At 60.9% G+C, this 41,887-nt stretch carries 33 protein-coding genes (1 of these 33 running past the window's edge); 22 read left to right on the top strand and 11 right to left on the bottom strand.

What is annotated here, in order from left to right; all coding sequences use genetic code 11:
• Both MF6394_RS04490 and rhlB read left to right on the top strand, forming a co-directional pair.
• Positions 1-549 (top strand): alpha/beta hydrolase (locus tag MF6394_RS04490; protein WP_078466246.1); only part of this gene is annotated, 549 nt, incomplete at its 5' end.
• A gap of 95 nt (positions 550-644) precedes the next feature.
• A complete protein-coding gene (gene rhlB / locus MF6394_RS04485) occupies positions 645-2,111 on the top strand; it encodes an ATP-dependent RNA helicase RhlB (protein ID WP_078466240.1) in 1,467 nt (488 codons plus the stop codon).
• Positions 2,112-2,255: 144 nt separating this feature from the next.
• Here rhlB and moaE read toward each other — a convergent pair whose 3' ends face one another.
• The 6 genes from moaE to MF6394_RS04450 form a co-directional block, all read right to left on the bottom strand.
• Positions 2,256-2,705: a molybdopterin synthase catalytic subunit MoaE gene (gene moaE, locus MF6394_RS04475; protein ID WP_078466238.1), complete on the bottom strand. Its 450-nt coding sequence runs from the start codon at positions 2,703-2,705 to the stop codon at positions 2,256-2,258.
• Between the two features lie 2 nt (positions 2,706-2,707).
• Positions 2,708-2,950 (bottom strand): molybdopterin converting factor subunit 1, encoded by a 243-nt coding sequence (moaD, locus tag MF6394_RS04470; RefSeq protein ID WP_047712638.1) that lies wholly within the window; start codon positions 2,948-2,950, stop codon positions 2,708-2,710.
• Positions 2,947-3,420 carry a cyclic pyranopterin monophosphate synthase MoaC gene (gene moaC / locus MF6394_RS04465; protein WP_032893473.1) on the bottom strand — a complete coding sequence of 158 codons (474 nt, stop codon included), beginning with the start codon at positions 3,418-3,420 and terminating at the stop codon, positions 2,947-2,949. Before moaC ends, moaD begins: the two co-directional genes overlap by 4 nt.
• 181 nt (positions 3,421-3,601) lie before the next feature.
• Positions 3,602-7,330: an autotransporter domain-containing protein gene (locus MF6394_RS04460; protein WP_078466237.1), complete on the bottom strand. Its 3,729-nt coding sequence runs from the start codon at positions 7,328-7,330 to the stop codon at positions 3,602-3,604.
• A gap of 296 nt (positions 7,331-7,626) precedes the next feature.
• Positions 7,627-9,021, bottom strand: coding sequence for a PhoH family protein (locus MF6394_RS04455; RefSeq protein ID WP_003188745.1), 1,395 nt, complete (start codon positions 9,019-9,021; stop codon positions 7,627-7,629).
• Between the two features lie 340 nt (positions 9,022-9,361).
• Complete coding sequence (locus MF6394_RS04450; RefSeq protein WP_069557875.1) at positions 9,362-10,486, bottom strand: polysaccharide deacetylase family protein; 1,125 nt, start codon at positions 10,484-10,486, stop codon at positions 9,362-9,364.
• A gap of 243 nt (positions 10,487-10,729) precedes the next feature.
• Here MF6394_RS04450 and yaaA point away from each other — a divergent pair, with 243 nt between their 5' ends.
• The 15 genes from yaaA to MF6394_RS04370 all read left to right on the top strand — a co-directional run bounded on the left by yaaA (position 10,730) and on the right by MF6394_RS04370 (position 30,871).
• Positions 10,730-11,509, top strand: coding sequence for a peroxide stress protein YaaA (yaaA, locus tag MF6394_RS04445; RefSeq protein WP_078466236.1), 780 nt, complete (start codon positions 10,730-10,732; stop codon positions 11,507-11,509).
• An 888-nt stretch (positions 11,510-12,397) separates the two neighbouring features.
• Positions 12,398-13,714, top strand: coding sequence for a nucleotide sugar dehydrogenase (locus MF6394_RS04440; RefSeq protein ID WP_032893483.1), 1,317 nt, complete (start codon positions 12,398-12,400; stop codon positions 13,712-13,714).
• A gap of 83 nt (positions 13,715-13,797) precedes the next feature.
• Positions 13,798-15,279 carry a mannuronan synthase gene (alg8, locus tag MF6394_RS04435; protein WP_161794312.1) on the top strand — a complete coding sequence of 494 codons (1,482 nt, stop codon included), beginning with the start codon at positions 13,798-13,800 and terminating at the stop codon, positions 15,277-15,279.
• Positions 15,280-15,316: 37 nt separating this feature from the next.
• Positions 15,317-16,483: an alginate biosynthesis protein Alg44 gene (locus MF6394_RS04425; protein WP_078466235.1), complete on the top strand. Its 1,167-nt coding sequence runs from the start codon at positions 15,317-15,319 to the stop codon at positions 16,481-16,483.
• Between the two features lie 83 nt (positions 16,484-16,566).
• Entirely contained in the window at positions 16,567-18,015 is a 1,449-nt protein-coding gene (gene algK / locus MF6394_RS04420; RefSeq protein WP_238597274.1) for an alginate biosynthesis TPR repeat lipoprotein AlgK, read from the top strand.
• The gene (locus MF6394_RS04415) at positions 18,012-19,502 is read left to right on the top strand and encodes an alginate export family protein (RefSeq protein WP_078466234.1); all 1,491 of its coding nucleotides are present in this window, start codon (positions 18,012-18,014) and stop codon (positions 19,500-19,502) included. The genes algK and MF6394_RS04415 overlap by 4 nt, the downstream gene beginning before the upstream one ends.
• A complete protein-coding gene (gene algG, locus MF6394_RS04410) occupies positions 19,502-21,070 on the top strand; it encodes a mannuronan 5-epimerase AlgG (protein ID WP_032893489.1) in 1,569 nt (522 codons plus the stop codon). Before MF6394_RS04415 ends, algG begins: the two co-directional genes overlap by 1 nt.
• Before the next feature lie 11 nt (positions 21,071-21,081).
• On the top strand, positions 21,082-22,530 hold the full coding sequence (locus tag MF6394_RS04405) for an alginate O-acetyltransferase (RefSeq protein ID WP_044272117.1): 1,449 nt from the start codon (positions 21,082-21,084) through the stop codon (positions 22,528-22,530).
• 8 nt (positions 22,531-22,538) lie between these two features.
• Positions 22,539-23,648: a mannuronate-specific alginate lyase gene (locus MF6394_RS04400; protein WP_014717003.1), complete on the top strand. Its 1,110-nt coding sequence runs from the start codon at positions 22,539-22,541 to the stop codon at positions 23,646-23,648.
• Between the two features lie 226 nt (positions 23,649-23,874).
• Positions 23,875-25,407, top strand: coding sequence for an MBOAT family O-acyltransferase (locus MF6394_RS04395; RefSeq protein WP_047712628.1), 1,533 nt, complete (start codon positions 23,875-23,877; stop codon positions 25,405-25,407).
• Between the two features lie 11 nt (positions 25,408-25,418).
• Positions 25,419-26,591, top strand: coding sequence for an alginate O-acetyltransferase (locus tag MF6394_RS04390; RefSeq protein ID WP_069557873.1), 1,173 nt, complete (start codon positions 25,419-25,421; stop codon positions 26,589-26,591).
• 16 nt (positions 26,592-26,607) lie between these two features.
• Positions 26,608-27,264: an alginate O-acetyltransferase AlgF gene (locus MF6394_RS04385; RefSeq protein ID WP_034134560.1), complete on the top strand. Its 657-nt coding sequence runs from the start codon at positions 26,608-26,610 to the stop codon at positions 27,262-27,264.
• A gap of 152 nt (positions 27,265-27,416) precedes the next feature.
• A complete protein-coding gene (locus MF6394_RS04380) occupies positions 27,417-28,868 on the top strand; it encodes a mannose-1-phosphate guanylyltransferase/mannose-6-phosphate isomerase (RefSeq protein WP_032893494.1) in 1,452 nt (483 codons plus the stop codon).
• Between the two features lie 711 nt (positions 28,869-29,579).
• Positions 29,580-30,044, top strand: a complete 465-nt coding sequence (locus MF6394_RS04375; protein WP_078466233.1) for a multidrug transporter — start codon at positions 29,580-29,582, stop codon at positions 30,042-30,044.
• Between the two features lie 14 nt (positions 30,045-30,058).
• Positions 30,059-30,871 (top strand): SDR family oxidoreductase, encoded by an 813-nt coding sequence (locus MF6394_RS04370; RefSeq protein WP_044270489.1) that lies wholly within the window; start codon positions 30,059-30,061, stop codon positions 30,869-30,871.
• Here the strand turns inward: MF6394_RS04370 and MF6394_RS04365 are convergent.
• The gene (locus MF6394_RS04365) at positions 30,868-31,725 is read right to left on the bottom strand and encodes a LysR family transcriptional regulator (protein ID WP_078466232.1); all 858 of its coding nucleotides are present in this window, start codon (positions 31,723-31,725) and stop codon (positions 30,868-30,870) included. The two genes, MF6394_RS04370 and MF6394_RS04365, sit on opposite strands and share 4 nt — an antisense overlap.
• A gap of 111 nt (positions 31,726-31,836) precedes the next feature.
• On the opposite strand from MF6394_RS04365, the gene MF6394_RS04360 reads away from it, so the two are divergent.
• Entirely contained in the window at positions 31,837-33,024 is a 1,188-nt protein-coding gene (locus tag MF6394_RS04360) for an MFS transporter (RefSeq protein WP_078466231.1), read from the top strand.
• The gene (locus MF6394_RS04355; RefSeq protein ID WP_078466230.1) at positions 33,017-33,418 is read left to right on the top strand and encodes a nuclear transport factor 2 family protein; all 402 of its coding nucleotides are present in this window, start codon (positions 33,017-33,019) and stop codon (positions 33,416-33,418) included. The genes MF6394_RS04360 and MF6394_RS04355 overlap by 8 nt, the downstream gene beginning before the upstream one ends.
• A gap of 474 nt (positions 33,419-33,892) precedes the next feature.
• Here MF6394_RS04355 and MF6394_RS04350 read toward each other — a convergent pair whose 3' ends face one another.
• From MF6394_RS04350 to MF6394_RS04335, 4 genes are read right to left on the bottom strand one after another with little or no spacing between them, the layout of a single operon-like run.
• Positions 33,893-34,753 (bottom strand): efflux RND transporter periplasmic adaptor subunit, encoded by an 861-nt coding sequence (locus MF6394_RS04350; RefSeq protein ID WP_044270477.1) that lies wholly within the window; start codon positions 34,751-34,753, stop codon positions 33,893-33,895.
• Positions 34,754-34,763: 10 nt separating this feature from the next.
• Positions 34,764-34,964, bottom strand: a complete 201-nt coding sequence (locus MF6394_RS04345) for a DUF1656 domain-containing protein (protein ID WP_003188711.1) — start codon at positions 34,962-34,964, stop codon at positions 34,764-34,766.
• On the bottom strand, positions 34,954-37,131 hold the full coding sequence (locus MF6394_RS04340; protein ID WP_078466229.1) for an FUSC family protein: 2,178 nt from the start codon (positions 37,129-37,131) through the stop codon (positions 34,954-34,956). Before MF6394_RS04340 ends, MF6394_RS04345 begins: the two co-directional genes overlap by 11 nt.
• 10 nt (positions 37,132-37,141) lie before the next feature.
• Entirely contained in the window at positions 37,142-38,653 is a 1,512-nt protein-coding gene (locus MF6394_RS04335) for an efflux transporter outer membrane subunit (RefSeq protein ID WP_078466228.1), read from the bottom strand.
• Positions 38,654-38,834: 181 nt separating this feature from the next.
• Here MF6394_RS04335 and MF6394_RS04330 point away from each other — a divergent pair, with 181 nt between their 5' ends.
• The 3 genes from MF6394_RS04330 to MF6394_RS04315 form a co-directional block, all read left to right on the top strand.
• Positions 38,835-39,803, top strand: coding sequence for a LysR family transcriptional regulator (locus tag MF6394_RS04330; RefSeq protein ID WP_047712624.1), 969 nt, complete (start codon positions 38,835-38,837; stop codon positions 39,801-39,803).
• Between the two features lie 175 nt (positions 39,804-39,978).
• Positions 39,979-40,953 carry a 2-hydroxyacid dehydrogenase gene (locus MF6394_RS04325; RefSeq protein ID WP_078466227.1) on the top strand — a complete coding sequence of 325 codons (975 nt, stop codon included), beginning with the start codon at positions 39,979-39,981 and terminating at the stop codon, positions 40,951-40,953.
• A 623-nt stretch (positions 40,954-41,576) separates the two neighbouring features.
• Positions 41,577-41,887 carry the start of a chemotaxis protein CheV gene (locus tag MF6394_RS04315; RefSeq protein ID WP_044271959.1) on the top strand. The gene runs 592 nt beyond the window's last position, so 311 of the gene's 903 nt are visible here — the first part of the coding sequence; its start codon is at positions 41,577-41,579; the stop codon falls past the right edge of the window.

Here is a 41,887-nt window from a genome sequence, read left to right as displayed (position 1 = left end):
CGTCCATCGTCGTCGTCGTCGTCAGATGTGTATGAGAGACACGCCCCCACCCGCCCCGTGACGATTAATGGCGGCTACGAGATGCCGAGCTGGTACGACATCAAGGCCATGAGCCCGGCCCGTTCGATCAGTCTGGAAGAACTGGAAACGTCGGCAAAAATGGTTACGGACCTGATCGAGACACAACAGAGAACCGGAATAGACACTTCGCGAATTTTCCTCGCCGGTTTTTCTCAAGGCGGCGCCGTGGTTTTCCACACCGCGTTCAAGAAATGGGAGGGGCCCTTGGGCGGTGTGATCGCCCTCTCCACCTATGCGCCCACCTTCGATAATGACCTGCAATTATCCGCCAGCCAGCAACGCATCCCCACACTGTGCCTGCATGGTCAGTACGACGAAGTGGTGCAAAACGCCATGGGCCGCAGCGCCTACGAGCATTTGAAGGGCCGTGGTGTCACCGTGACATGGCAGGAATACCCAATGGGCCACGAAGTGTTACCCCAAGAGATACACGATATCGGCACCTGGCTGACTGAACGCCTGCGCTGAACCCCGTGTTTATGTAGCCGTATGACAGACGCACTACGCCGCGCCCGATTCTTGCATTACACTGGCCGGCGTACATTCCTTAATCAATTAATGAGATGACCGTGCTCAAAGCACTCAAGAAGATGTTCGGCAAAAGCGAGGCTGAGCCGCTCGCGCCTGTTCCCAGTGCACCTGCCCCCAAGCCCGGCAACCGCAATGACGGTCAACAGCCCGGCCGGAACGCACCCGCCGCCTCACCGAACACAACCACGGTGACGCCGCCGGAACAGGTAAAGCCTGCCGAGCCCGCCCCGACGCCTGTGGCCAAGCCCCGTCGCGAACGTGCGCCCAAGCCGCCCGTGACCCCCTGGAAACTCGAAGACTTCGTCGTCGAACCTCAGGAAGGCAAGACCCGCTTCCACGATTTCAAACTGGCCCCGGAACTGATGCACGCCATCCAGGACCTGGGTTTCCCGTACTGCACGCCGATCCAGGCGCAAGTGCTGGGCTTCACCCTCGCGGGCAAAGACGCCATCGGCCGCGCCCAGACCGGCACCGGCAAGACCGCCGCGTTCCTGATCTCGATCATCACACAACTGCTGCAAACGCCGCCGCCCAAAGAGCGTTACATGGGTGAACCGCGTGCGCTGATCATCGCCCCGACCCGTGAGCTGGTGGTGCAGATCGCCAAGGACGCCGCCGACCTGACCAAGTACACCGGCCTCAACGTCATGACGTTCGTGGGCGGCATGGACTTCGACAAGCAGCTCAAGCACCTTGAAGCCCGCCATTGCGACATCCTCGTCGCCACCCCGGGCCGCCTGCTCGACTTTAACCAGCGCGGCGACGTGCACCTGGACATGGTCGAAGTGATGGTGCTGGACGAAGCCGACCGCATGCTCGACATGGGCTTTATCCCACAAGTACGCCAGATCATTCGCCAGACCCCGCCGAAAACCGAGCGCCAGACCCTGCTGTTCTCCGCGACCTTCACCGAAGACGTGATGAACCTCGCCAAGCAGTGGACCACTGACCCGTCCATCGTCGAGATCGAAGCACTCAACGTCGCCAGCGAAAACGTCGAGCAGCATATCTACGCCGTCGCCGGTGCCGACAAGTACAAGCTGCTCTACAACCTGGTCAACGATAACGGCTGGGAGCGCGTGATGGTGTTCGCCAACCGCAAGGACGAAGTGCGCCGCATCGAAGAACGCCTGGTGCGCGACGGCGTCAACGCCGCGCAACTGTCGGGCGACGTGCCGCAGCACAAGCGCATCAAGACCCTGGAAGGCTTCCGTGAAGGCAAGATCCGCGTGCTGGTAGCCACCGACGTGGCCGGTCGTGGTATTCACATCGACGGCATCAGCCACGTGATCAACTTCACCCTGCCGGAAGTGCCGGACGACTACGTACACCGCATCGGCCGTACCGGGCGTGCTGGGGCTGCGGGTGTGTCGATCAGCTTTGCGGGCGAGGATGACTCGTACCAGTTGCCGTCCATCGAGGCGTTGCTGGGGCGCAAGATCAGCTGTGAGACACCGCCGACGCATTTGTTGCGGGCTGTAGAACGCAAACGCCCTTAAGGCTGAAGTGCGGTAAAACATGTGGGAGCTGGCTTGTGTGGGAGCTGGCTTGCCTGCGATACAGACACCTCGGTTTTTCAGTCACGCCGAGGTTATGCTATCGCAGGCAAGCCAGCTCCCACACTGGTTTCTGCGTCTGGCTGGCTACTTCCAGCGATCCGCTGCGGCGTGGTCACTGCTGCGCCCTTCTACCCAACGCGGCCCCTCGCTGGTGTTTTCCTTTTTCCAAAACGGCGCCCGCGTCTTCAGGTAATCCATCACAAACGCACACGCCTCAAACGCCGCTTGCCGGTGCGCACTGGCCGCGCCGACAAACACAATCGGCTCACCCGGTTCCAGCGCGCCAATACGATGCAACACTTCCAGCTTGAGCAACGGCCAGCGCTGTTCGGCTTCCACCGCGATCTTGCCCAGGGCCTTTTCGGTCATGCCGGGGTAGTGATCCAGAAACATACCCGACACCTCGCGCCCGTCATTGAAGTCGCGTACATAGCCGACAAAGCTCACCACCGCGCCCACGCCCACGTTGGCCGCGTGCATGGCGTTGACTTCGGCCCCCGGATCAAAGGCTTCGACCTGCACACGAATGGCCATGCTCAGCCTCCGGTCACGGGGGGAAAGAAGGCGACTTCATCGCCGGCTTGCACCGGCTCGTCGAGGCTACACAGCTCTTCGTTGCGCGCACACATCAGGCTCGCTTCGTTGAGCACGGCGAATTCCGGGTCAGAAGCCAGCGCGAGGCGCACGGCATCAACGGTGGCGAATTCACCTTCCATTTCCAGCGAATCAAAGCCCACCACTTCGGCGTAGCGCGCAAAAAACAGCACGTTGATACTCATTGTTCATCCGCCTTGAAATGCCCACTCTTACCGCCCAGCTTTTCCAGCAGGCGAATACTCTCAATGGTCATGCCGCGATCCACCGCCTTGCACATGTCGTAGATTGTCAGCGCCGCGACGCTGGCGGCGGTCAGGGCTTCCATCTCCACGCCGGTCTGGCCGGAGAGTTTGCAGCGCGCGAGGATATGCACAGCGTCCGCGCCGTCGGCACGCAGTTCCACCTTGACGCCGGTGAGCATCAACGGGTGGCACAGGGGGATCAAGTCACTGGTTTTTTTCGCTGCCTGGATCCCGGCAATGCGGGCCACGGCAAACACGTCGCCCTTGGGGTGGGCGCCGTCGACAATCATTTGCAGGGTGTCGGGCAACATGCGCACCCGCGCTTCGGCCACCGCCTCGCGGAACGTCACGGCTTTGTCGGTGACGTCGACCATATGGGCGCGACCTTGGGAATCGAGATGAGTCAGCACAGGGATACTCCTGATCAGGAGCAGCGATTGTAAACCTGTGGGTCAAAATTTGCGCAGGGCTGTTTATCCCACCCTGGAGGAGCGAGCTTGCTCGCGAAAAACGTCAACGATAACGCGTGCACCCTGAGTAAACGCGGCGCCTGTGAGTTTTTCGCGAGCAAGCTCGCTCCTACATTCAAGGTTAGAACAGGAAGGTAAACCCGGCATTGATCCCGTTGTTGTTACCGCGGTTGGACAGCAAGCCACTGTAGTTCAATGACACCAGGGTGTCCTTGGTCAGCGCCATTTGTGCACTGGCCTTGATCACCGCGCCATCCCTGGCCACAGGCACGCTGTTGACGGCGAAGGCCGTGTCACTGCCGGCAAACTTCAGAGAAGCTTCACGATCGGTATCACCAAACTGGTGCTCCCAACCCAGCTCACCGCGCAGGGTCACCGCCGAGGTGGACGTGAGCGGCAGCTGGGTATGGCCACGCACGCCCAGGGTGGAGAGTGTCGCGTCCTGGCTTTGCTGGCTGGCATGCAAGGCTGCGGCACCGCCTTTTTCCTTGAACGAGTCGCTTTGATAGTTCAGGTACGTGAGGTTGGCGAAGGGTTCAAACACGGTCCACTGGGTGTAACCGATCTCGGCAAACACTTGGTCGGTACGCGCGTTGTAGTCGGCCTTGGCATGGTCCGACTGATTGGCATAGGCCACCCGTCGCGAAGTGTCCAGACGGTGCCAGGTGCTGGCACCGCCCAGGCGCAGGGCAATCGCCTCGAAGCGTTTGCCGCCATAGACCGACAGGTGATAGTTGTCGCTGTCCGCCGACGCCGACTGGCCGTTGAGGTGGCTTTGGGTATAACCGGTCGCCGCGCCCACGCGCCAGCCGTCGTTCACCTCGGAGTCCAGGCCCAGCAGTACGCCGCTGGTGGACGAGGAGTAGCCGCTGGCGTTGTTGTCACCACTGACGTTGTTGCGTCCACCAAGCAGCTGTACCCAGCCGCCGTTGTCACGGCTGTCGATCTGCGCGCTGGAGTCCAGTGCCTGCGCCTGTTGCAGGCGAGCGTTGACCGCTTCACGCAGGTAGCGACTGTCGGCCATTTGCGCCGCCGCCACATCCGAATGCAGTTGCCCCGACAGTTGCCTGAACCCTTCCCGCGCCTGAGCGGCGGAATCCGACGCCAGCAGGCTTTCGTAGACCGGGCTGCCAGCGCCCAATGTCTCGGCTGCCGTCGCCACCGACCGCTCATTGCGGGTTTGCGCGACGCTGGCGAAGGTGGTCTGGTTGCGGGCTATCGCCAGGGTCAACTGGTTCGGTTGATAGTTGAGCGCAGTGCCAATGAACAGGTAGTTGGGGGCGAACGCCGCAAACTGCCCCTGGATGCCTTGGCTGGCGCTGAGGATAGTGAACTGCTGGCCCAGCAAGCTGCGCGCCTCGGTGGCGGTCAACAGATTGGGGCTGTTCTCCAGGGACACGTTCACCACACCACCGTTGAGAGTCGCCACGCCATTGCTCTGGAGCTGGTCGCTCTGACCATTGGCGCCGACTTCGACGGCATACACCGAACCCGGATTGAACATGACATCGCCGGTGCGCAGCGTGCCAATCGAATGCCCCGGGGCCACTCGCCCGCCGTTGTTGACGGTCAAGGCACCCACCGTGCCGTTGCCGGCCAGGGTGCCGCCCAGTGTGGTCATCACGCCGTTATCGGCATTGCGCATGCCCACGGCGCTGCCATCTACCGTCACGGCAGAGGTCAACGCGCCGTCCACCGACAATTTGCCACCGCGTACCCAAGTGCTGCCCGAATAGCTGTTCTGGCCTTCCAGCACCAGCTCGCCATCCCCGGACTTGACCAGGCTACCGACGTAGGTACTGCCCGTGAGCGCGTCCTGGCCGCGGGTGAGTGTTGCCTGCTCCCGGGCATGACCGATGTCGTATTCGAACTGATCATCGGCCGAGGCATTGGCGGGCAGGCCATTGAGCCAGCCTTTTTGCGCTTTAGTGGCGGCCCAGGTCGCGTGTTCGGCAGCGTCCGCGACGCGACGGGCGCGAATGGCTTCATCGGAAATCGGGTTAGCCCAGATATCGCGGGTACCGCTGGGCAAAGCCACTGCCACCGCACCGAAGAACTGCCCCGGCCCTTGCATGGCTTTTTGCAGGTTGGGCAAGCCCCAACCACTGACCACACCTGGCACTTGCGGCGTACCCGGCGGCGCATCGTGCACCGGTTGCAGGTTGTCGTAGGTGCGGCCACCGGTCAGCGTGCCAACCGGCGTGTCCGGGCCATCCGGTGCTTGCAGGCTGGAGGTGGTCAGCAACACGTCCCGCGCTTGGCTGGGCGTCATATAGGGGAAGCGCTGCATCACCAACGCCAGAGCTCCGGAAACGCTCGGCGCAGCGGCCGAGGTGCCGTTGGCATTCGGGATGATTTCGCCCTCGGGGCCGGCAGATGGAATGCCCGACACGCCCATCACACACCACCATTTTGAGGTACCGCAGCGGTTGTAGACCTGGGCACTTGTCTCGTCATAGCCCGTGATCGAGAGAAACTTGCCTTCGATATCCGGCTTGAAAAACGGCAGGTTCGCGTTGGTGTCCGGGTTGGCACCGTGGCTGTCGTTGCCCGCCGAGATGATCTGGATGAACGTGTTTTGCCGGGCCGCATCAGCCATGGCGTCCATCCAGGTTTTGTGCCCGGCGTGGGCCTTGTCCCAGAATGGGCGATAGGCGGCGGTCATGTCCTGCAGGTTTTGCGCGGCGCTGTCGCCGACGTTGCCGAAGTGGTTCTCCACGTCATCGCGCGAGCTCTGCCCCCAACTCTGGTTGACGATCGCCACGTTCTTCGCCGCCAGGGCGTTGTAGCTGGCCATAAATGCGTTGTAGTCGAGGTCGTTGGAGCCTTGATAGCGGTCGTTGTCGCTGCCGCCGGTGTTGGCGACAAACAGGTTGGCGTCGAAAGCAATGCCGTGCATACCGGTGCCGTTGCGGTTGGCAGCCAGCACCCCGGACATTTCCGTGCCATGCCCGTCGTTGAACGCCGGGTCGTACTCCCCTGGGATACTGAAAGGCTCCCCCTGCTTGAACTCGCCGCTGGGTACTTCAAGGCGGTAGCGCGGATGGGTGGCGTAGTACTCGCCCGTGGAGGTCACCGCCTGCACCCGGTCCTGGCCCTGGGCATTTTTGCCCTGGAACTCGGAGTGTTCGGTGAGGATGCCCGAGTCGAGTACGCCGACATTCACCCCCTTGCCGGTGATGCCCAAGGCATAGGCGTAATACGCGTTGGTGCGGTCCAGGCCGGAATTGACCTGAGCTTCCGGGGTCTTCCAGGTTTGCGCGTTGGCACTCCAGTCACGGGTTGCGCCAGCCCAGGACTGGCCTGCGTTCAACTGCCCGCTCAGGTTGCTGCTCACGCCCGGCTCGACGTAGGTGTAAGGCTTGGCGGCCGGCAGGTTGGCGATAATGGCCTTGGAGAAATCGAGGATATTGGTGGTGTAGCGGCCGCTGTTGCTGAACAGCCGGCTGCGGTAGTAATCCAGGCGCGAAGCGTAGTCCAGTGGCCGACGGGTGTCGCCGAGCATGGCGCCAATGGTCAGGTTCTCGGGTTGCAGCTCATAGTTTTGCTTGAGGGCCGAATCGAACTTGCCGGACTGGGCCGCGAAGTCCTTGGCCGCAAGATCGACAATATCCGCGTAGGCAAACCTGAGGTTTTTGTACACGGCAGTCTCAGGGCCGAATGAGGCGACGGCTGTCCTGAACGCCGATTCCAATACCTGCGGGGTGTAAGGGTTGTCGTCTGCCCTGGCCACGGAACCGTGGCCCAGCCATAAGGCCAGGCCGAGTGCTATGGGTGTGAGGGGTGTGGTCTTGAAACGGGGGGTGCGATTGCGTTGCGACACAATGAAGCCATTACCTGCTACGTCCATTTTCCTTTCCCTTTGGATATGTGCGTCATCAATGAGCGGTGTTTCGGGCTTTTGTAATAGGCAGGGTCACGGTGAAAACCCTGGACAGGTTTTCTAAACGTTCGTCGAATCAAGGAGGTGGTGTTCCGACGGGGCCTTGCAGTGTTCTTATAGTTTTTACCGCAAGAAAAAATGTAACAAAATAATTACAGAGACCACAAGCACCCAGGACGCGTTAACGCAGGCAAATGTCGCACAAAACAAAAACCCCGGACTTCGTGAAAAATCCGGGGTTTTTCATAGCAGGTTCAATGCAGTTACAGATGGGACTCGGCGTATTCAGCCAGAATCGAACGCGGTACCCCTTGCAGCGCAATGTGCACGCCGTTCGGGAAGTCTTTGAAGCGTTCCGTCAGGTAAGTCAGCCCGGAGCTGGTCGCGGACAGGTAAGGGGTGTCGATCTGCGCCAGGTTGCCCAGGCACACCACTTTGGAACCGGCGCCCGCACGGGTGATGATGGTTTTCATCTGGTGCGGTGTAAGGTTCTGGCATTCATCGATCAGAATCAGGCTTTGCTGGAAGCTGCGACCTCGGATGTAGTTGAGGGATTTGAACTGCAACGGCACTTTGCTGAGGATGTAGTCGACGCTGCCATGGGTGTTTTCGTCATCCATGTGCAAGGCTTCGAGGTTGTCGGTAATCGCCCCCAGCCACGGCTCCATTTTTTCCGCCTCGGTACCGGGCAGAAAGCCGATTTCCTGGTCCAGGCCCTGCACGCTGCGGGTGGCGATGATGCGGCGATAGCGTTTGGTGACCATGGTCTGTTCGATGGCCGCGGCCAGGGCCAGGATGGTTTTGCCTGAACCTGCGGCGCCGGTCAGGTTGACCAGATGGATGTCCGGGTCGAGCAGCGCGTAGAGCGCCAGGCTCTGGTAGATATCACGCGGTTTCAGGCCCCAGGCTTCCTGGTGCAACAGGGGTTCCTGATGCAGGTCGAGGATCAGCAGCTTGTCGACCTGGATCTCTTTGATCCAGCCCACGAAGCCCTGTTCATCGACGATGAACTCATTGATATGCACGGCCGGCAGGTTGTCGATCAGCTGTACCTGGTGCCAGGTGCGGCCGTGGTCCTGACGGGTTTCGACCTTGCTCACACGGTCCCAGAACGAACCGGTCATCATGTGATAACCACGCGAAAGCATCGACACGTCGTCGACCAACTGGTCGGTACTGTAGTCCTCGGCAGCGATCCCACACGCTCGTGCCTTGAGGCGCATATTGATGTCTTTGGTCACCAGCACCACGCGCAGGTCCTTGTCGCGCGCATGCAGGTCGATCAATTGGTTGATGATTTTGTTGTCGTTCAGGTTTTCCGGCAGCAGGCTGTTGGGCTCGCTGCGCTTGCTCATCAGGATCGACAGCAAGCCCTTCGGGCCGCCCTTGCCACGCTGGATCGGTACGCCGACCTCGACGTCCTCGGGCGAGGCTTCACCCAGGGTCTTGTCGATCAGGCGGATGGCCTGGCGGCATTCGGCGGCAACGCTGTGGTGGCCGCTTTTGAGTTTGTCGAGCTCCTCAAGCACGATCATCGGGATGGCGACGTGGTGTTCTTCGAAGTTCAGCAGTGCGTTTGGATCGTGGATCAGTACGTTGGTATCAAGCACATAAAGGATTGGCTGGTCGGAAGAAGGGTTACGTCCATGATCATCCATACTCGGTCACCTTTGTGGGAGCCATTCGACGCAATACCTGGGCGGTGCTGCGCCTCGATTCGACCACCGATTGCACCTTGAACAAGGTCAAGTGCAGTGCCCACAGGAGGAGTCTTGGAAGACGCCACCTGTGCTGCAGGTTTCGGCGATCTGACTTCGTAATACCGCAAAACCCATGACAGGAAAAAGCACTTTGACGCTTTTTTGAAGTTTATTTTTCAGGATGACGAATAGCACTAGCCGAGTGCCATGTACCCCGTTAAAGTCGGAAGTCGGCCTGCATCGAAATGTCGCAGCAAATCGCCCCAAAAACACCCCATCCCCAGCAAAATCTGGCACTTCATCGAAATGCCTCGCGGCACTCCTGCCAACCCAAGCCACTCTGCGCCGTCGCCTGCAACATCATCGGCAATGCCACCCGCGCCTTGTCCTGGGTGTCGTGAAACACGATCACGCCTTTGCGCCACAGCAGCATCAGCGTCAGCACCCGTTGCGCCGACTCATCGGCCTTGAGCTTGCCCGGCTCGTCCTGGGAATCGATATCCCATAACGCCACTTGCAAGCCCTGTTGCTGAAAGAAGCCCTGGCTGTCCGCACGGCGTTGCCCATACGGTGGCCGGAACAAGGGCACATAATTTTCCGGCATCAGGTTCTGTACCAGCCCGGCACTGCGGGTGATGGAGCTTTGCCAGTCGACCCAATGGCTGTGGGAGCGGTACTGCCAGCCCTGAAGCCCCACGCACTGTCCTTGGTACAGCGCCTGCACATCGGCGGCGGAACTGCGCTCCACGCGGGCTTGCAAGCTGCTGCCAAGGACAAAGAACGTCGCGTTCATCTTTTGCTTGCGCAGGTAATCGGTGAGCCAGTCGGTATTGCCGCTGACAGGTGCAGGGCCACCGTCGAAGGTCAGCAAAAACATCCGGTCATTGAGTTCATCACCGTTGCGCTCATGATCGCCAAAGCGCGCCACTTCACTGCTGATCTGCGGAAACAGCGCGGCCTTGCGCAACAACTCGTCCAGATAGCGTGCGTGGAAGTGCCGGCTGGGGGCGGCCCAGCCTATATAGAAAGAGTTGTCACCGACCTCGAACTTGCCGGCCTGCTCACGCAGGTCGTCCATGTTTTCCACCAGGTAGCAGAACGAGGCGTCTTCTTCGCAGCTCTGCTGGGCGAATGTGTAGTTCTCCAACAGCCGTTGCCAGAGCTGGCGACGCAGGTCGTCGATGGCAGCCAGGTTGATGATCTTCAACCCCAAGCGCTGCTTGAGCGCGGCGTCGTCCAGGGCTTCGCTGGCGAGCAGGCCGTGGGCAAACATCAGGATCTCCGCACGCGAAGCCACATCGAACAGCGCCGGGCTGACGAGTTTTTCCGGCCAGGTACCACGGTCCAGGCTGGCGACATCCACCGGCGCGGCCTGGGCATTCAGGCACAGCAGGCAAGCGGACAATAAAAGCGCTAATCGCACACGGGGTCTTCCTTTCTAGAGTTACCGCCCATCATAGCGGACTGATCCGCCTTTATTGTGTAGGAGCGAGCTTGCTCGCGAAAAACGTCTGGGCATCGCGTTTATTCAGCCCGCCAGCGTTATCGTTGTCGACTTTCGCGAGCAAGCTCGCTCCTACACAAAAACCGGGGCCTATCGGCTTGATAGGTGGAGTCGAACGCTCCAACCCCCTAGAATCCCCCCACGATTCCAGGAGCCAACTTCATGCTGATGGTGATTTCCCCCGCCAAAACCCTCGACTTCGAGTCCAAGCCGGTCACTGCGCGCTTCACCCAGCCGCAGTACCTGGACCACTCCCAGGAACTGATCGAGCAACTGCGCGAACTGAGCCCGGCGCAAATCAGTGAGTTGATGCACGTCTCCGACAAGATCGGTGGCCTCAACGCCGCGCGCTTCGGCAGCTGGACGCCGGCCTTCACTGCGGACAACGCCAAGCAGGCGCTGCTGGCGTTCAAGGGCGATGTGTATACCGGCCTGAACGCCGAGACGTTCAGCGATGCCGATTTCAGCTACGCCCAGGACCACCTGCGCATGCTCTCGGGGCTCTACGGCTTGCTGCGCCCGTTGGATTTGATGATGCCGTACCGCCTGGAGATGGGCACCAAGCTGGCCAATGCCCGTGGCAAGGACCTCTATGCTTTTTGGGGTACGCGCATCAGCGAGTGGTTGAATGAAGCACTGGCCGAGCAAGACGACGATGTGCTGCTCAACCTGGCGTCCAATGAGTATTTTTCGGCGGTCAAGCGCACGGCGTTGAAGGCGCGGATCATCAATACCGAGTTCAAGGACCTGAAGAACGGTCAGTACAAGATCATCAGCTTCTACGCCAAAAAGGCCCGAGGCATGATGAGCCGGTTTGTGATTGAAGAACGCATCAACGACCCAGCACAGCTCAAGCAGTTCGATGTGCAGGGTTACCGCTTCAATGCGGAGCAGTCCAAGCCGGACAACCTGGTGTTTTTGCGCGATCACGCACCGGAATAAGGCCTTGCCCCCTGCTTTAGACAATGAGATCCAACTGTGGGAGCGGGCTTGCTCGCGGAAGCAGGGTGTCAGTCGATACATGTATGACTGAAACACCGCTTTCGCGAGCAAGCCCGCTCCCACATGTTTGTTCGCATTTCAGGCGCAGATACGTCATTTATTTGGCGTCAAAAAATATTTCGACACATCCCTAACAATTTCTTCACTCGACACTCGTCGGTTTTTTTCGTAGTGGCACCACTTTTTTTTAACGGTAGTGGCACAAAACTATCCTCTCGCACCAACTCCCCATAACTACTGGCCTAAATAGCAAGTGCTATCAATATAGTACCAGTGCCATCTTTTCTAATATTTCAAAAAATTTCCGGAAAGGGGATGAGCGGCCCGGAACTTCGTCCTGAAGCACCGCTCATACCACCGGTAACGAAATTCTCTGTTTACGTAAGAGATGACTTACATACCGACCAATGGAAGTAGCCAAGTTGTCATAAAGCACTTTGGCTCGAGGGTCATATCATCAACTGATTGAGTTGAGGGCGGCGATAAGGACTCATTGCCAACCCCCTAAAGGCCAAGGCAGCGCTGACCTAAATGAGCCAGTGTCAACACCCAAGGCATTGATATCAAAAGGCTTCTTGCCTGTATCAAAGCCCAGCGGCACTGGCGCCGGACCCTTCCGCCACGGAAAACCGGCTGCATTTCAGGGCAAGCCCCAATAACAAGGCCACGTTGCGCACAACTTGAGTGCAATAGTTAGTCACTCGCTATTTAACATGCCTGCACGCGGTAAGTCGGCGTCTATTCGCCTAACTTTCGCGGCATCAGTGACGCTTGCAAACATGAACTCCGGCCATCTAATGGCATGATTTAAACATAGAGGTAATTGCGATGCGCATCAGCATATTTGGTTTGGGTTACGTTGGCGCCGTGTGTGCCGGTTGCCTGTCTGCCCGTGGCCATGAAGTGGTCGGCGTAGACATCTCCAAGGAAAAGATCGACCTGATCAATGCGGGTAAATCCCCCATCGTTGAACCGGGTCTGGGCGAACTGTTGAGCCAAGGCATCGCAACCGGTCGACTGCGCGGTACCACCAACTTCGCCGAAGCCATCCGCGACACCGACCTGTCGATGATCTGCGTGGGCACGCCGAGCAAGAAAAACGGCGACTTGGAACTCAACTACATCGAGTCGGTATGCCGCGAAATCGGTTTTGTACTGCGTGACAAGACCACCCGCCACACCATCGTGGTGCGCAGCACCGTACTGCCAGGCACCGTGGCCAACGTGGTGATCCCGATCCTCGAAGACTGCTCCGGCAAGAAAGCCGGCGTTGATTTCGGCGTTGCGGTCAACCCGGAGTTCCTGCGTGAATCCACCGCCATCGCTGACTACGACCTGCCGCCGATGACCGTCATCGGTGAGTTCGACACTGCCTCCGGCGATGTCCTGCAGTCGCTGTACGAAGAACTCGATGCGCCGATCATCCGCAAGGACATCGCCGTCGCCGAAATGATCAAGTACACCTGCAACGTGTGGCACGCCACCAAAGTCACCTTCGCCAACGAGATCGGCAACATTGCCAAGGCTGTCGGCGTCGACGGTCGCGAAGTGATGGAAGTGGTCTGCCAGGACAAGACCCTCAACCTGTCCCAGTACTACATGCGCCCAGGCTTCGCCTTCGGTGGCTCCTGCCTGCCAAAAGACGTGCGCGCCCTCACCTACCGCGCCGGCTCCCTGGACGTGGAAGCGCCGCTGCTCAACTCGCTGATGCGCAGCAACGAGTCCCAGGTACAGAACGCCTTCGACATCGTCTCCAGCCACGAAAAACGCAAAGTTGCGCTACTGGGCCTGAGCTTCAAGGCCGGCACCGACGACCTGCGCGAAAGCCCGCTGGTAGAGCTGGCAGAAATGCTGATCGGCAAGGGCTACGACCTGAGCATCTACGACAGCAACGTCGAATACGCCCGTGTACACGGCGCGAACAAGGACTACATCGAAGGCAAGATCCCCCACGTGTCGTCCCTGCTCAACTCGGATTTCGATGATGTGATCAACAACTCCGACGTGATCATCCTCGGTAACCGTGACGAGAAGTTCCGTGCCCTGGCGCATAACGCTCCGGAAGGCAAACAAGTGGTCGACCTGGTGGGCTTCATGTCCAAGGCCACCAGCGTGAGCGGCCGTACCGAAGGTATTTGCTGGTAACAGCAACGGCAAGTTTCAGGCTGCAAGTGGCTTTATCCCCAGCGCTTGCAGCCTGAAGCCTCCTCACCTTGCGGATGACGCTTATGTCCAAGTTAAAACATGTATTTCTGCAATCGGCCGGCTGGCTGTTCTTTCTCAGCCTGCTGATGGGTCTCGCCCTGCTGTTGCCGGCGAGCACCTTCGATTCGCAATCGAAGAATTTTATTTTCCTGATTGGTGCCGTGGGTATCTGGCGCTACTCGATGGGCGCGACGCATTTCTTTCGCGGCATGCTGTTCCTGTACGTGGTGTACCCGCACCTGCGCCGCAAAGTGCGCAAGCTGGGCAAAGCCGCCGACCCGTCCCATGTGTTCCTGATGGTCACCAGTTTTCGTATCGACGCGCTGACCACCGCCCAGGTCTACAGCTCGGTGATTCGCGAAGCCATCGACTGCGGCTTCCCCACCACCGTGGTGTGCTCGCTGGTGGAAATGTCCGATGAGCTGCTGGTCAAAAGCCTCTGGGAAAAGATGAACCCGCCGGCTCACGTCAAGCTCGACTTCGTGCGTATCGCCGGTACCGGCAAGCGTGACGGCCTGGCCTTCGGTTTTCGCGCCATCTCGCGTCACCTGCCGGACGACCGCGCCGTGGTTGCCGTGATTGATGGCGACACCGTGCTGGCCGAAGGCGTGGTGCGCAAGACCGTGCCGTGGTTCCAGCTGTTCGGCAATGTCGGCGGCCTGACCACCAACGAATTCTGCGAAGTGCGCGGCGGCTACATCATGAGCGAATGGCACAAACTGCGCTTCGCCCAACGCCACATCAACATGTGCTCCATGGCCCTGTCCAAGCGCGTGCTGACCATGACCGGGCGCATGTCGGTGTTCCGTGCCAGCGTAGTGACCGACCCGGGCTTTATCGCCGACGTGGAAAGCGACTCGTTGCAACACTGGCGCCTGGGCCGCTTCAAGTTCCTCACCGGGGATGACAAGTCCAGCTGGTTCAGCCTGATGCGCCTGGGCTACGACACCTTCTACGTGCCGGATGCCGCGATCAACACCGTGGAACACCCGCCGGAAAAGAGCTTCATCAAGGCCAGCCGCAAGCTGATGTTCCGCTGGTACGGCAACAACCTGCGCCAGAACTCCCGCGCGCTCGGCCTGGGCGTGCGTCGCCTCGGCCTGTTCACCAGCGTGGTGTTGTTCGACCAGCGCGTGTCGATGTGGACCTCCCTGCTCGGCCTGACCGTGGCCATGATCGCCACCTTCAAGTACGGCGGCGCGTTCATCCTCGCCTACCTGCTGTGGATCGGCATTACCCGCCTGATCCTCACCCTGCTGTTGTCGTGCTCTGGCCACAAGATCGGCCCGGCCTACCCGCTGATTCTCTATTACAACCAGATCATGGGCGCGTTGGTGAAGATCTACGTGTTCTTCCGCCTTGATCAACAGTCCTGGACCCGCCAGGACACCAAACTGACCCGCGATTTGGCCAGCTTTCAACGTTGGTTCAACACCTGGTCGTCTCGGACCATGACCTTCTCCGCCGGCAGCATCTTCGTTGCCGTGTTGCTGATGATGGTCTGACCCTGCCAAGCCTGAATTAACCTAGGAATTACACCCGATGAATAGCCAAGTAAACGCCAACGTTGTCCACGAATCCGAAGCTCAGCGCCAACACGCCCGGGTGAAAATCCCGGCCAAGCTGCGCTTCTTCAACAGCGACCGCACGCCGACTGAGGCGAAGGTAATCGACCTGTCCGCCGGCGGCCTGGCCTTCACCGCCACCCAGCCGCTCACCATCGGCCAAGTGCACAAGGGCCGCCTGCAATTCGTGATCGACAACCTCGGCCTGGCCATGGACGTGGAGCTGCAGATTCGCTCCTACGACCGCCAGACCGGCCGCACCGGTTGCCAGTTCCAGAACCTCGATGCCCAGGATATTTCCACCCTGCGCCACCTGATCACCTCGCACCTGTCCGGCGACATCGTGACCATGGGCGACGTGCTCGCGACCCTGCAACGCGACAACTTCACCAAGGCACGCAAGGTCAAGGACGGCGGCAGCGGCATGACCGCGTTCGGTCGCCTGCGCGCCGTGACCTTCAGCCTGGCGATATTTTTGGTGGGCCTTACGGCCTTCGGTTTTGTGGTCAAGTCGCTCTACGGCATGTACTTCGTCAGCCACGCCCAGGCCGGCCTCGTCAGCGTACCGGGCATGAACGTGACCATGCCCCGTGACGGCACCGTGCAAAGCCTGCTCAAAGGTGATTCGGTAGCAGCCAAAGGCGCGCCACTGGCGACCTTCAGCACCAGCATGCTCGACGTACTCAAGGGCCACTTGGACGAAGACCAGTTGCAACCGGCCAAGGTTGAAGAGCTGTTCGGCAAACAAATGACCGGCACCCTGACCTCGCCTTGCGATTGCGTGGTGGCCCAGCAACTGGTCGCCGACGGCCAGTACGCCAGCAAGGGTGATGTGATCTTCCAACTGGTGCCACGCGGCAGCCAGGCCAATGTGGAAGCGCGCTTCAGCTATCGCCAGTTCGGTGACGTGCGCCCAGGTACGCAGGTGAACTTCCAGGTCGCCGACGAAGAACAGATGCGCACCGGCACCATCGTCAGCAGCACCAGCCTGAACAGCGCCGACCTGTCCTCTGACATCCGTGTGCAGATCAAGCCCGACGCACCGCTGGACAGCACCTACGCCGGCCGCCCGGTGGAAGTCACCAGCGACCGTGGCCCATCGCTGAACTGGCTGATCGACAAAGCCATGGCCCACGGTCTGTAAGCGAGGACATGCCTGTGAACTCTATTCCAACAACACCGCTGACCTCTGTGGGAGCCGGGCTTGCCCGCGATGCAGGCGACTCGGTGCATCAGTTGCACCGCAGCGATGCCATCGCAGGCAAGCCAGCTCCCACACAGAGCAGATTTCACTTGGCCTCTGCGTACTGCGCGCTGGCACTGGCCGTGAGTCTGGCCGGTTGCGCAGGCCTGCCCGACCAACGCCTGGCCAACGAAGCCCTCAAGCGCGGCGACACCGTCACCGCGCAGCAGAATTACCAGCAACTGGCAGCACTGGGCTACAGCGAGGCCCAGGTGGGCCTGGCCGATATTCAGGTCGGCACCCGCGACCCAGCGCAAATCAAGCAGGCCGAAGCCACCTATCGTGCGGCGGCAGACACCTCGCCCCGCGCCCAGGCACGCCTGGGTCGCCTGTTGGCGGCCAAGCCCGGCGCCACCGAGGCCGAACACCATGAAGCCGAAAGCCTGCTGAAAAAAGCCTTTGCCAATGGCGAAGGCAATACCTTGATCCCGCTGGCAATGCTGTACCTGCAATACCCCCACAGCTTTCCCAACGTGAATGCCCAACAGCAGATCAGCCAATGGCAGGCAGCCGGTTACCCGGAAGCCGGCCTGGCCCAAGTGCTGCTGTATCGCACCCAGGGTACCTACGACCAGCATCTGGATGACGTGGAGCGCATCTGCAAAGCCGCGCTGAACACCACCGATATCTGCTACGTCGAACTGGCCACGGTCTATCAGAAAAAACAGCAGCCGGAACAACAGGCCGAACTGCTCAAGCAGATGGAAGCAGGCGTAAGCCGTGGCACCGTCACCGCCCAGCGCGTCGACAGCGTCGCCCGCGTACTCGGCGATGCCACCCTTGGCACCCCGGACGAAAAAACCGCCCAGGCGTTGCTTGAAAAAATCGCCCCCGGCTACCCGGCGTCCTGGGTCAGCCTGGCGCAACTGCTCTACGACTTCCCTGAATTGGGCGATGTCGACCAGATGATGAAGTACTTGGACAACGGCCGCGCCGCCGACCAGCCACGCGCCGAATTGTTGCTGGGCAAGCTCTACTACGAAGGCAAGTGGGTGCCCGCCGATGCCAAGGCCGCCGAGGCGCATTTCGAGAAAGCCGTGGGCCGTGAAGTGGCCGCCGATTACTACCTCGGCCAGATCTACCGCCGTGGCTACCTGGGCAAGGTTTACCCGCAAAAAGCCCTGGACCACCTGCTGACCGCAGCGCGCAACGGCCAGAACAGCGCCGACTTCGCCATCGCCCAACTGTTTTCCCAAGGCAAGGGCACCAAGCCTGACCCATTGAACGCCTATGTCTTCAGCCAGTTGGCCAAGGCCCAGGACACGCCAGAGGCCAATGACCTGGCCACCCAGCTCGAAGCGCCGCTGACCCCTGCGCAACGCGCCGAAGGCCAACGCCTGGTGCAACAGGAACTGGCCGCCCGCGGCACCCTGGCCCAAAGCACGCTGCAACTGCACGCCCTGCAAGAAGAAGACGGCGAGGAATCCCTATGAAGCTCAACCCATTCGTCAAGGCCGGCATCGGCCTGTCCTTCGCCCTGCTGTGGTCGTGCCCGACCCTGGCCGCGCTCACCGAAGCCAAGAACTTCGGCCTGGAAGTCAAAGCCACCGCGCAGTCTGAAGATGACCGCGACCTCGGCACCCAGAAAGGCGGCGACGTCAACGGCATCGGCCTCGACCTGCGCCCCTGGATCTACGGCGAAAGCGGCGCGTGGAGCGCCTACGCCATGGGCCAGGCAGTGGTGTCCAGCGACATCATCGAGACCGACACCCTGCAACAGTCGGCCGATGACACCACCGAGCAGCAGTCGAGCAACGACGACCGCAAAGCCAAGAAAAACTACCTGGCCCTGCGTGAGTTCTGGGTCGGCTACAGCGGCTTCACGCCCTACCCCGGCGAGATCCTCAAGTTCGGCCGCCAGCGCCTGCGCAATGACGACGGCCAATGGCGCGACACCAACATCGAAGCGCTGAACTGGACCTTTGACACCACCTTGCTCAAAGCCAATGTCGGCGCCGCCGAACGTTTCAGCGAATACCGCACCGACCTCAAGGAACTGTCGCCGGTCGACAAAGACCGCCAGCACTTCTACGCCGACGCCGCCTACCAGTGGACGCCGGGCCAGTGGATCGGCGTGCGCGGCCACCACACCCACGACGACGGCAAGCTCGACTACGCCGAACCGGGTGTGGCCAGCGACCCGTTGGACAAGCGCGAAAACGGCGACCTGACCTGGCTGGGCATCGAAGCCAACAGCGACGCCTACAACTGGCGCAACACCAACACCGTCAACTACTGGGCGAGCATCACTGGCATGCGCGGCGACCGCGACAAGGTCAACGCCTTGAACGCCGACGGCACGCGCCCCACCAGCGCCAAGCGCAGCGATGACCTGAGCGGCTGGGCCACCGACATCGGCGTGCGCCTGCGTCTGGACCCGCAGTGGCAAGTCGGCGCGGCCTATTCGCGCGCCAGTGCCGAGTACGAGCAGAACGGCCTGCAGAGCAACCGTTCGAACTGGACCGGCACCCAGTCCCGTGTGCATCGCTTCGGTGAAGCCTTTCGCGGCGAGATGAACAACATGCAGTCCATGAGCCTGTTCGGTTCCTGGCAGCTGCGCGAGGACTACGACGCCAGCCTGGTGTACCACAAGTTCTGGCGCGTGGATGGCAACAAGCCGGTGGGCAGCAACGGTATCGACGCGGTGCAGAACAACACCGATGACGTCACCGGTGCAATTCTCTCCAGCACCTCCCTGCCCCTTGAAGACGGCAAGAAAGACCTCGGCCAAGAGATGGACCTGGTGATCACCAAGTACTTCAAGAAAGGCTTGCTGCCTGCGGCGCTGAGCCAGTCGATCGACGAGCCTTCAGCCCTGGTGCGTTTGCGTGCCGGCGTGTTCAAGCCCGGCGATGCCTATGGCAGCCAGGTCGACTCCTACATGCACCGCGCGTTTGTCGACGTGGTCTGGAAATTCTGATGGGAGCCTGCGCCATGAATGCTCAAAGCCTACTCGTCGCGGCAATGCTGATGGCCAGCGCCACAGCGTTCGCCGATACGGCGGCCAAGGCGCCGACCATCGCCAAGGAACTGCAACAGGCCAAGACCTACACCATTTCCAGCCCGCCCACCGCGCCGCTGGAAATGGCCAAGCCGGCGCTGCCCGACCTGTCGGGCTACACCGCGCAGGCGATGGAAAAGAAAATCGTCAAGACCAAGGCGGGCAAAATCAGCATCCGCCGCATGATGCAGGAAGACGCGCTCAAGGACTTTATCGGCGGCGACAACAAGATGGCCGAATGGGTGGTGCGCCAGCACGGCATTCCCCAGGCGATCTTCGTCGACGACGGCTACATGAACCTCAAGGACCTGCTGGGCAAGGTGCCCAAGCAGTACTTCAGCGAAACGTCGCCGGGGGTGTTCCTGGCCAAGTTGCCGATCGTGGTAGGCCGTAAAGGCATCCTCGATATCGACAAAAACACCCAGGAGCTGCGCCTGTCCCAGCAAGCCGGTTCGTTTTTGATCAACGACGGCCAGCTGTTCGTGCGCGATACCAAGGTCACCGGTTGGGACGAAAAAGCCAACGGCCCGGCGCTGTTCAAGTCGGCCAAAGAGTTCCGCCCGTTCCTGCTGGCCTGGGGCGGCACCGAGACCTATATCTCCAAGACCAAGATGGCCAGCTTCGGCTACGCCAACAGTAAGTCGTACGGGGTGAGTATTTCCCAGTACACGCCGAACATGGCCAAGGTGCTCAAGCGCCCTGAGCCGACCGGTTGGATCATCGATTCCGAGTTCTCGGACATGTGGTACGGCTTCTACTGCTACGAGACCACAGGCTTTGTGATCAAGGGCAATACCTACAAAGACAACATCGTCTACGGCATTGACCCCCACGACCGTTCCCACGGCCTGATCATCGCGGACAACACCGTGTACGGCACCAAGAAGAAGCACGGCATCATCATTTCCCGGGAAGTGAACGACAGCTTCATCTTCAACAACCGCAGCTATGACAACAAGCTCTCGGGCCTGGTGATCGACCGTAACAGCGTGAATAACCTGATCGCCGACAACGAGATCTACCGCAACCACACCGACGGCATCACCCTCTATGAGAGCGGTGACAACCTGCTGTGGGGCAACAAGGTGATCAGCAACCGTCGCCACGGGATCCGCGTGCGCAACAGCGTGAACATCAAGCTCTACGAAAACACCTCGATGGCCAACGGGCTGACCGGCGTGTACGGCCACATCAAAGACTTGACCGACACCGACCGCGACATCGCCCTCGACCCGTTCGATGCCAAGGTGTCGCTGATCGTGGTCGGCGGTGAACTGGCGGGTAACGGCAGCGGGCCGCTGTCCATCGATTCGCCGTTGAGTATCGAGCTGTATCGCGTGTCGATGCTGGCGCCGACCAAATCCAGCGGCATCAGCTTCTCCGGCATCCTGGGTGACCGCCAGGAAGAAATTCTCGACCTGCTGGTACGCCAGCAGAAAGCCGTGCTGATCGACCCCGTCGAACGCCAGACCGAATTGCAGGACTGAGGATGACCCTTATGCACCCACACATGATCAAACTGCTGAGCCTCTCGGGTCTGACCCTCGGCCTGCTGGCGGCCAGCCAGGGCGTACGCGCCGATGAGGTCAAAGCCCCGACCTTCACCGCCGAACCCTGCTGCAGCCTGTGCCCGGCCGCCCATGACGCGAAGAACTACACCACGCGCTACCAGCAGAACTTCACCACCCTGGTGCAAGCCCAGGGCGACTGGCTGTTCCGTACCCAGGAAGACCTGCGCACCGAATTCGACACCACCCCGGCCGGCTACAAGCGCATGCAACAGTTGCACGATGCGTTCAAGAGCAAGGGCGTGGAACTGGTCGTTGTGTACCAGCCAACCCGTGGCCTGGTGAACCGCAACAAGCTCAACCCAGAGGAAAAGGCCAAGTACGATTTCGACAAGGCCCTGACCAACTACAAGACCATGCTCGGCCGCTTCGCCAAGATGGGCTACGTGGTGCCAGACCTGTCGCCGCTGACCAACGAACAACTGCCGGATGAATTGCCAGCCCACGATTTCTACTTCCGTGGCGACCAGCACTGGACCCCATACGGCGCCCAGCGCACCGCGAAAATCGTCGCGGCCAAGGTCAAGCAGATGCCGGAATATGCCGAGATTCCCAAGCGTGAGTTCGAGACCAAGCGCTCGGGCCGCATGGGCAAGACCGGCACCCTGCACAACATGGCCGGGCAACTGTGCGGTACCAGCTACGCGATCCAGTACATGGACCAGTTCACCACCGAGCCCAAGGGCGAAGCCGGTGACGGCGACCTGTTCGGCGATTCGGGCAACCCGCAGATCACCCTGGTGGGCACCAGCCACAGTGGCAAGAACTACAACTTCGCCGGCTTCCTGGAAGAAGAAATCGGCGCCGACATCCTCAACGTCGCCTTCCCCGGCGGTGGCCTGGAAGGTTCGATGCTGCAGTACCTGGGCAGCGATGAATTCCAGAAGAGCCCACCGAAGATCCTGATCTGGGAATTCTCGCCGCTGTACCGCCTCGACCAGGAAACCATCTACCGCCAGATGATGGCGCTGCTGGATAACGGCTGCGAAGGCAAGACCGCGCAAATGTCGGCCAGCGCCACGCTCAAACCCGGCAAAAACGAACTGATGGTCAACAGCGCCAACAAAGACCTGCGCAACGCCAACCACCAGGTCGATATCCGCTTCGCCGATCCGTCGGTGAAAACCTTGCAAGCCACCCTCTGGTACATGAACGGGCGCCACGAGGACATCAAGATCGAGAAACCCGAAACATCCGATACAGACGGGCGTTTCGCCTTTGAACTGCGCACCGATGAAGACTGGGCCTCGCAGAACTTGCTGGCCGTGGAAGTGCAGGGCCCCGAAGCGGGCGCTGCAGCGCAGAAGGTTGAAGCGAAAATTTGCACACGCAACGTATTTCCAAGCGGTGGTCAGCAGACCGCCCAACTCGGGAAGTGAGGTTACCTATGCAAAAGTTATTGCTCCCTGGCCTGCTGGGCCTGGCCATGTTCGCAGGTTCCGTCAATGCGGCGGCGCCACTGCGTCCGCCCCAGGGCTATTTCGCACCGATCGAAGCATTCAAGACCGGCGACTTCAAGAATGATTGCGACAGCATGCCAACGCCCTACACCGGGCCGTTGCAGTTTCGCAGCAAATACGAAGGCTCCGACAAGGCCCGTTCGACCTTGAATGTGCAGTCGGAAAAAGCCTTTCGCGACAGCACCGCCGACATCACCAAGCTGGAAAAAGACACCAGCAAGCGCGTGATGCAGTTCATGCGTGACGGCCGCCCACAGCAGCTCGAATGCACCCTGAACTGGCTGGTGTCATGGGCCAAGGCCGATGCGTTGATGTCCAAGGACTTCAACCACACCGGCAAGTCGATGCGCAAATGGGCATTGGGCAGCATGGCCTCGGCCTATGTGCGCCTGAAGTTCTCCGAGTCGCAGCCACTGGCCAAGCACCCGCAGGAAGCCCAGCAGATCGAAGCCTGGTTCAACAAGCTGGCCGACCAGGTGGTGAGCGACTGGGACAACCTGCCCCTGGAAAAAACCAACAACCACTCCTACTGGGCCGCCTGGTCGGTGATGGCAACGTCCATCGCTACCAACCGCCGCGACCTGTTTGATTGGGCGGTGAAGGAATACAAAGTCGGCGTGAACCAGGTCGATGACCAGGGCTTCTTGCCGAACGAATTGAAGCGTCAGCAACGCGCCCTGTCGTACCACAACTACGCGCTGCCGCCGCTGTCGATGATCGCCAGTTTTGCCTTGGTCAACGGCGTGGACCTGCGCCAGGAAAACAATAGCGCGCTCAAGCGCCTGGGTGACAAGGTGCTGGCCGGGGTGAAAGACCCGGACATCTTCGAACAGAAGAACGGCAAAGAGCAGGATATGAAGGACCTCAAGGAAGACATGAAATTTGCCTGGCTTGAGCCCTTCTGCACCCTCTACACCTGCGCGCCGGATGTGATCGAACGCAAGCATGGCATGCAACCGTTCAAGACCTTCCGTCTGGGGGGTGACCTGACCAAGGTCTACGACCCGGCGCATGAAAAAGGCAACAAAGGTTCCTGACAAATTAATTGAAGAAATGGGTTCCCCATGTGGGAGCGGGCTTGCTCGCGAAAGCGGTGTGTCAGTCGGCACATCTGTAACTGAACTGCCGCTTTCGCGAGCAAGCCCGCTCCCACAGTTTGAACCGGTTTCGTCAGTAGAAATGCAATACAGCCTCCCCCGAAATCGTGGGGGGGTTTGGGGGGGCTCTGGCCCTTGACTGTTGGTTAAACATGGAGAGATCGGGATGGTTTTCTCGTCCAATGTGTTCCTGTTTCTGTTCTTGCCGATCTTCCTCGGCTTGTACTATTTGAGCGGGCAACGCTATCGCAATCTGCTGCTGCTGATTGCCAGCTACGTGTTCTACGCCTGGTGGCGAGTGGACTTCCTGGCGCTGTTCGCGGCCGTCACGCTGTGGAACTACTGGATCGGCCTAAAGGTGGGTGCCGCCGGTGTACGCACCAAGCCGGCGCAGCGCTGGCTGTTGCTCGGCGTGGCGGTCGACCTGTGCATCCTCGGCTACTTCAAGTACGCCAACTTCGGCGTCGACAGCATCAACGTGATGATGAAGTCGGCGGGCCTGGAGCCGTTCATCCTCACCCACGTGCTGTTGCCGATCGGGATCTCGTTCTACATCTTCGAGTCCATCAGCTACATCATCGACGTGTACCGTGGCGACACCCCGGCGACCCGCAACCTCATCGACTTTGCAGCGTTCGTGGCGATCTTCCCGCACCTGATCGCCGGGCCCGTGCTGCGCTTTCGCGACCTGGCCGACCAGTTCAACAACCGCACCCACACCCTGGATAAATTCTCCGAGGGCTGCACGCGGTTCATGCAGGGTTTTATCAAGAAGGTCTTTATTGCCGACACCCTCGCGGTGGTGGCCGACCATTGCTTCGCCCTGCAAAACCCCACCACGGGCGATGCCTGGCTTGGCGCGCTGGCCTACACCGCGCAGCTGTACTTCGACTTCTCCGGCTACAGCGACATGGCCATTGGCTTGGGCTTGATGATGGGTTTCCGCTTCATGGAAAACTTCAAGCAGCCCTACATCAGCCAGTCGATCACCGAGTTCTGGCGGCGCTGGCACATCAGCCTGTCCACCTGGCTGCGTGACTACCTGTACATCACCCTGGGCGGCAACCGTAAAGGCACGCTGACCACTTACCGCAACCTGTTCCTGACCATGCTGCTCGGTGGCCTGTGGCACGGCGCGAACATCACCTACATCGTGTGGGGCGCCTGGCACGGCATGTGGCTGGCGATTGAAAAAGCCATCGGCCTGAACACCGCGCCGCGCAGTTTCAATGTATTGCGCTGGGCCTTCACCTTCCTGCTGGTGGTGATGGGCTGGGTGATCTTCCGCGCCGAAAACCTGCACGTTGCCGGGCGTATGTACGGTGCGATGTTCAGCTTTGGCGAATGGTCACTGTCGGAACTCAACCGCGCCAACCTCACCGGCCTGCAAGTGGCAACCCTGGTAGTGGCTTACGCAACGCTGGCGTTCTTCGGCCTGCGCGACTTCTACACCAACCGCCCTGCCGACAAGGCCAAGCCAGCCGACCCAAGCCTGATCAAGGCCGTACCCGGCGACAACCCTGGCAGCATCCACGAGCCCGGTTTCAGCGTGGGCCGTGACGCTGCCGTGCAACCGGCCTACTGGACCGCTGACTGGCCACGCTACGCCATGCGCGGCGCGGTACTGCTGCTGTTCGTGGCGTCGATTCTCAAACTGTCGGCGCAGAGTTTCTCGCCGTTCCTTTACTTCCAATTCTGAGGGAGCCGACCATGACCCGTTCATTACGCGTCCTCTACATCAGCCTGTTCCTGGTGCTGTTGCTGGCACTTGGCGCCTGGTCGCTGCGCAGTTTCTTTGGCTTCAGCACCAACGCCGATGCCACCGTGCTCAACGGTCGCTGGACCAAAGCCGTCGAGACCCACTACGACGACGAGTTCCCGATCAAGCGCCTGGGCACCAACCTGTGGGCGGCACTGGACTACAAGCTGTTCAATGAAGGCCGCCCTGGCGTGGTGCTGGGCCGTGATCACTGGTTGTACAGCGACGAGGAGTTCAACCCCGCCGTCAACGAAGACCAGAACCTGCAAGGCAACTACGCGCTGGTCGAAGGCGTGCGCCAGAAGCTCAAGGCCCAGGGTATCCAACTGGTGATGGCGATAGTGCCGGCCAAGGTGCGCCTGTATCCGGAGCATCTGGGGGAAGTGAAACCGGCCAGCGTGCACGCCAATCTGTACCAGGATTTCCATGCTCGAGTGGCGGCGGACAACATTCCGGCCCCGGACCTGCTCGGCCCGCTGCAACAGGCCAAGCTGAGTGGCAAGCAAGTGTTCCTGCGCACCGACACCCACTGGACCCCAGACGGTGCCGAAGTCGCCGCCAAGCAATTGGCCAAGGCGATTGCCGACAAGACCCCACTGAGCGGCGAGCCGCAGCGTTTTGTCACCGAGGCCGAGAAAACCGAGCCGCATAAAGGCGACTTGCGTTTGTTCCTGCCCCTGGACCCGCTGTTCGAAAACCTGATGCCGCCTAAAGAGCCGCTGGAAAAACGCGTCACCCACCTGGCCGAACAGAAAGGTGATGACGCGCTGTTCAGCGACAGCGAAACCCCGGTGGCACTGGTGGGCACCAGCTACAGCGCAAACCCCAACTGGAACTTCGTCGGTGCGCTCAAGCAAGCCTTGCACAGCGACGTGGTCAGCTACGCCGAAGACGGCCACGGCCCGATCCTGCCGATGCTCAGCTACCTCAAAAGTGATGACTTCAAGAACAGCCCGCCGCAGGTGCTGATCTGGGAGTTTCCTGAACGCTATCTGCCCGTTAACAACGAAATCGGTGATGCCGACCCGGCCTGGGTTGCGCAGCTTAAACAAGCCGGTTCGCGCCAACAGAACATGGCAATCAACACATCTAAATCCGAGACGCCCGACCGGGCGCAAAACTGAAAGAGAGGTAACTCACATGACTTTCACTACAACTCCTCGTCGTCTCGCTAAAACCCTGGCAATCGCTGCGGGCCTGAGCTTCGTATCCCTGTCGGCCTTCGCTGGCGGTGACGCCGCCCTGTACGGCCCGACTGCGCCAAAAGGCTCCAGCTTTGTGCGTATCTACAACGCCAGCAACCAGGAAGTCAGCGCCACCGTCGGCAGCACCAACCTCAGCGACGTTGCGCCACTGGCCAGCAGCGACTTCAGCTTCATGCCCGGCGGTGACTACAGCGCCAAGGTCGGCAGCCAGACCCTGCCGGTCAAGCTGGCCGCCGACCACTACTACACCCTGGTCAACAGCGGCAGCGGCCAGCCGCAGTTGATCGAAGAGCCACCGTTCAAGAACAAGCAGAAATCCCTGGTGCGCGTACAGAACCTCAGCGACAAGGCCCTGACCCTGAAAACCGCCGACGGCAAGACCGATGTGGTCAAGTCGGTGGCTGCCAAGGGCCGTGGCGAGCGTGAGATCAACCCGGTGAAAGTGAGCCTGGCGTTGTATGACGGTGACAAGAAAGTCGGCGATGTGAAGCCGGTTGCGTTGGAACGCGGTGAAGCGGCGGTGCTGTATGTCACCGGCTCAGGTTCGAGCCTGTCGCCAGTGTGGGTGAAACGCCCAGTGTCGACCCGCTGATTAGCTTTTGAAATTGACGCTCGTCCCTTGTGGGAGCGGGCTTGCTCGCGAATGCAGTGGTTCAGTTGCAGATGTGCCGACTGACACCCCGCTTTCGGGAGCAAGCCCCCTCCCACAGGCTCTGACCCAAACTGATTCAAGGAGAAACACCCATGATCCCAGTAATCCTTTCCGGTGGTAGCGGCTCACGTCTTTGGCCGCTTTCGCGCAAACAGTTCCCCAAGCAGTTCCTGGCTCTGACCGGCGAGCACACCTTGTTCCAGCAAACCCTGGAGCGCCTGGTGTTCGAAGGCATGGACGCCCCCATCGTGGTCTGCAACAAAGACCACCGTTTCATCGTCAACGAGCAACTGAGCGCACGCAAGCTCGACTGCCAGCGCATCCTGATGGAACCGTTCGGCCGCAACACTGCGCCGGCCGTGGCCCTGACCGCGATGATGCTGGTCAACGAAGGCCGTGACGATTTGATGCTGGTACTGCCCGCCGACCACGTGATCGACGACCAGAAAGCCCTGCAACGCGCACTGGCCCTGGCTACCGTGGCCGCCGAGCGTGGCGAGATGGTGCTGTTCGGCGTGCCAGCCACCCGCCCGGAAACCGGCTACGGCTACATCAAGTCCACCAACGATTCGCTGCTGCCTGAAGGCGTGAGCCGCGTGCAACAGTTCGTGGAAAAGCCCGATGAAAAACGTGCGGTCGAGTTCGTCAAAAGCGGCGGCTACTTCTGGAACAGCGGCATGTTCCTGTTCCGCGCCAGCCGCTTCCTCGAAGAGCTGAAAAAGCATGATCCGGACATCTACGACACCTGCGTGCTGACCCTGGAGCGCAGCGAGCAGACCGCCGACACCGTGACCTTCGACGACGCCACCTTCGCCTGCTGCCCGGACAATTCCATCGACTACGCCGTGATGGAAAAAACCCAACGCGCCTGCGTGGTGCCATTGGCTGCTGGTTGGAGCGATGTGGGTTGCTGGGCTTCGCTGTGGGCGGTCAACGATAAAGACGCCAACGGCAACGTGAGCAAAGGCGACGTGGTGATCCAGGACAGCCGCAACTGCATGGTGCACGGCAACGGCAAACTGGTGTCGGTGATCGGCCTGGATAACATCGTGGTGGTGGAAACCAAGGACGCGATGATGATTGCCCACAAGGACAAGGTCCAGGGCGTCAAGCAGATGGTCAACACCCTCAACGAGCAAGGCCGCAGCGAAACCCAGAACCACTGCGAAGTCTATCGCCCGTGGGGTTCCTACGACTCGGTGGACATGGGCGGGCGCTTCCAGGTCAAGCACATCTCGGTCAAGCCGGGCGCGTGCCTGTCGCTGCAGATGCACCACCACCGCGCCGAACACTGGATCGTGGTCAGCGGCACCGCCGAAGTCACCTGTGACGAGAACGTGTTCCTGCTCTGCGAAAACCAGTCCACCTACATCCCCATCGCCTCGGTGCACCGCCTGCGCAACCCGGGCAAGATCCCGTTGGAGATCATCGAGGTGCAATCGGGCAGCTACCTGGGTGAAGACGATATCGAGCGCTTCGAAGATATCTACGGGCGCTCGACACCGGTTGAACGTGGCGTATCGGTGAAAACTATCGCGCAGTAAAACAGTCGTACAAGAAGCCCTCGCCCAGCCCATTGCGTCCCCTATCCGCAGTGGGTTGGGTGGGGGCTTTTTCTTTGGGGTTTGTGGTGCCTGTACAGGCGTCATCGCAGCATAGGTATCTACACAACTTCGGGTAGTGCGCCGAACCTGTGGCGAGGGAGCTTGCTCCCGTGGCGACCGGACAGCCGATGCTTATCTACCTGACGCCCCGCGATCAAACTGTGGGAGCGGGCTTGCTCGCGAAGGCGGCCTGGCAGTCAACACCGTTGGATTGTGTGTATATCCATTCCTGCGGTAACGGCCACTTTGGGTTCCGCCCTGACGGCGGCTCACTTTTGAAAAGCGCAAAAGTAAGCAAAACGCTCTTGCCCCACCACTCGGCACCTCGCTTAGGCTCGGTGTGCCCGTAATTCGCCAGCGTGGTTTAACGGGGCGCTTGAGATCAAGATCACAAGCAGATCAAGATCAAGAGCGGCTCGCTTCGCATCGTGGTTACCGTTGGCTGCTACAACCTACAAAATTGTGTAGATACCTATGCTCATCGCAGGCAAGCCAGCTCCCACAGTTGACCGCGCCCCCACTTTAGAATGCGGTCGAATGTGGGAGCTGGCTTGCCTGCGATGGCGTCCGCCCGGCCAACACAATGCTCAAGGTAACCAATCCCACCTAAGCTTAAGTTAGGATGCTGGTTCCCTATTCGAGGTGGTCTCCATGTTCTTCGGCGTTCTCCTGATCATCACCTGGCTGGTCCTGCTGCTGCGCTACCCCGCCAAGGCGCTGCCGGTATCGTTGGCCGCTGCCGTCGGCCTGGGGTTTGTCGCAGTGTGGGTGGTATGGCTGGACAACCGCGAAACGTCGCAACTGGCGCGCCTTGAGCTGCGCATCACCTACGCGCCGCAAGACTGCCCCGCCGACCGACCGCTCAAACTGACCCTCAACAACGGCAACGACGTACCGCTCACCGAACTGCGCTGGCGCGTGGCCGCCTATGCGCCGGGCGATACGGTCAACCTGGCCGACAATGTCTACGCCGCTCCGCGCTATCGCGGCCCCGGCGAGTTGCAGGCGGGTGCTACCTGGGAGGATTGCCTGCCCACCCCGCCGCTGCGCCCTGGCTATCGCCCACAAACCCTGGAATTTCGCGCCGAGCACCTGCAAGGCAGTTTCTCGGACTGACAAAGGATGGACCCATGCCCAACGTACTGATCACCGGTTGCTCCAGCGGCATCGGCCGTGCCCTCGCCGAAGCCTTCAAAGCCGCAGGCTTCGAGGTATGGGCCAGCGCCCGCAAACCCGATGACGTCGCCGCGCTTACTGCCGCAGGCTTTAATGCCCTACAACTGGACGTCAACGACAGCACCGCCCTGCAACGCTTGTCGGAGCAATGGAGCGAGCTGGATGTACTGATCAACAACGCTGGCTACGGCGCCATGGGCCCATTGCTCGACGGCGGCACCGAGGCGATGCAGCGCCAATTCGAGACCAATGTGTTTTCCATCGTCGGCGTAACCCAGGCGCTGTTCCCCGCCCTGCGTCGCAGCAAGGGCCTGGTGGTGAATATCGGCAGCGTTTCCGGCGTATTGGTGACGCCGTTCGCCGGCGCCTACTGCGCGTCCAAAGCCGCTGTGCATGCGTTGAGCGATGCCCTGCGCATGGAGCTGGCACCGTTTGGCGTGCGCGTGATGGAAGTCCAGCCGGGTGCGATCAATACCCGCTTTGCAAAGAATGCCGGCGCCCAGGCCGAATTGCTGATCCACGAACAGTCGCCATGGTGGCCATTGCGCGAGGGCATTCGTGCACGCAGCCAAGCGTCCCAGGATAAACCCACTCCAGCCAGTGAATTTGCCGCAGACGTGCTCAAGGCGGTGCAGCAAGGACAACCACCGCGCCTGCTGCGCTCGGGCAACGGCAGCCGGGCGTTGCCGTGGATGGCGGCGCTGTTGCCCAAGGGGTTGTTGGAGAAGGTGTTGAGGAAGCGCTTTGGCTTGGGCGGTACACTCTAAGGCTTCATGAAATCAATAAACGCCCGCACCTTCAGCGGCAAATGCCGCGTGTCCGGGTACATCGCGTAAACCCCTTGCGGGGCAAAGCGATGGTCCGCCAGCACGCGTACCAAGCGTCCCGCATCCAGATCTTCCTGCACCAGCCATTGCGGTAAAACCGCCACACCGTGGCCGCGCACGGCAAACGCCTGGAGGACCGACGCGCTGTCGGCCACCAAGGCTGACGGGCCGGCTCGATAAGAGTGTTCAAGACCTGCCGGGTCGGTCACGCTCAATTCGCTCAAGCGGCCATGGCCCAGCCTGGGCACCTGCTCCAAGTCGCACAGGGACTGAACCCCGGCAAACTGCGGCGCGGCGACGGCAAACACCTCGAACGTCGACAACTGCACGGCGCGGTGGTTGGAATCCATCAAGCGCCCCAGCCGTATCGCCACGTCAAAACGCTCGGAGATCAGATCCGCGTGGGTGGAGGATGTGGATAAGTGGATGTTCAGGTCCGGATGCAGGCGCCGAAAGGCTTCCACCGCAGGGCCGACCACAGCCAGGGCATATTCGACGGTGGTAGTGATGCGCAGGGTGCCTTTGAGTTGGGCATGCTCACTGCGGGCTTCTTCTACCGCCAGGCGCGCCTCTTCAAGCATGCGCGTGCAGCGCAGGTAGAAGCGTTCGCCGGCGTCGGTGAGCGCCAGTTGGCGGGTGTTGCGGGTCAGCAGGGTGACGCCGAGTTCCGCTTCCAGGCGCTTGAGGTTGAAGCTGACCACGGCGCTGGTCTGGCCGAGCAGATCCGCGGCAGCAGTGAGCGAGCCGGCTTCGACCACGGCCTTGAAGGTGTCAAATCGGTCCAGGCTGACCATGGCGGACGCCCTCCTTTGTCAAAATATTTTTGACAAACTAGCAGGCAAACCGACGTATCCCAAACCCTGCGTGCGGCCTACCCTGCCGGCTTCACTCGCAGGAACGCGTTCATGACCTACCGCTCGAAAGTCGCCTGGATCTTTTTATTCGGTTTTGCCCTGGACCTGGTGAACATGTTTGTCGCCACCGTCGCCTACCCGGACATTGCCCGCGAGCTGCACGCCTCGGTCACGCAACTGGCGTGGATCAGCAACGCTTACATGCTCGGGCTGACCCTGATCATTCCCTTGAGTGTCTGGCTGGCAGCGATCATGGGCGAACGCACGCTGATCGCCACCAGCCTGCTGCTGTTCGCCGGCGCCTCGGTGATGGTGGGCCAGGCCGGTTCCATCGAGGCGTGGATAGGCTGGCGCGCGGTGCAAGGGCTCGGCGGCGGCTTGCTGATTCCCGTGGGCCAGGCCATGGCGTACCGGCACTTTCCCGCCGCCGAGCGCAGCCAGCTGACGGCGCGGGTGATGTCGGTGGCGTTGCTGGTGCCGGCGTTATCGCCAGCGTTGGGTGGGGTGATTGTCGACAGTGTGTCCTGGCGCTGGATTTTCTACGCCAACCTGCCCCTGGCCCTGATCACCCTGCTGCTGGCCTTGCTGTGGATAAAACCCGACGCGCCCACCCGCGTGCGCCCGCCTTTGGACCTGAGCAGTATTTTCAAACAGGTTGCCAGTCCGATGCTGCGCGTGGCGATGCTGGTCTACCTGTGCATACCCGGCGTGTTTATCGGCACCAGCCTGATCGCCATCCTTTATGTGCGCAGCCTGGGCTATGACGCCACCCAAACCGGCGCGCTGATGCTGCCCTGGGCACTGGCCTCGGCAGTGGCAATCTACCTGAGCAAGAAACTCTTCAATCGCTGCGGTCCCAAACCCTTGCTACTGGCGGGCATGGCGCTGCAATGTGGTGGCATCCTGTTGCTCAACGAGCCGGCCCTGATCATTGCCGCCTATGTGTTGATGGGCCTGGGCGGCAGCCTGTGCAGCAGCACCGCGCAAACCCTGGCCTTTCTGGATATTGCGGCCGAGCGCATGGGCCACGCCAGGGCGTTGTGGAACATGAACCGTCAAGTAAGCTTCTGCGTCGGCGCCGCCGTGCTCAGTGCAATCCTGTCGGCCTTGGATTCCTTCGCCATAACCTTCACGATGGCGCCAGCTCTGACCCTGTTGCCGCTTTTCGCAGTGTTGCGCCTGGATGCTTCCAGAGTACGCACGCTGCTTCACCCTTGCAGCGAGCCCAAGCATGATTGACTACAGCGATTTTTTTGAAGAAGTGATCCAGACCCACGTCGAGATCGAGCAATGGTGTGCCGGGGTTGCGCCTCAGGGCACGCTGGAAAATCTGCTGGCGCGCTTCTCACCCGAGTTCAGCATGATCGCGCCCGCCACCGGAACGCGGGTCAACAGGGCCGGGGTCAATGCGTTGTTTACGCGCCTGGGCGGGATGCGCCCGGGGTTGAAAATCACCTTGAGTGAAATGACCGGGATTGATCGTCATGCACGGGGGGCCACGGTGACGTATCGCGAGCATCAGGTGGATGACAGTGGCACCCAGACCGACCGCCGCGCCACGGTGGTGTTTGAGAAACAGGCCAGTGGCGCGCTGTTGTGGCGGCACTTGCACGAGACCTTTATCAAAGCCTGACGCGTTCAAATGTGGGAGCTGGCTTGCCTGCGATGGGCAACGGTAACCACGATGCGAAGCGAGTCGCTCTTGATCTGCTTTTGATCTTGATCTTAAGCGCCCCGTCAAACCACGCTGGCCGGAATTCGACAGGGATTTGGGGGGTAAACCGGCAGGGATGCCGGTTTAGCCGCCCCGCGCCATGGATGGCGCGTGGCGGCGGCCCCCCAAATCACTGGCGGATTACGGGCACACCGAGCCTAAGCGAGGTGCCGAGTGGTGGGGCAAGAGCGTTTTGCTTACTTTTGCGCTTTTCAAAAGTGAGCCGCTGTCAGAGCGGAACCCTAGGTGGCCGTTACCTAAATAACGGATATGTACCCGGTTCAACTGTGTTGACTGTTAGGCAGTCTTCGCAGGCAAGCCAGCTCCCACAGTTGGATCGTGGGGTGTCAGGTAGATAAGTGTCGGCTGCCAGGCAAGCCAGCCTCCCACAGTTTAGTTTTGCGTTGGGTTCACGATGACAGTGCAGGTAATGCCTGCCGCCAACAACACGCCTTCCGGCACTTCATCAATGTGAATCCGCACCGGCACACGCTGGGCCAACCGCACCCAGTTAAAGGTCGGGTTCACATCGGCGATCAGTTCACGGCTCTCGGGGTTATCACGGTCGTAGATACCGCGGGAGATGCTTTCCACATGGCCCTTCAAGGTCTCGCCGCTCATCAATTGCATATCGGCTGTGTCACCCACCTTCACATGGGGCAGCTTGGTTTCTTCGAAGAAGCCATAGACCCAGAACGAATTCATATCCACCACAGCCATCTTCGCCTCGCCAATACGCGCATAGTCGCCGCGATGCACATTGAGGTTAGTGACATAACCGTCTACCGCCGCCAGCACTTGCGTGCGTTTCAAGTTGAGTTCGGCGGCCTCCAGTTGCGCCAAGGCGTGCTGATAATCGGCCAGGGCCGAGTCGGCGATGTTGCTGGCGTCGTCGCGGTTTTCCTTGGAGATCACCAAAGCGTCCAGGTCGGCGCGGCGGTGCGCGTTGACCTTGCGCATTTCCCAGGTGGCCTTGCGTGAGGCCACCAGCGATTGCGCTTGCTTGACGGCAATGCGGTAGTGCTCGGGGTCGATCTGCATCAGCAGGTCGCCTTTTTTCACCAACTGGTTATCACGTACCGGCACGTCCACCACTTCACCGGTGACGTCAGCCGCCACATTGATAATGTCGGCGCGCACCCGGCCATCGCGGGTCCACGGCGTTTGCATGTAGTGCACCCACAACGTGCGGCCAATCCAGATCGCCAACGCCAGAACCAGCAAGGTGGCGAGCAGGCTGAAGAACTTTTTCATCGGAGCATTCTCAACGGTAGACGCTCAGCGCCAGGGCGCCGAACAGGCAAGCGAACAGGCTCAGGCGCAGCAGCGCCGGGTGCCAGAAAAACCGGTACAGGTCGAACCCGGCCAGGAAGCGGTCAACCGCCCAGGCCAGCCCCGCGGCGATCAGGAACATCAGGGTCATGGTCGGCATATAGATGCCGTGGAATGCAATTTCACGCGGCATTCGGGGCTCCTTTGAGGGCGGCCAGAGGCGATTGCGGGTCCAGCAACGAGGTGCGAATAAAGTGCAGGTAGCTCTTCACCCGGCGCAGGGCCGAGGTGTCGAAGTGCGGGGCGAAGGGTTCGTCGGTGGCCTGCACGCGGCTGATCGCATGGTCGACGGCAATCAACCCGCGCTCCAGGTTGCTGGCGCTGGGTTGCAGGAACAGCCGCACCAGCGAGCGCCCCATCACACGGATCGCCTGGCGCCACGGCTGGGACTCGGCATACGCCGGGTGCACCGGCAAAATCGCCTGCTCCTTGCGCAGCTCGATGATCGCGTGGCCGACCTCCAGCACCACGAACATCCAGCGCAGCAAATCGCGCTGCACCTGCGGCTGGCCGACCGCAAGCCCGTAGGCCTGGTGCAGCAGGTCGCGGGTGCGGCTTTCAAAGCTCGACGCCAGGCCCTTGAGCTTGCCGCTGATGGCATACACCACTTGCTCACGCAGGTCTTGCTCCATACGGCGCCACAACCAGCGGCTGTTGGGCGGCAAAATGATCGCCCCTGCCGCCGCGCACACCAGCATGCCGATGACCATGGCGATGTAGTCGTTGATAAAGAGGTAAGGGTTGTAGACCGTGAGGTTATCCGGCACCGAACCGGTGCTGAAGAAAATCAGCAGGCCCACGCCCACGCCGGCGTATTGGGGGCGTGACGACAGAAAGGCACCGAAGATAATCACCGGTGCGAGCATCACGCACAGCAGCGGGAAACCATCGATCCAGGGGAACACGAAGAACATTTCGACAAAGCCGACCAACGCGCCGATCAAAGTGCCGCAGGCCATCTGGAACGCCATGCGCTTGGGGTTGGGCGTGGCAGCAGACAGGCCCACCGTGGCCGCCGCGATCAAGGTCATGGTGGCGCCGCTGGGCCAGGCCGTGGCCACCCAGTAACTGCCCAGCACAATCAGGATAAACGAGGCGCGCACACCGGCCGCGGCACAGGCCAACCAGTTGGTCTTTGGCGTGTAGGCTTCGTGCCAATCCTCCCGCGCATGGCGATGCTCGGCCAGGGACGCGTGGGTTTGCGCGTAGTTGTGCAGGTCGTCGACGAAGCGGTACAGCAGCTCGTAGGCGGTGTGGAAATCCAACTGCTCGGCGTCCGTCGGGTTGTCCTCCTGGAAGCTCGCCCGCAGGCTGCGCACCTTGGCGGGCAGGCCGTCCTTGTAGGCGCTCAACTGGTTGACCAGGCGCGCGGCATCGGGGCTGGTGAGGGCGCGGCCAGAGAAGCTGTCGAGCACTTCGGCCAGGTCTTGCAGGCCGGGCTTGATCGCTGCCACCACATGGTCGGCCTCATCGGCGCGCAAGCGTTCAAGCAACTGGTGCAGGGCGTTGAAGCGTGTGGTGATGCTCATGAATTCGCTGTTGAGGCGACTGAGCCGCCCGTTGCGCCGACGCATGTGCGGGTCTTCGAACACGGTGACACTGCGCACGCCTTCCAGGCCCACGGCTTCGGCAATAAAGCGCACGTTGCTGGCCTCGAAGCCTTCGCGCTGGCTGCGCCCGCGCAGGCCGTCGGTCACGAACAGCGCGAACACGCCAAAGCGCTGGTACAGCGCGTTGCGCATGGCGGCGCTGGAGGTCTGCGGCAGGATGGCGGCGCTGACCAGTGTCGAGCACAGTATCCCCAGGGAAATTTCCAACACCCGCCACACCGCCGCCATAAAGGCGCCGTCCGGGTGGGCCAGGGCCGGCAGGCCGACCATCGCCGCGGTGTAGCCGGCGAGCACGAACCCATAGGCGCGAAAGTTGCGGTTGCGCGTGGCGCCAGCAGTGCAAATGCCCACCCAGATCGCCAGCGCACCGAGGAACAGTTCGGTGTTCTGCGCAAACAGGGCGATCAACAGCACCATCACCGCCGAGCCTGCCAAGGTCCCGAGGAAACGGTAGAAACTCTTGGCGAACACCTGGCCGCTCTGGGGCTGCATCACGATAAATACGGTGATCATCGCCGTGCGCGGTTGCGGCAGTTCCAGACGCATGGCCAGCCACAGCGTCAGGAACGCGGCGACCAGTACTTTGAAGATATACACCCAGGTCACGCCATCGCTGCGTGCCCAGTCGAAGAAACCACGGCGCCACTCAAGGGAATGCAGCCAGCGCAGCGGTGCAGGCAAGGGAGTCATCGAATCCTACTCAGTGATCAAACACGGCGAGCGCCGCCGGGGTCTTGCTTGGGCGTGTCTTGGCAGCCGTGGGCACATCGTCGCCAGCGCCGAGGCCGCCGCCCAGGGCGGTCACCAGTTCGGCATGGGCACTCAGGCGCGCCGCCTGCACCTGTTGTTCGATCTGCTGCTGACGAAACAACAAGGTTTGGGCGTTGAGCACGTTGAGGTAGTCCGTGAGGCCACGTTGATAGGCGATCATGGCGATGTCGTAGGTTTTCTGCGCCGAGGCCACCGACTGCGCGGCGAAGGCCGATTGCTTGTCCATGGACTCACGGCGGATCAACTGGTCGCTGATGCCCTTGAGCGCATTGACCAGGGTCTGGTTGTACTGGGCCACCGCGATGTCATAGCCGGCACTGGCTTCGCCCAATTGCGCACGCAGGCGGCCGCCGTCGAAGATCGGCAAGGTGATCGCCGGGCCGACGTTGTAGTTGAATTTCTTGCCGGCCAGGAATTCCAGCATGCCGCCGCCGGTGGCCATGTAACCGAGGCTGCCGACCAGGTCGACGTTGGGGTAGAAGCCTGCATGAGCCACATCGATACCCCGCGCCTGGGCCGCTACCTGCCAGCGACTGGCAACCACGTCCGGGCGTTGGCCGAGCAACTGCGCGGGCAGGCTGGAGGGTAATTTCAACGGCGCGGCAAGGGCCAGGGTCGGACGCTGCAATTGCGCGCCCTCCCCCGGGCCTTTGCCGGCCAACGCCGCCAGTTGGTTACGGCTCAGGGCGATTTCCTCGTCCAGGGCATCCAGTTGGCGATGGGTTTCCGGCAGCGGAGTTTCGGCCTGGCTGACGTCAAAGTGAGTGCCGATCCCGGCGCTCAGGCGTTTGTTGGCCAGATCCAGTATTTGCTGTTGCTGGGCCAGGGTGGCGGCCGCGATGTCGCGGTTGGCGTACTGCAACGACAGCTGAATGTATGCGCGCACCACATTGTTTTGCAGTTCGAGCTGGGCCAGGCGCGCTTCGGCGGCGCTCATGTGCGCCAGGTCGACGGCGCGTTCGGTGCTGTTGCTTTCCCGGCCCCACAGGTCGAGGGCGTAGCTAAGGCCCAGAGACGAATTGTTGTCCCAGGTGTTGGCGCCGCTCAGTTCGCCGGGGCCGTAGAACTGATCCTTGGGCCAGTTGTGGCGCTTGAGGGTAGTGTCGCTGTTGATCTGCAGCGACTCGGCCGACTCTGCCACCCCGGCCAGCGCCCGGGCTTGGCGCACGCGGGCGGCGGCCACGGCCAGGCTGGGGCTGTTATGGGTGGCGAGTTCAACCCAACGGTTGAGCTGCGGGTCGCCGTAGGCCTGCCACCATTGGGCGGTGGGCCAGTGGGCGTCGCGGGCGGCGCTCTGGATCGCGGCGTCGGTGGCCAGGATGTTGGCGTTGATCGCCTGGCCTTGGGGGGCGATTCCTCCGGTTCCGATGCAACCGCTGATGACTGACGTTAAAGCCCAAACACTGAGAGTCTTCAGCTCTCTGCTGATGCGACGCGGCACGGCAAGCGAATTCCTGAGAGGGTGTTGCGCAAGAGGTGGCGCAATTCTAGGCGGCGGCAGGGAGGACGATAAGCTGGCATTCCTGTGAATCTTTGTTACCGTTCAGGCGATAATCCGTTGGTAGGGATCACTCAAAGCGTAACTTTCTGTCACAATTTGCTATCTCCCTTGAGAACACTCCATGGACACTTTGCAAAACATGCGCGCCTTCAGTTGTGTGGCCGAAGCCGGCAGCTTCACCGCCGCCGCCGTGCAACTGGACACCACCACGGCCAACGTCTCGCGCGCGGTCTCCAATCTTGAGGCCCACCTGCAAACCCGCTTGCTCAACCGCACCACCCGGCGCATCGCGCTGACCGAAGCCGGCAAACGCTATTTGCTGCGCTGCGAGCAGATCCTCGCCTACGTCGAGGAAGCCGAGGCCGAAGCCAGCGACGCTCACGCGCGCCCCGCCGGGCAGTTGAAAGTGCACACCATGACCGGCATCGGCCAGCATTTCGTCATTGACGCGATTGCCCGCTACCGCCGCACTCATCCCGACGTGACCTTCGACCTGACCCTGGCCAACCGCGTGCCGGACCTGCTCGACGAGGGCTACGACGTGTCCATCGTGCTGGCCAGCGAACTGCCGGACTCAGGTTTTGTGTCCCAGCGCCTGGGCATCACCTACAGCATCGCCTGCGCCTCGCCGGACTACGTCAAGGCCAAGGGCTGCGCACAACGGCCCCAGGATTTGCTCAACCATGCGTGCCTGCGCCTGGTCAGCCCGGTGGTCCAGCTGGACAAATGGACCTTCAACGGTCCGGAAGGCCAGGAAAGCGTGGCAATCAACAGCTCGCCGTTTCTGGTGAATTCGGCCGACGCGATGAAAACCGCGATCACCAGCGGCATGGGCGTCGGCCTGCTGCCGGTATACGCCGCCATCGAAGGGCTGCGCAACGGCACGCTGGTACGGGTGATGCCGACCTACCGCTCCCAGGAGCTGAACCTGTACGCCATCTACCCCTCGCGCCAATACTTGGATGCGAAGATCAAGACCTGGGTGGAATACCTGCGCGGTTCGTTGCCGGAAATTCTGGCTGCGCACCAGGCGGAGTTGGTGGCGTATGAGTTGAGCGGTGCTGTGGGTGGCGTGCGGATGGCGACCTAACAACCCCTGTAGGAGCGAGCTTGCTCGCGAAAAACCTGAGGGCAACGCATTCAATCTGGATCAACGCGTTATCGATGACGTTTTTCGCGAGCAAGCTCGCTCCTACAGGTTTTGTGCTGAGGGGATAAATGTTAGCGTGCTCAGCATTCTCCCGTAGTCGATGAGCCCGCCCGCCATGAAAAAGACTGTTCTGGCCTTCAGCCGTATCACCCCACCCATGATCGAACGCCTGCAACAGGATTTCGAGGTGATCGCGCCCAACCCCAAGCTGGGTGACATCAACGCACAGTTCAACGAAGCCCTGCCCCATGTCCACGGTTTGATCGGCGTGGGCCGCAAGTTGGGCCGCGAGCAACTGGAAAGCGCGAGCAAGCTGGAGGTGGTGTCCAGCGTATCGGTGGGCTACGACAACTACGATGTGCCGTACTTCAACGAGCGCGGGATCATGCTCACCAACACCCCCGATGTGCTCACCGAAAGCACTGCCGACCTGGCCTTTGCGTTGCTGATGAGCAGCGCACGCCGCGTGGCCGAATTGGATGCCTGGACCAAGGCCGGCCAATGGAAAGCCAGCGTGGGCGCGCCGCTGTTTGGTTGCGACGTGCACGGCAAGACCCTGGGCATTGTCGGCATGGGCAATATCGGCGCGGCCGTGGCCCGGCGTGGGCGCCTGGGCTTCAATATGCCGATCCTTTACAGCGGCAACAGCCGCAAGACCGCGCTGGAGCAAGAACTGGGCGCGCAGTTTCGCAGCCTGGATCAGCTGCTGGCCGAGGCGGATTTCGTCTGCCTGGTGGTGCCGTTGAGCGACAAGACCCGTCACCTGATCAGCACGCGGGAGCTGGCGTTGATGAAGCCCAGCGCGATCCTGATCAATATCTCCCGTGGGCCGGTGGTGGATGAACCGGCGCTGATCGAAGCCCTGCAAACCCAACGCATTCGTGGTGCTGGGCTGGATGTGTATGAAAAGGAACCGCTGGCTGAATCGCCGCTGTTCCAGCTGAGCAATGCCGTGACCCTGCCGCATATTGGTTCGGCCACCGATGAAACCCGCGAAGCCATGGCCAATCGCGCGTTGGACAACCTGCGCAGCGCGCTGCTGGGTCAACGCCCCCAGGACCTGGTGAACCCGCAGGTCTGGAAGGGCTGATACCGGACTTGAGGTGGGAGCTGGCTTGCCTGCGATGACGGCCTGCCAGCCGACACTTCTCTGTCTGACTCCCCACAATCCCACTGTGGGAGCGGGCTTGCTCGCGAAGGCGGCCTGACAGTCAACACAGTTGGATTGTGTATATATCCATTGCTGCGGTAACGGCCACTTAGGGTTCCGCCCTGACGGCGGCTCACTTTTGAAAAGCGCAAAAGTAAGCAAAACGCTCTTGCCCCACCACTCGGCACCTCGCTTAGGCTCGGTGTGCCCGTAATCCGCCAGTGATTTGGGGGGCCGCCGCCACGCGCCATCCATGGCGCGGGGCGGCTAAACCGGCATCCCTGCCGGTTTACCCCCCAAATCCCTGTCGAATTACGGCCAGCGTGGTTTAACGGGGCGCTTGAGATCAAGATCACAAGCAGATCAAGATCAAGAGCGGCTCGCTTCGCATCGTGGTTACCGGTGGCTGCGGCGAACTGCACAGTTGTGTAGATACCTATGGCCATCGCAGGCAAGCCAGCTTGCATATAAACAGTGTGCCGACACAAAATCCGGTTAAAGCCCCGGCCAGCCAAGTCGATAACTCTCTATAGATCGTCATCCCTGATCCACAGAAGGTTTTTATGTCCACCACCAAAGCCCGCGCAGACTCACTCTCGCTTCTGCTCTTTACCTTGCGCAGCGGCAAGCTGATGGCCATCAACCTGTTGAAAGTCAGCGAGATCATCCCCTGCCCGCCGCTGACCAAGCTGCCGGAGTCACACCCGCACGTCAAAGGCATCGCCACCTTGCGCGGCGCGTCTTTGTCAGTGATCGACCTGAGCCGCGCCCTGGGTGAAATGCCCTTGCAAGACCCGGACGGCGGCTGCCTGATCGTCACCGATGTCAGCCGTTCCAAGCAGGGCCTGCATGTGCAGGCGGTGAGCAAGATCGT

It is taken from the genome of Pseudomonas sp. MF6394 (genome assembly GCF_002018845.1).
In the GTDB taxonomy this organism is placed as follows: Bacteria; Pseudomonadota; Gammaproteobacteria; order Pseudomonadales; family Pseudomonadaceae; genus Aquipseudomonas; species Aquipseudomonas lactis.
This window is presented reverse-complemented; position numbering and strand designations above follow the sequence as displayed.

Bases quoted from the DNA above. Each gene is read 5' to 3' on its own strand.
- MF6394_RS04455 (WP_003188745.1), bottom strand. From the start codon at position 9,021: ATGGATGATCATGGACGTAACCCTTCTTCCGACCAGCCAATCCTTTAT.
- MF6394_RS04460 (WP_078466237.1), bottom strand. From the start codon at position 7,330: ATGGACGTAGCAGGTAATGGCTTCATTGTGTCGCAACGCAATCGCACC.
- MF6394_RS04395 (WP_047712628.1), top strand. From the start codon at position 23,875: ATGGTTTTCTCGTCCAATGTGTTCCTGTTTCTGTTCTTGCCGATCTTC.
- moaE (WP_078466238.1), bottom strand. From the start codon at position 2,705: ATGGCCATTCGTGTGCAGGTCGAAGCCTTTGATCCGGGGGCCGAAGTC.
- MF6394_RS04400 (WP_014717003.1), top strand. From the start codon at position 22,539: ATGCAAAAGTTATTGCTCCCTGGCCTGCTGGGCCTGGCCATGTTCGCA.
- MF6394_RS04380 (WP_032893494.1), top strand. From the start codon at position 27,417: ATGATCCCAGTAATCCTTTCCGGTGGTAGCGGCTCACGTCTTTGGCCG.
- MF6394_RS04390 (WP_069557873.1), top strand. From the start codon at position 25,419: ATGACCCGTTCATTACGCGTCCTCTACATCAGCCTGTTCCTGGTGCTG.
- MF6394_RS04355 (WP_078466230.1), top strand. From the start codon at position 33,017: ATGATTGACTACAGCGATTTTTTTGAAGAAGTGATCCAGACCCACGTC.
- MF6394_RS04440 (WP_032893483.1), top strand. From the start codon at position 12,398: ATGCGCATCAGCATATTTGGTTTGGGTTACGTTGGCGCCGTGTGTGCC.
- MF6394_RS04415 (WP_078466234.1), top strand. From the start codon at position 18,012: ATGAAGCTCAACCCATTCGTCAAGGCCGGCATCGGCCTGTCCTTCGCC.
- MF6394_RS04405 (WP_044272117.1), top strand. From the start codon at position 21,082: ATGCACCCACACATGATCAAACTGCTGAGCCTCTCGGGTCTGACCCTC.
- moaD (WP_047712638.1), bottom strand. From the start codon at position 2,950: ATGAGTATCAACGTGCTGTTTTTTGCGCGCTACGCCGAAGTGGTGGGC.
- MF6394_RS04425 (WP_078466235.1), top strand. From the start codon at position 15,317: ATGAATAGCCAAGTAAACGCCAACGTTGTCCACGAATCCGAAGCTCAG.
- MF6394_RS04340 (WP_078466229.1), bottom strand. From the start codon at position 37,131: ATGACTCCCTTGCCTGCACCGCTGCGCTGGCTGCATTCCCTTGAGTGG.
- rhlB (WP_078466240.1), top strand. From the start codon at position 645: ATGACCGTGCTCAAAGCACTCAAGAAGATGTTCGGCAAAAGCGAGGCT.
- MF6394_RS04350 (WP_044270477.1), bottom strand. From the start codon at position 34,753: ATGAAAAAGTTCTTCAGCCTGCTCGCCACCTTGCTGGTTCTGGCGTTG.
- MF6394_RS04375 (WP_078466233.1), top strand. From the start codon at position 29,580: ATGTTCTTCGGCGTTCTCCTGATCATCACCTGGCTGGTCCTGCTGCTG.
- MF6394_RS04330 (WP_047712624.1), top strand. From the start codon at position 38,835: ATGGACACTTTGCAAAACATGCGCGCCTTCAGTTGTGTGGCCGAAGCC.
- algG (WP_032893489.1), top strand. From the start codon at position 19,502: ATGGGAGCCTGCGCCATGAATGCTCAAAGCCTACTCGTCGCGGCAATG.
- yaaA (WP_078466236.1), top strand. From the start codon at position 10,730: ATGCTGATGGTGATTTCCCCCGCCAAAACCCTCGACTTCGAGTCCAAG.
- MF6394_RS04370 (WP_044270489.1), top strand. From the start codon at position 30,059: ATGCCCAACGTACTGATCACCGGTTGCTCCAGCGGCATCGGCCGTGCC.
- alg8 (WP_161794312.1), top strand. From the start codon at position 13,798: ATGTCCAAGTTAAAACATGTATTTCTGCAATCGGCCGGCTGGCTGTTC.
- MF6394_RS04385 (WP_034134560.1), top strand. From the start codon at position 26,608: ATGACTTTCACTACAACTCCTCGTCGTCTCGCTAAAACCCTGGCAATC.
- MF6394_RS04360 (WP_078466231.1), top strand. From the start codon at position 31,837: ATGACCTACCGCTCGAAAGTCGCCTGGATCTTTTTATTCGGTTTTGCC.
- MF6394_RS04325 (WP_078466227.1), top strand. From the start codon at position 39,979: ATGAAAAAGACTGTTCTGGCCTTCAGCCGTATCACCCCACCCATGATC.
- MF6394_RS04345 (WP_003188711.1), bottom strand. From the start codon at position 34,964: ATGCCGCGTGAAATTGCATTCCACGGCATCTATATGCCGACCATGACC.
- MF6394_RS04365 (WP_078466232.1), bottom strand. From the start codon at position 31,725: ATGGTCAGCCTGGACCGATTTGACACCTTCAAGGCCGTGGTCGAAGCC.